This is a genomic window from Pseudescherichia sp. AS216 (assembly GCF_037152055.1).
Lineage (GTDB): Bacteria > Pseudomonadota > Gammaproteobacteria > Enterobacterales > Enterobacteriaceae > Pseudescherichia.
In genome coordinates this window covers 511,343-569,013 of record NZ_JBBCMV010000001.1, presented here as the reverse complement: position 1 = coordinate 569,013, position 57,671 = coordinate 511,343, and the positions used below count along the sequence as shown (strand labels likewise).

The following is a 57,671-nucleotide window of genomic DNA, read 5'->3' as shown; positions in this document are numbered from 1 at the left end:
TCTGGCGTGCTGACCGGTCTGCCGGACGCCTACGGCCGTGGCCGTATCATCGGTGACTACCGTCGCGTTGCGCTGTACGGTATCGACTTCCTGATGAAAGACAAATACGCTCAGTTCCTCTCTCTGCAAGATAAACTGGAAAACGGCGAAGATCTGGAAGCGACTATCCGTCTGCGTGAAGAGATCTCCGAACAGTATCGCGCACTGGGCCAGATCAAAGAGATGGCAGCGAAATATGGCTGCGATATCTCCGGTCCGGCAACTACTGCTCAGGAAGCGGTTCAGTGGACCTACTTCGGCTACCTGGCCGCGGTGAAATCCCAGAACGGTGCAGCCATGTCCTTTGGCCGTGTCTCTACCTTCCTTGACGTTTACATCGAACGCGACCTGAAAGCCGGTAAAATCACCGAGCAGGACGCGCAGGAGATGATCGACCACCTGGTCATGAAACTGCGTATGGTTCGCTTCCTGCGTACCCCTGAGTACGATGAGCTGTTCTCCGGTGACCCGATCTGGGCAACCGAATCCATCGCCGGTATGGGCGTTGATGGCCGTACGCTGGTCACTAAAAACAGCTTCCGCTTCCTGAACACCCTGTACACCATGGGGCCGTCTCCGGAGCCGAACATCACCGTACTGTGGTCTGAAAAACTGCCGCTGGGCTTCAAAAAATACGCAGCGAAGGTCTCTATCGACACCTCTTCTCTGCAGTATGAAAACGATGACCTGATGCGTCCTGACTTCAACAACGACGATTACGCTATCGCTTGCTGCGTAAGCCCGATGGTTGTTGGTAAGCAAATGCAGTTCTTCGGCGCGCGTGCTAACCTGGCGAAAACTATGCTGTACGCGATCAACGGCGGCGTTGATGAAAAACTGAAAATGCAGGTGGGTCCGAAATCTGCACCGATCAAAGGCGATGTCCTGAACTTCGACGAAGTCATGGAGCGCATGGATCACTTCATGGACTGGCTGGCTAAGCAGTACGTGACTGCCCTGAACATCATCCACTACATGCACGACAAGTACAGCTACGAAGCTTCTCTGATGGCGCTGCACGACCGTGACGTTGTTCGCACCATGGCATGTGGTATCGCAGGTCTGTCCGTTGCGGCTGACTCCCTGTCCGCTATCAAATATGCGAAAGTTAAACCGATTCGTGACGAAGACGGTCTGGCGACTGACTTTGCAATCGAAGGTGAATACCCGCAGTTTGGTAACAACGATTCACGCGTTGATGACCTGGCGGTTGACCTGGTTGAACGTTTCATGAAGAAAATTCAGAAACTGACTACCTACCGCAACGCTATCCCGACCCAGTCCGTTCTGACCATCACCTCTAACGTCGTGTATGGTAAGAAAACCGGTAACACCCCGGACGGTCGTCGTGCTGGCGCGCCGTTTGGCCCAGGTGCTAACCCGATGCACGGTCGCGATCAGAAAGGTGCCGTTGCCTCTCTGACCTCCGTTGCTAAACTGCCGTTTGCCTACGCTAAAGATGGTATCTCTTATACCTTCTCTATCGTTCCGAACGCGCTGGGTAAAGACGATGAAGTGCGTAAAACCAACCTGGCAGGCCTGATGGATGGTTACTTCCATCACGAGTCTTCCATTGAAGGCGGTCAGCACCTCAACGTGAACGTCATGAACCGTGAAATGCTGCTTGATGCAATGGAGCACCCGGAAAAATATCCGCAGCTGACCATCCGTGTTTCCGGTTACGCGGTACGTTTTAACTCCCTGACCAAAGAACAGCAGCAGGACGTTATCACCCGTACCTTCACGCAAACCATGTAATGGTTGACTGAAAAAGCGTACAATAAAGGCTCCACAATCGTGGGGCCTTTTTAGTAAACGCGCCCTCTCCTTCGAGCCTGCTTTGCCAACTGTCCTGCTTACGGGCAGCTGGCAAAACAGACTTAAACATAGCGGAAAGCTGTGCAAATACAGGCCCGGGACGGGCCATATCCGGAGAACCTCGCAATGTCAGTTATCGGTCGCATTCACTCCTTTGAATCCTGTGGCACAGTTGATGGCCCGGGGATCCGCTTTATCACCTTCTTTCAGGGCTGCCTGATGCGCTGCCTCTACTGCCATAACCGTGATACATGGGACACCCATGGCGGCAAAGAGGTTACCGTTGACGAGCTGATGAAAGAGGTCGTGACCTATCGCCACTTTATGAACGCTTCCGGCGGCGGCGTAACGGCCTCCGGCGGTGAGGCTATCCTTCAGGCCGAGTTTGTGCGCGACTGGTTCCGCGCCTGCCATCAGGAAGGCATTCACACCTGTCTGGATACCAACGGCTTTGTTCGCCGCTACGATCCGGTGATCGACGAGCTACTGGAAGTCACCGACCTGGTGATGCTCGATCTCAAACAGATGAACGATGAGATCCACCAGAATCTGGTTGGCGTCTCTAACCACCGCACGCTGGAGTTCGCCCAGTATCTGTCGAAGAAGAACATTAAGGTCTGGATACGCTATGTGGTAGTGCCGGGCTGGTCAGACGATGACGACTCTGCGCATCGCCTGGGTGAGTTCACCCGCGATATGGGCAACGTTGAGAAGATTGAGCTGCTGCCCTATCACGAGCTGGGTAAGCACAAATGGGTCGCGATGGGCGAAGAGTACAAGCTTGATGGTATCCATCCACCGAAGAAAGAGACCATGGATCGCGTGAAAGGTATCCTGGAGCAGTACGGTCACAAGGTAATGTATTAATAAAAAGCCCGGTCTGAGCCGGGCTTTTTATTACCTATTTGAATACGCCGTTTATCACCGACGTGACGATGGCTGTGCTGAGAGCAATCAGGACCAAATCGTCACCGACGATGCGCCACTCGTGACCCGGGTAGGATGGCAACTGCCCAAGCATTGAAGCCGGAACGGCTTTTTTCGCAATCCCAGGCGGCAGCGGTTTGCCCCGCGCCAGGTTTTTAGCAATACCCGGCGGCAGTGATTGATAGCCTGTCAGGCCATAATCGAGCGCCAGGGCGCGAGCGCGGTCATAGCTCACATTCATAGAGAGAGTATCGCCGCCCTTATTACCCGACTGGTTGTGCTTTGCATGATCGTTATCTTGTTTGCTACCGTGATTACCCGAATTACCATGACCGTTGCCGTTACCGGGATTAGCCATGGCAGGTGCCGATGCAAAAGATAAAGATAACATTACCGCCAGTGCGGTAACGCTAAAACAGCGCTTTGACATAGTTTTTGCCTTTTCTCTATCAGACCCGGACAGGTTATCGTACGCCTCTCTCCGGCTCAATGGGGCAAGTCTCATTTCAGTATCAAGCGTGTGCCACAGGCGTCGGATGCTGGCCTGCTTTGCGCAGCAGCATCATCAGGTAGATAAATGACACGCTGGCGATCATCACAAACAGCAGGTTGTCAGAGTAGCTCTGCATCAGCATTGAGGTCAGGGTCGGCCCCAGCAGACTGCCGACGGTGTAGCTAAGCAGCAAAGCCTGGTTCATCGCCACCAGCTGGTGTGGCTCAACCTTCTCACAGGCCCACGCCATCGCCACCGGGTAGAGCGTAAAGCCTGCCGCGCCCAACACAAACAGCGCCGGTGCCATCGCGGCGTTGCCCAGCATCGCCAGACAGCCGACGATCACCACAAACACCTGCACGCGCAGAACCAGCAGGCGACCAAAGCGATCCGCCAGCTTGCCCACCGGCCACTGGCCGAAAATACCGGCGCTAATCAGCACCGCCATCCAGAAACCAATTCCGGCATCGCTCACCCCGTGATGGTTCAGCCACAGCGGCATCAGGCCATACAGCGAGCCAAGAATAATGCCGGAGATAACGCAGCCGTTGATGCCCAGACGCGCCTGACGCAGGCGCAGCATCGGCCACATCGATGTCGCCTCCTGATGCTCGCTATGTTCGTTCACAATGCGGGTGAAGAGCAGCGGCAGGATCGCAGCCAGGATCAGGCCGGTAACCCACGGCATAACCTGCATCAGCCCGGTTGGCAGCTTGCTTACCATCAGCTGGCCCAGCACCGTACCTACGTAGTAGATCATCATATAGGCAGCCAGCAGGCGACCCCGATTGCGGGAGGTGCCGCTGCACATCAGGCCGCTCTCAACCACTACCCAGATCATTGCACAGCCGACGCCAGCGACGAAGCGCCATACCATCCAGCTCCAGAAGCCCACCATCAGACCCATTCCCACGCAGCCCGTAGCAAAAATCAGCGAGGCGATGTAGTAGCTGCGGTTAAAACCGAAGCGTTTGATCAGGCGACCGCAGAGCAGCGTGCCCACCAGGTTACCGGTAAAAAAGGCGGAGCCAACCATACCTACCTGCCACGTCGGCAAGTTTTCATGGGCGAGCCAAAGCGGCACGAGCGTGTTTAGCGTCGCGATCGACAGGGTCAACAACAACAGGCCACAGAGCAACAATAGCACCGGGCGGGTATAGATAGGCATGGATATAAACCGTGAGGAAGTTCTGATTTCGAGCGCATCATGCCACCGGCAAAAACATTGTCAATCGGCCTGGATAGCCGCAGCAGGCCCTTTTGCGACGATCGATTTGAAATACTGATTATCAGAAATGAAACGCAGCGGGATAAAATCATTAATCACATGATTATATTATAAATAACGAAATATCCCGGGCCTGCGTTTAGTAGAAAAATTTCATGGTTGAAGACGCCTCTTTTTTGCGGCTTCCTTATCTTTAACCCGCAACCGCCATTCCTACAGTCATGTGCAGACCATAAAATACGCCGCGACCAATCAGCTCCCCGGCCAGCAGCAGTATAAATGCCACCGAGAGCAGCGGCACCGCGGGGACTTTTCCAGCCATCTGAGGTACGATCCAGCAGCAGAGAGCCGCCGCCAGCACCACGGTACGCCAGGCCATCAGCGAGCCGTAGTCAGGTACCAGGGCAGACGCCTGCTGCACCGCACTATGGATCGTCGCCAGCTCTGCGCCCTGCATAATCGACACGATTGCGCTTGCGATTAAGGCCAGCACGGAAACCACAGGCAGCAGGCGCATCGCCCAGCCATCGATCGCGGCAATACGCAAAAGCAGATAGCCCAGCAACGGTCCTCCCATCAGCAGGGTCAGGAAGAAGCTCAGCGGTGTCCAGATGCCGTACCAGGTCGGCACCGTATCGATGCTGTTATAGACACGCACCATCATCCAGACAAAAACGATGCCCAGAAGGACAGTGACCACCAGCCAGAGCGTGCGTAACCCTGGTTTCAACCTTTTCAGCACTGCCAGCAGCCAGCCGATCCCACCGACCGCAAAAAAGATCGAACCGGTGGCGATTTCGTTGCTTAAGGGAGACGCACCTACCCGGTTAAGGGAGTTAAAGGCGCGCAGCGGCGAACCAAGGTGGAGCACCGAGGCGATGAAACCCACGCCCATCAGCACCCACAGCCACAGCATACCGGTAGTAACCCGCTGCTGCGCCTCGGGGGTAAGCCCTCCCTTCAGCAGGGCAAATGCCAGAACGATAAAACCGCCCACCACGCACTGCCCAAAGACCGTAAAGATCATCAACGGCCACTCATGCCATCCGCTTCCCATCTCACACCTCCTCCGGGTTCGCCAGATAGCCCGTGGTGTCCCCGATCGGGCGGCAGTTGGCGTTGGGTTTAATAACGATGTTGGGTTTCGTGAAGTGTGCGCCCGGCAGAGGGGCAACGGCGGCCAGTTCACCGTGCTGCTTACGCAGCGTCTCGATAGGGCCGAAATCGAGCGCGCGCAGCGGGCAGGACTCAACGCAGATCGGTTTTTTCCCCTCAGCCACCCGGTCGTGACAGCCATCGCATTTGGTCATATGCCCCTTACTGGCATTGTACTGCGGTGCGCCGTAGGGACAGGCCATATGGCAGTAACGGCAGCCGATGCAGACCTCTTCGTTGACGACGACAAAACCATCTTCTCGTTTGTGCATCGCCCCGGTCGGACATACCTTGGTACAGGCGGGATCTTCGCAGTGGTTGCATGCGATAGAGAGATAGTAGGCGAAGACATTCTGTTGCCAGACGCCGTTATCCTCTTGCCAGCTGCCGCCCGCGTACTCATAGATGCGGCGGAAGCTGACCTCCGGGGTTAAATCTTTATAGTCTTTACAGGCCAGTTCGCAGGTTTTGCATCCGGTGCAGCGGCTTGTATCAATAAAAAATCCATACTGGATTGCCATCAGTCACTCCTTAAACCTTTTCGACCTGAACGAGATTGGTATGGGACGGATTCCCCTTCGCCAGCGGAGAGGGGCGTTGGGTAGTCAGCACGTTAATGCATCCGCCGCGATCTACCCCCTGGCCATCCGGGTCGTACCAGGCTCCCTCACCTAAGGCAACAACGCCGGGCATCATGCGTGGCGTCACCTTCGCCTCAATATGCACCTCGCCACGACCGTTAAAGATGCGCACCTTGTCTCCGTTGCTAATTTGTCGTTTTTGCGCATCGATGGGGTTGATCCACATCTCCTGGCGGCAGGCGGCCTTCAACACATCAACGTCGCCGTAGGTTGAGTGAACGCGGGATTTATAGTGAAAGCCGGTGAGCTGGAGCGGATATTTTTTTATTAGAGGATCGTCATAGCTTTCAAACCCTGGCGTAAAGATGGGCAGCGGATCGAGAACGTCGCCTTCCAGCAGATCCCATGTCGCCGCTATCTCTGCTAAGGCCTCAGAGTAGATCTCAATTTTACCGGAGGGGGTAGCGAGCGGATTGGCCTGCGGATCTTCGCGAAACGCCCGGTAGGCGACGTGATGCCCGTCAGGATCGCGTTTTTTAAAGATCCCCTGCTGGCGAAACGCCTCGAAGGTGGGCAGCTCAGGTATAGCTTTTCGCGACGCTTCATAGAGGTAACGCAGCCACCCCTCCTGAGTGCGCCCCTCGGTAAACTGTTGTTCCACGCCCATCCGTTTTGCCAGCTGCGAGGTCATCTCATAGATTGTCTTGCAGTCAAAGCGCGGCTTGATCGCCTGCTCGGTGAAGATGACGTAGGCCATGTTGCCGCAGGAGGCATCCAGCGCGAAGTCCATCTGCTCCGATGCAGTACAGTCCGGCAGCAAAATATCGGCATATTTTGCTGAAGAGGTCATATGGCAGTCGATAACAACGATCATCTCGCACTTTTTATCATCCTGTAGGATCTGATGGGTGCGGTTAATGTCTGAATGCTGGTTAACCAGGCAGTTACCTGCATAGTTCCAGATCATTTTGATCGGCACATCGAGCTTGTCCTTTCCACGAACCCCGTCGCGCAGAGCAGTCATTTCCGGACCGCGCTCTATGGCATCCGTCCACATGAACATGGAGATACTTGTCGCGACCGGGTTCTCCAGGGTCGGCATACGCTCAAAGGGGAGCTCATAGGAGCCTTCACGCGCGCCGCTGTTGCCGCCGTGGATGCCCACATTGCCGGTGAGAATGGCCAGCATCGAGATAGCCCGGGTCGTTATTTCACCATTAGCACGACGCTGCGGCCCCCAGCCCTGACTAATGTAGGCGGGTTTAGCGCTGGCAATTTCACGGGCTAGCTTGATGATACGATCGGCGGGAATACCGGTGATCGGCGCGGCCCACGCTGGCGTTTTCGCGATCCCGTCCCTCCCCTGGCCGAGAATATAGGCTTTATAGTGACCGTTTTTTGGCGCGCTGGCGGGAAGGGTTGTTTCATCGTAGCCGATGCAGTACCGATCGAGAAAAGGTTGATCGATCAGATTTTCAGTGATCAATACCCACGCCAGGCCGTTGACTAGCGCGGCATCCGTGCCCGGCTTAATAGGGATCCACTCATCCTCACGTCCTGCGCCCGTATCGGTATAGCGTGGATCGATGATGATCATTCGTGCGTTTGACTTCTCGCGGGCCTGCTCAAGATAGTAGGTTACGCCGCCGCCGCTCATCCGCGTTTCGCCTGGATTATTGCCAAACAGCACCACCAGCTTGCTGTTCTCAATATCTGACGGGCTATTGCCATCGGCCCAGCCGCCGTAGGTGTAGTTCAGGCCCGCCGCAATTTGCGCCGAGGAGTAGTCCCCGTAGTGATTCAGGTAGCCGCCACAGCAGTTCATCAGGCGTGCAATCAGAGTTTTTCCCGGTGGCCACGAGCGCGTCATGGTCCCACCGAGGGTGCCGGTGCCGTAGTTCAGGTAGATAGATTCATTGCCGTAATCTTTAATAAGGCGTTTCATATTGTCGGCGACGATGTCGAAGGCTTCATCCCAGCTAATGCGTTCGAACTTACCCTCGCCGCGCAGGCCAACGCGCTTCATCGGGTACTTCAGGCGATCCGGGTTATAGACGCGGCGGCGCATAGAGCGACCGCGCAGGCAAGCACGAACCTGGTGCAATCCTTCATAGTTGTCGTCACCGGTATTATCGGTCTCAACATATTTGATCACGCCGTCGACAACGTGCATACGCAATGGGCATCGGCTGCCGCAGTTGACGGTACAGGCGCTCCAGATAATTTTTTCATTACTCGGACTGAGTCTTTCAGCGGCATTCGCTATACGGGTGAAAGGAGCGGTGAAGGTAGTGCTGGCAAGCGCCAGGCCGCCTAATGCCGTGGTTTTGACTAAACTGCGCCGGCTTACCTCTGCTGCCAGTACTGCATCGGAGATCTTCTTTTTCATAGGGACTCACTTTGCTGCCTGTAGTAAAAAAAAGAAAAGTGCCGTTATGTAGTTTTTTATAGAGAAAATTTTGGTGATGCCAGTAATAAGCTCTGACCTTCATATGAAGGCAGTATTACCCCGAAAGAGGTATGAATTGTTGCTTGATGTCAAAAATGCATAAAAAAAGCGCCCGTAGGCGCTTTTTTAGGAGGGAGTGTGACTTGAGTTAACCGATGTACTCCAGACCTTTCATGTACGGACGCAGCACCGCTGGGATCTCGATGCGGCCATCAGCCTGCTGGTAGTTCTCCAGCACAGCGACCAGCGTACGCCCTACTGCCAGACCAGAGCCGTTCAGGGTATGCACCAGACGGGTTTTCTTGTCGGCTTTGCTACGGCAGCGAGCCTGCATGCGGCGCGCCTGGAAATCCCACATGTTAGAGCAGGAGGAGATTTCACGGTAGGTATCCTGCGCCGGCAGCCACACTTCCAGATCGTAGGTTTTGCGCGAGCCGAAGCTCATGTCGCCGCTGCACAGCAGCACTTTACGGTACGGCAGGCCTAACAGCTGCAGCACCTTCTCAGCGTGGCCAGTCATCTCTTCCAGCGCGTCCATGGACTCTTCCGGACGCACGATCTGCACCATCTCAACTTTATCAAACTGGTGCATACGGATCAGGCCGCGAGTATCGCGTCCGTAGGAGCCCGCTTCTGAGCGGAAGCACGGCGTATGGGCCGTCATCTTCAGCGGCAGCGCCTCTTCTTCAAGGATCTCATCACGTACGAGGTTGGTCAGCGGCACTTCTGCCGTTGGGATCAGCGAATAGTTGCTGCTCTCCGCCTCTTCGTCCAGAGGACGGGTATGGAAGAGATCGCCACCAAATTTAGGCAGCTGGCCGGTACCGTACAGCGTGTCCTGGTTAACCAGGTACGGCACGTAGTTCTCGATATAGCCGTGCTGTTCGGTATGCAGATCGATCATGAACTGACTCAGGGCGCGGTGCAGGCGGGCAATCTGCCCCTGCATTACCACAAAGCGGGAGCCGGTCAGCTTAACCGCCGCGGCAAAGTCGAGGCCTTTAGCCATCTCGCCCAGCGTGACGTGATCGCGTACTTCAAAATCAAACTTACGTGGCTCACCCCAGCGGCTCACTTCCACGTTTTCACTGTCGTCTTTACCGAGCGGCACACAGTCGTCCGGCAGGTTCGGCAGGGTCAGCGCGATGTCACGGATCTCCGCCAGCAGCGTCTCAAGCTCGGCTTTAGCGGCATCCAGCTCTTCGCCCAGCTTGTTCACTTCCAGACGTAACGGCTCAATGTCTTCCCCACGCGCTTTCGCCTGGCCAATGGATTTCGATCGCGAGTTACGTTCCGCCTGCAGGTTTTCCGTATCGACCTGCAAAACTTTACGACGCTCTTCAAGAGCGCGCAGTTTATCTACATCCAGCTTAAAGCCCCGGCGTGCCAGTTTTTCTGCGACTGCGTCTGGCTCGGTACGCAGCAGATTGGGATCGAGCATGCTTATCCTGTGCTTATCGAATTGATATTAGAGGGAGTGGCCGCAGACGCAGCCACAAGAATTCACAAGTAACCTTACCGCAACGCCTCAATTAGCGATAGCGTTTTGTGGGGCTTTTATTGTCCTGATCGGCCAGCCAGGCGAGCTTTTCGCCAATCTTGCCCTCAAGACCTCTGCTGGTGGGATGATAATAGCGCGTTTGTGCTATTTCGGACGGGAAGTACTCTTCGCCAGCGGCATAGGCGTTGGGCTCGTCATGGGCATAGCGATACTGCTGGCCGTAGCCCATCTCTTTCATCAGCTTGGTTGGTGCATTGCGTAGATGGTCGGGTACGTCATAGTCCGGCTTGTCGCGGGCATCGGCCATTGCCGCTTTAAAGGCGGTATAGACGGCGTTGCTTTTTGGCGCGCAGGCAAGGTAGACAATCGCCTGAGCGATGGCGCGTTCCCCTTCTGCTGGCCCGACGCGGGTAAAGCAGTCCCAGGCCGAAAGCGCAACCTGCATTGCACGGGGATCGGCGTTGCCGACATCCTCCGAGGCGATCGCCAGGCAGCGGCGCGCGACGTAGAGCGGGTCGCCCCCGGCGGTAATAATGCGGGCATACCAGTAGAGGGCCGCATCCGGCGCGCTGCCGCGGACGGATTTGTGCAAGGCCGAAATGAGATCGTAGAAGCGATCGCCTTTATTATCGAAGCGCGCGCTGCGCTCCCCGGCAATCTCGGTGAGCAGCTCAGGCTTCAGCACCCGCTTGCCGCTCTCGTCGACCTCGGCCATGTCAGCCATCATCTCCAGCGTATTCAGAGCGCGCCGGGCATCACCGTTGACCAGTTGGGCGATGGCCAGCCGGGTTTCGTCCGGCAGGACGATATTCTGCCCGCCGTAGCCGCGCGTTTTGTCGCTGATGGCCTGATCCAGCACCTGCTCGATATCCTCAACGGAGAGAGATTTCAGCAGATAGACGCGGGCGCGGGAGAGCAGCGCTGAGTTAAGCTCGAACGAGGGGTTTTCGGTAGTGGCGCCGATAAAGGTAATAGTGCCATCTTCAATGTGCGGCAGAAAGGCATCCTGCTGGCTTTTGTTGAAGCGATGGACCTCGTCCACAAACAGAATGGTGCGACGACCGGCATTGCGGCGCTGGCGTGCACGTTCGATGGCTTCGCGGATCTCTTTCACGCCAGAGGTGACCGCCGAGATGCGCTCAACGTCAGCGTTGGCATAGTGGGCAATGACCTCAGCAAGGGTCGTCTTGCCGGTGCCGGGCGGCCCCCAGAGGATCATCGAGTGCAGCTGCCCGGCCTCGATAGCACGCGGCAGCGGCTTACCGGGCGCCAGCAGATGCTGCTGCCCGATGTACTGCGCTAAGTTTTCTGGCCGCATACGGGCGGCCAGAGGTTGAAACGCGTTGTCTGAAAAATCGAGCGACAGGTTGCTCACTCAGGCCTCTACTTGCGTTGATCGTCCACCGTTACGCCCTGCGGCGGGGTAAAGGTAAATTTAGAGGGATCCACAGCGCCATTCTGCTGAGACTGCAGCTGATACAGGCTGCGCTGATCGTCCTGCTCAACGGCGCTGAACTGGTTAATGGTGCCGTTCTGGCTCACGTTAATGGTGAACTGCTTCAGGTTACCATTCTTGCTTTTCGGCGTGAGCACGAAGTCGTTACCGGTTTGCTTGATGTTGTACTGCTGCCAGTCGCTGGTCTGGTTACGGGCAATCAGCATAAACGGCGTGTTGCTGGTTGCCGAGTTGAGGTTGGTCGCCGTCGCCTGCTCAACGAACGGGTTGTAGAACCACAGGGTTTTGCCGTCGGAGACCAGGATGCTTTCATCCGGCTGTGTCATATGCCAGTTAAACAGATTCGGGCGCTTAACCCATAAATCCCCCTGACCTTCCTGCACTGCCGCGCCGCTGCCGTCGGTCACTTTTTGTGTGAAGCTGGCATGGAAGCTGCTCACCTTATCGAGGCGGCTTTTCAGATCGCTGGCGGCGTCAGCCCAGACGCTGCTTGCCACCAGGGAAGAGAGTAATGCACAGGTCATTGCGATTTTTTTCATTGTTATTCCTTTTGCTACGTCTGCTACGTCACTCCCGATCCGGGAGAACCTCTGACACTCATTGCAGGCTAAACCGGCAAAGAGTGAAAGAGGAAAAAGCTGATTTTTGACGAATTTACCCAAATTTGCACTCTAAAGCGCTACTCAAACGGCGGTGGTGCAAGCACCTCACGGTTACCGTTGTGGCCCGCCTCGCTGACAATACCCTGGGCTTCCATCTGCTCGATGATACGCGCCGCGCGGTTATAGCCGATGCGGAACTGACGCTGAACACCAGAGATTGAGGCTTTACGCTTCTCGGTGACAAAGTTGACCGCCTGGTCGAACAGCGGATCCAGCTCTTCACCGGAATCCAGCCCACCTCCGCCGCTTTCGCTTTCGCTGTCAGAGGTGATCCCCTCGACATACTGCGGACGACCGCGCGCTTTCCAGTCCTGCACCACGGCATGAACCTCTTCGTCACGAACAAAGGCACCGTGCACGCGCACCGGCGCTGAGGAGGAGTTAGGCCCGGAGTAGAGCATATCCCCCATGCCCAGCAGCGACTCCGCGCCGCCCTGATCGAGAATGGTTCGGGAGTCAATTTTGCTGGATACGGTAAAGGCGATACGCGTCGGGATGTTGGCCTTGATAAGGCCGGTGATCACATCCACCGAAGGACGCTGAGTAGCCAGTACCAGGTGAATACCGGCAGCACGCGCCTTCTGTGCCAGACGCGCGATCAGCTCTTCAACTTTTTTACCTACCGTCATCATCAGATCGGCAAATTCGTCCACCAGCACAACGATGTACGGCAGCTTCTCCAGAACCGGATGGGTGGCGTCCATGCTATCGCCCGGCTTCCAGTACGGATCCGGGATCGGGCGACCCATGCGTGCGGCTTCCGCGATCTTCTCGTTGTAGCCTGCAAGGTTACGCACGCCGAGCGCAGACATCAGCTTGTAGCGACGCTCCATCTCGTTGACGCTCCAGCGCAAGGCGTTGGCGGCGTCCTTCATGTCGGTTACCACTTCGGTCAACAGGTGAGGAATACCCTCATAGACCGACAGCTCCAGCATTTTCGGGTCGATCATGATGAACTTCACCTCTTCCGGCGAAGCTTTGTAGAGCATGCTGAGGATCATGGCGTTGACCCCCACCGATTTACCCGAGCCAGTGGTCCCCGCGACCAGCAGGTGCGGCATTTTTGCCAGGTCGGCAATAACCGGATCGCCGGCGATATCTTTCCCCAGCACCACGGTCAGCGGCGACGGGCTCTCGCGGAACTTAACGCAGTCCAGCACCTCACGCAGATAGACGGTCTGACGTTTTTTATTCGGCAGCTCCAGGCCCACGTAAGGCTTACCGGGGATCACTTCCACCACGCGGACGGCCACCGTTGACAGGGAACGAGCCAGATCGCGGGAAAGGTTAGAGATACGGGCCGCTTTCACGCCTGGCGCAAGGTTAAGCTCGAAGCGGGTGATCACCGGACCCGGGGAATAGTTCACCACGTCAGCCTTGATGCGAAAATCGTTCAGGCGAGCCTCTACCAGGCGCGCCATCTGCTCCAGAGCAAAGGTATCTACCGGTTCCACTTCCGACGGCGGCTGGGTCAGGAGATCCAGCGACGGCAGCGGCGTCGTTGGGCGCTGGGCTGGACGGCTGTCGCCGTTACGCATCAGCAGCGGATGGATCAGGCTATCCTGTGGAGCCGACTGCGGCGCGACAGGCGCGGCGGTCGGCTGCTGCGCGGGCTGATACTGCTGCTGTGGCTGTACCGGCGCAGGCGCGACAGGTTGCTGGTAGTGCGGCTGTGGCTGCTGTACCGGCGCGGTTGCAACAGGCTGCTGATACTGCTGCTGCACAGGAGCCGACGGCTGAACAGGCTCTTCCGGCGGCAGCGTAAAGAGCGGCTCGCTCGGGCCATCGTCTACCAGCACTTTCATTGGCGAAAACTCAAAGTCGGCCAGCGAGAACGGATTTGCCGACGGCGGCTGCTCAGATGAATAGCGCTGCTGCTGCGAGGCAGCGAACTGGCGGGCCAGCTCCGCTTCGGCGGCATCGTCTTCTTCATCCTGCCATGCATTATCATGTACTGGGTCGGCGTGCACTTCGTGCTGGTACTCTTCCCCATAGCGTGAATGCTGGGACGCGGCAAACTGGCGCGCCAGTTCGTCCTGATGCAGCGTATCCGCCTCGTCATCGCCAAACGGCTCAGGCTGCTGAAGCTCGGCTTCACGCGCGGCGCGCTCCTCAGCGATACGCTGTGAAGGAAGCTTGATACCGTAAGAGGCCAGCTCGCGGCGGGTCGGCACGCGTACACGGTTCGGACGCGGCAGCTGCGGACCAATACCCTCTTTAACCTGCGGACGCGGCGCACCACCGTCGGCCAGGCCGAACGCGGGTGCCGTAGCGGCGGACGCGGCAACGGCAGTGACTGCGGCTGCTGCCTGTTTAACATCGGGCATGGCTGGCGCAAAGGTCGGCTCTGCAACCGGCGGCGGCGTCACAGGCGCGGCGGGTGACGGAACAAACGGCTCTGGCGCAGCGGGTTCGGGAACCGGCTGGTACCAGGCAGCAAGCTGCTCACGTTCGCGGGCACGTCGCTCCTCAACCTCTTCAAAATAGTAGAGTGGCGGACGGGTATGCTTAACCTCTTCCTCTGGATCTGGCTCTGGCTCTGCCACAGCAGGCTCCGGCATCGGTGCGGGCGCAGCGGCGACAGGCTCTTGCTGCCAGACGGGCTCAGGAGACCAGACCGGCTCCGGCGCAACGCTGGCGACGTGCATCTCGGGGGGATTCTGCGCCTGCATTGGCGGAACATAGTGTTGCTGCGGCTCTGCAGCGGCAGGCTGCCACTGTGTTTCAGGTGCATGCTCAGAGAAGGTCGCTGCGGCCGGGACAGGCGGCGTCTGTGTAACCGGTGGTGTAGGCATAACCGGCTGCGATGGCGCAACGTGCGCCTGGGCATCGGCGGTTGCCAGCGCGGCGGCGGCAAGCGGCTCTGCTATGCTCGGGCCATTCAGCAGCGGATCGTACTCGTCATACTGCTCGCTCTGGGTGGCCCGGTGGCCGGAGAAGAGCACGTCGTTAGGATCGGCGGCGACGCCACGGGCGCTGTACTGCACCTCTTCCTCATCATCCATGCGCCTGCCCGAGAAGAGCGCTGCATCGGTTTTACGGCCGAGCGGATTAGCAAACTTCTCTGCTACACGCTTACGGCGGGCGAGAACGCCACGCATAATGCGGGTACGGCGAGACTCGCGCCGTTGTGCAGCAGGCTCGTCGTACTCCTGTTCGTCGTCATACTCTTCGTCATCATACTCTTCGTCATTGACCCAGGTATCATCCCGGCGAGTACGGTTGCTGGCAAACGTGAGAATATTGAGCAGCACGCTGCCGATCTTCTCGGCGATGCTGACCCACGACCAGCCGGTAAACAGCGTCAGCCCGGCAGCCCAGACGCAGAGCAGCGCGATCGTGCCTCCGCTGCTGTGCAGCAGCGGCATCATGGTAGTGCTCAGCAGGCTGCCAATCACCCCGCCGGAGGCAAAGTACCAGATATCATCGGCGTTGATGGCGGCCAGCCCGCAGGAGGTCAGGATCAGCGCCAAAACGCCAATCAAACGCAGCGAGACGGCGAAGTAGTCGATATAGTCTTCATTGGCGCGGTGCCGCCAGGCAAACCAGCAGCCGCCGACGATCATCACCGGGATGGTGTAGGCCATTACGCCAAAGATGAAAAATAGCGTATCGGCAAGCCACGCGCCCGGCGCGCCACCCAAATTATGGATAGGCTCGTGCCATGCGGTTTGTGACCAGCTGGGATCGGAAGGGTTGAAGCTGAGCAGTGCGGCCATCAGCCAGACTGCAAACAGGGCGACAAGTATCAGTAACGCCTCAAGGAGCCGGCGTCCGCTGCTTAACTTGGTTAATGTGACTTCTTTGTCTTCAGTATATTCCTGGCTCAAGAAAGGCTCTCCAGGTCCTTGATGCTAAAACGGAGAACAGTGTCAGGTTGCCCTGACACTGCTGCTGTATGGATTACCAGGAGTGTAATCAAACTGCGTCGATTTTGCACCTGTTCCGTGTTAGCGGGTTTTAATCACCAGACGATTGCTCTGTTTGACCTCTTCCATTACCACGTAGGTACGCGTGTCGTTGACGCCCGGCAGACGCAGCAGGGTTTCACCCAGCAGTTTGCGGTAGGCCGACATATCCGGCACGCGGGTTTTCAACAGGTAGTCGAAATCACCGGAAACCAGATGACACTCTTGAATTTCTTCAAGTTTTTGCACTGCGGCGTTAAATTGCTCAAACACATCCGGTGCGCCGCGATTCAGAGTAATCTCAACAAATACCAGAAGTGATGCATCCAGATAATGCGGGTTCAGCAGCGCGGTATAGCCCTGAATGAAACCCTGTCTTTCCAGTCGGCGCACGCGCTCAAGGCACGGCGTCGGAGAAAGTCCCACTCGCTTTGAAAGCTCGACGTTGGAGATCCGTCCATCCTTCTGCAATTCATTCAGAATGTTACGATCGATGCGGTCGAGATCTTTGCCAGGGCGCTTTTTGCTATCTACCATTATTATTGTCTCTCTGTATTCCTTCCCTACTCCTGTCTTGACCCTGTGCACTTCACTGTTCAGAGTCTTTGCCCGTCGCTATACGTTCCGCATTATCATTATTTGCGCGGAACATAACGGGGCCTGCATTAAGAAGACGGTTGCCAGCCGCAGCCAGTAAGATTGCACAGAGTGTCTGTCCACGCCCTGTACTATTTCACTGGCCCTGTTAGGGGCATCTTTATGCGTGATATTGTCCCACGCGCGAAACGCTGCTCTTGTCTTCTTCGAATGTTTTCGCAAATGCGCAGCGGATTGTCAAAGTAAAACATCGTTTTTTAGTACAACATGCCAGATATTCATCATCGACCCTCCCTAAACCTCATGTAATCTTCTTATAACACTACCAATTTCAGTAGATTTTGTTATAGCCACAGAGAGTAAAAGGGTCTACGCCATTGGCCGCGCCTATTACACATATCGTTAACAAAACCGTCATGCTCTTTTTTTAACGCCGTAAATTCCCTACAATCCTGCTCATTGTCTGCCAACAGCAGTCTCTGCCACCAACAATGGGGATCTCATGGGCACAGCTAAACATTCTAAGCTGCTTATTCTTGGTTCTGGACCTGCCGGCTATACCGCTGCGGTCTATGCCGCACGCGCTAACCTTCAGCCGGTACTGATTACCGGTATGGAAAAAGGCGGCCAGCTGACTACCACTACCGAAGTGGAAAACTGGCCGGGCGACCCGCACGATCTGACGGGGCCGCTGCTGATGGAGCGTATGCACGAGCACGCTGCGAAGTTTGAGACCGAAATTCTGTTTGACCACATCAGCAAGGTCGATCTGCAGAACCGTCCGTTCCGCCTGACCGGCGATAGCGGCGAGTACACCTGCGATGCGCTGATCGTGGCGACCGGCGCGTCTGCCCGCTACCTGGGCCTGCCTTCTGAAGAGGCATTCAAAGGCCGCGGCGTCTCTGCCTGCGCCACCTGCGACGGTTTCTTCTACCGTAACCAGAAAGTCGCGGTTATTGGCGGCGGCAACACGGCGGTTGAGGAAGCCCTCTACCTGGCGAACATCGCCTCTGAGGTGCACCTGATCCACCGTCGCGACACCTTCCGCGCAGAGAAGATCCTCATCAAACGTCTGATGGACAAAGTAGCAAGCGGTAACATCGTGCTGCATACCCATCGTACTCTGGAAGAGGTCACCGGCGACCCGATGGGCGTTAGCGGCCTGCGCCTGCGTGATACGCAGAATGCCGACAACGTAGAGTCGTTAGAGGTTGCAGGCCTGTTTGTGGCCATCGGCCACAGCCCGAACACGGCAATTTTTGAGGGTCAGCTAGAGCTGGAAAACGGCTACATCAAGGTACAGTCCGGTATTCATGGCAATGCCACCCAGACCAGCATCCCAGGCGTGTTTGCTGCGGGTGACGTTATGGATCACATCTACCGTCAGGCGATCACCTCTGCGGGCACCGGCTGCATGGCCGCGCTTGATGCAGAGCGCTATCTCGACGGACTGGCTGAACTGTCTAAATAATCTTTACAAGTCAGTAACAAAGGTAAAAAAGGCGACTATAAGTCGCCTTTATTTTTATCCCGTTGTAACATTGCGCAGCACAAAAATCTGACAAGCCACCTGCTAAGCGCGCAATGAATAAAACCCGTCAACAAGAATTAACCCGCTGGTTAAAACAGCAAAGTATTTTCTCCCGCCGTTGGCTGCTGGCGTCACGCCTGCTGGGCCTGGCTAGCGGTCTGTTGATTGTCGCCCAGGCCTGGCTGCTGGCGCGCATTCTCAACTACCTGATCATGGAAAATATTCCGCGCGAGGCGCTGCTGCTGCCGTTTGTCCAGCTGGTGCTGGTGTTTGTCCTGCGCGCCTGGGTGGTCTGGCTGCGCGAGCGCGTCGGCTTTCACGCGGGCCTGCACATCCGGTATGAGATCCGCCGCCAGGTGCTCGACCGCCTGCAGCAGGCTGGGCCCGCCTGGATCCAGGGGCGACCGGCTGGCAGCTGGGCCACGCTGATCCTTGAGCAGATTGACGATATGCACGACTACTACGCCCGCTACCTCCCGCAGATGGCGCTGGCGGTGAGCGTGCCGCTGCTGATTGTGATTGTCATCTTCCCTTTTAACTGGGTTGCGGCACTGATCCTGCTGGCCACGGCCCCGCTGATCCCCACCTTTATGGCGATGGTAGGCATGGGTGCCGCCGATGCTAACCGTCGCAACTTCAAGGCGCTGGCCCGCCTGAGCGGCCACTTTCTCGACCGCCTGCGCGGAATGGAGACGCTGCGCGTCTTTGGCCGCGGTGCGGCAGAGACGGATAATATTCGTAAAGCCTCGGAAGATTTTCGCGGCCGCACCATGGAAGTGCTGCGTCTGGCGTTTCTCTCCTCTGGTGTACTGGAGTTCTTCACCTCGCTCTCCATTGCGCTGGTGGCGGTTTACTTTGGCTTCTCTTACCTTGGTGAGCTGAACTTCGGCCACTATGGCACCGGCGTAACGCTGTTCTCTGGTTTTCTGGCCCTGATCCTGGCCCCGGAGTTTTTCCAGCCGCTGCGCGATTTAGGCACCTTTTACCATGCGAAAGCGCAGGCCGTTGGCGCGGCGGATAGCCTGAAAACCTTCCTGGAGACGCCGCTCGCCCACCCAGAGCGTGGTGAGGCAGTGCCTGACGATAGCAACGGCATCGGCCTCTGTGCCCGCGATCTCTGGATCACCTCGCCGGAAGGTGCGGTGCTGGCCGGTCCGCTGAACTTTACCCTGCCCGCAGGCCAGCGCGTGGTGCTGGTAGGTCAGAGCGGCTCGGGTAAAAGCTCGCTTATTAATACTCTCTCCGGCTTCCTCTCCTACCGGGGATCATTGCAGATTAACGGTACCGAGCTGCGCGATCTTAACCCCGCGGCCTGGCGTCAGCGCCTGAGCTGGGTGGGACAAAACCCGCAGCTTCCGGCGGCCACGCTGCGTGAAAACGTGCTGCTGGCGCGTCCCGATGCCAGCGAAGCGGAGCTTAACGCCGCGCTGGATAGCGCCTGGGTGAGTGAATTCCTGCCGCTGTTGCCGCAGGGCATCGACACGCCGGTTGGCGATCAGGCGGCACGGCTCTCGGTCGGCCAGGCCCAGCGGGTGGCAGTGGCGCGTGCCCTGCTCAACCCTTGCCAGCTGCTGCTGCTAGATGAGCCTGCCGCCAGCCTGGATGCGCACAGCGAACAGCGTGTGATGCAGGCATTAAACGCCGCCTCCCTGCGCCAGACCACGCTGATGGTCACTCACCAGCTGGAGGGGCTTGCCGACTGGGATGCCGTCTGGGTAATGCAGGATGGGTCGATTGTCGAACAGGGTACCTTTGCCGAGCTTTCCGCCGCCAACGGGACCTTTGCCGCCCTGCTCGCTCATCGTCAGGAGGAGATTTAAATGCGCGCGCTTATCCCTTTTCTTGCGCTTTATAAGCGCCACATCTGGCTGCTGACGCTGGGCGTCGTGCTGGCAATCGTCACCCTGCTGGCGAGCATTGGCCTGATCACGCTCTCAGGCTGGTTCCTCTCCGCCTCGGCGGTCGTTGGCGTGAGCGGGCTATACAGCTTTAACTACATGCTCCCCGCCGCCGGGGTGCGCGGCGCGGCGATTACCCGTACGGCAGGACGCTACTTCGAACGGCTGGTGAGCCACGATGCGACCTTCCGCGTGCTTCAGCATCTGCGCGTCTCGACCTTCAGCAAGCTGCTGCCGCTCTCCCCCGCCGGGCTGGCGCGCTTTCGCCAGGGCGATCTGCTTAACCGCATCGTGGCGGACGTGGATACTCTGGACCATCTCTACCTGCGGGTGATCTCCCCGCTGGTGGGGGCGCTGGTGACCATTGTGGTGGTGACGATAGGCCTGAGCATTCTGGATGTCAGCCTGGCCCTGACCCTTGGCGGTATCATGCTGCTGACGCTGCTGCTGCTCCCGCCCCTGTTCTATCGCGCCGGGAAACCCACCGGCGAGAAGCTGACTACCCTGCGCGGCGAGTATCGTCAGCAGGTAACGAGCTGGCTGCAGGGCCAGGCGGAGCTGACGATTTTCGGCGCAAGCGAACGCTACCGGGCGCAGATGGAGAACACCGAGCTAAGCTGGCACGATGCCCAGCGCCGTCAGTCAGAGCTTACCGCGCTGTCGCAGGCGGTGATGCTGCTGATCAACGCCGTCGCCGTCCTCGCCATGCTGTGGCTCGCGGCGGGTGGCGTCGGGGGTGATACCCAGCCGGGGGCGCTGATTGCGCTCTTTGTCTTCTGTGCGCTGGCTGCCTTTGAGGCGCTGGCGCCGGTGACGGGGGCGTTTCAGCATCTGGGGCAGGTCATTGCCTCTGCGGTGCGGATCACGCAGATTACCCAGCATCCTCCCGAGGTGCGCTTCAGTGAAAACCAGACGCCGCCGCCTGCTCAGGTGGCGCTGACCCTGACTAACGTTAGTTTTAGCTATGCCCAGCAGCCGCAAAAGGCGCTGGACGACCTCTCATTACAGATCAACGCCGGGGAGCACGTTGCCATTCTGGGACGCACCGGCTGCGGTAAATCCACGCTTCTGCAGCTGCTGACGCGCGCCTGGGATCCTGCCGCAGGCGAGATTGCCCTTAACGGCCAGCCGCTTGCGTCCCTGAGCGAATCCGCCCTGCGGGCGGCAGTTAGCGTCGTGCCTCAGCGCGTGCATCTGTTTAGCGCCACCCTACGCGATAACCTGCTGCTGGCCTCGCCGCGGGCAACGGATGACACCCTCGCGGCGGTGCTCGCTCAGGTGGGGCTGGAGAAGCTGCTGGACGAGAGCGGGCTAAACAGCTGGCTCGGCGAAGGTGGCCGTCAACTCTCCGGCGGCGAACTGCGGCGGCTGGCGGTAGCGCGTGCGCTGCTGCATGATGCGCCGCTGCTGCTGCTGGATGAGCCTACCGAAGGGCTGGATGCGACCACCGAGCGTCAAATTCTTGATTTACTTGAGCGCGTTACCCAGGGCAAAACCGTGCTGATGGTGACCCACCGCCTGCGTGGATTATCGCGTTTCGATCGCATTATTGTGATGGACAATGGTCAAATAATTGAGCAAGGTAATCATACAGCGTTACTGGCCAAACAGGGTCGTTATTACCAGTTTAAGCAACGGCTGTAGAGGACTGACCAGGCACAGGGTGCCTGGTTCAATGGATTAACTATTGTTGCGTTGCGGAGCGTTATCGCTATGCGCCTGGCTCAGCTATCTCATCACTCGCTTGCGTTTCCCTCCCCTGAGGGCGCGCTGCGTGAACCCAATGGACTGCTGGCGCTGGGAGGCGATCTCAGTCCGGCTCGCCTGCTGATGGCCTATCAGCGAGGCATCTTCCCCTGGTTCTCTCCCGGCGATCCGATCCTCTGGTGGTCCCCCGATCCCCGGGCGGTACTGTGGCCTGCCCGCTTTCACGTCAGCCGCAGCATGAAGCGCTTTCATAAAAACTCGCCCTACCGCGTGACGCTGAACCACGATTTTAGCCGGGTGATCGACGGCTGCGCGGCCGATCGCAACGAAGGAACGTGGATCACCCCCGCAGTGGTGCTGGCCTACCTGCGTCTGCACGAGCTGGGCCATGCTCATTCAATTGAGGTCTGGGAGGGAGAGGAGCTGGTTGGCGGCATGTACGGCGTTGCTCAGGGGGCGCTGTTCTGCGGCGAATCCATGTTTAGCCGCCGGGTCAACGCCTCGAAGACCGCTCTGCTGGTGTTCTGCGCGGAGTTCTTGCGCCAGGGAGGCGAGCTGATCGACTGTCAGGTGTTGAACGAGCATACCGCCTCGCTGGGGGTGGGTGAAATGCCGCGTCGGGACTACCTTCAGCATCTGGAGCGCCTGCGTCATCAGCCGCTTTCTCCACGTTGCTGGCTGCCGCGCACCTTATTTATGCCAGCCCTATGAATGTTTTCGGCATATTTTCTTTCAGAGTGCTATAATAGCGGCGCAGAGTAGCTTCTGCCTGTTGCCCCGCCGCCGCTTGGGAATAGCTCGAATCAGGTAACGCCCATCGTTTATCTTATCGCTCCCCTTTAGGTTTGCGCGTTTTGCGCCGCTTCGCTGGCGCGAGGGTAATACGCCAAGGTTACTTTGCTGCGTTTTATCAGCACAAATCTTTACTTAACAGACGAACTTCGGCATTATCTTGCCGGTTCAAAAATTTTGGTAGTGATACCCCCGAGGACTAGATGGCCAAAGAAGACAATATTGAAATGCAGGGTACCGTACTTGATACGTTGCCTAATACCATGTTTCGCGTAGAACTGGAAAACGGTCACGTGGTAACTGCGCATATCTCCGGTAAAATGCGTAAAAACTATATCCGCATTCTGACGGGCGACAAAGTGACTGTTGAGCTGACCCCGTACGACCTGAGCAAAGGCCGCATTGTCTTCCGTAGTCGCTAATCGCATCGCTACTGTGCGGTAATTGCACAGATTATGAATAGTAAAAGGCCGGGAACTATCCCGGCCTTTTTTATTGGCATAAATGAGAGATTAATGCGCCGCTTCCGGCTTGTGCTTTTGCGCACCCTGGAAGTCGTAGAGCAGTTCGTTTTTCTCGGCGTCCAGCTCGACCGTCACCTGACCACCGTCCACCAGCGTTCCAAACAGCAGCTCGTTGGCCAGCGGTTTTTTCAGGTTGTCCTGAATCACGCGTGCCATTGGACGTGCACCCATGGCGCGATCGTAACCCTTCTCTGCCAGCCAGTCGCGTGCTTCCTGACTGACCTCCAGCGAGACGCCTTTCTGATCCAGCTGCACCTGAAGCTCGACGATAAACTTATCCACCACCTGATGAATAACCTCGGTAGAGAGGTGATCGAACCAGATAATATTGTCGAGACGGTTACGAAACTCCGGCGTAAAGATCTTTTTGATCTCTTCCATCGCATCGGTGCTGTTGTCCTGGTGGATCAGGCCGATAGATTTACGCTCGGTTTCGCGTACCCCGGCGTTGGTGGTCATCACCAGCACCACGTTACGGAAGTCCGCTTTGCGCCCGTTGTTATCGGTCAGGGTACCGTTATCCATCACCTGCAGCAGCAGGTTAAAGACGTCCGGGTGCGCCTTCTCGATCTCATCGAGCAGCAGTACCGCATGCGGATGCTTGATCACCGCGTCCGTTAACAGACCGCCCTGATCGAAACCTACGTATCCCGGAGGCGCACCAATCAGGCGGCTCACGGTATGACGCTCCATATACTCGGACATATCAAAGCGCAGCAGCTCGATACCCAGCGCTTTGGAGAGCTGAACCGTGACTTCGGTTTTACCGACCCCGGTCGGTCCGGCAAACAGGAACGAGCCTACTGGCTTGTGATCCTGACCGAGTCCGGCGCGGCTCATCTTAATGGCTTCGGTTAAGGCCTCAATGGCTTTATCCTGACCAAAGACCAGCATTTTCAGGCGCTCGCCGAGGCTCTTCAGCGTATCGCGATCGCTCTGGGAAACGCTCTTCTCAGGAATACGTGCGATGCGGGCCACCACCGTTTCGATATCCGCCACGTTGATGGTTTTTTTACGCTTGCTAACCGGCATCAGACGCGCACGCGCTCCGGCCTCGTCAATCACGTCGATAGCCTTATCCGGCAGATGGCGGTCGTTAATGTATTTCACCGCCAGCTCCACCGCCGCACGCACCGCTTTCGCGGTATAACGCACGTCGTGGTGCGCTTCATACTTCGGCTTCAGGCCGTTGATAATCTGTACCGTCTCTTCGACAGACGGCTCGGTGATATCAATTTTCTGGAAGCGACGCGCCAGAGCACGGTCTTTCTCAAAGATGTTGCTGAACTCTTGATAGGTGGTAGAGCCCATCACGCGGATCTTGCCGCTGGAGAGCAGCGGTTTGATCAGGTTTGCGGCATCAACCTGTCCACCCGACGCGGCACCCGCCCCGATAATGGTGTGGATCTCGTCGATAAACAGAATGCTGTTGCTGTCCTGTTCGAGCTGCTTCAGCAGCGCCTTGAAACGTTTCTCAAAGTCACCGCGGTACTTGGTGCCGGCCAGCAGCGAGCCAATATCCAGCGAGTAGATAGTGCAGTCGGCCATCACTTCCGGCACATCGCCCTGCACAATACGCCAGGCAAGGCCTTCGGCAATCGCCGTTTTACCGACGCCAGACTCACCCACCAGCAGCGGGTTGTTTTTGCGGCGACGGCACAGCACCTGGATAGCTCGCTCAAGCTCCCTTTCGCGACCGATCAGCGGGTCAATGCCGCCGACACGAGCAAGCTGATTGAGATTGGTGGTGAAGTTTTCCATACGTTCCTCCCCGCCTGCCTGCTCTTCGTGATTTGCCTGGCTGCCGGGATCGGAAGCCTGATTCGGTTCATCTTTCCGCGTGCCGTGGGAGATAAAGTTCACCACGTCGAGACGGCTCACCTCATGCTTACGCAGCAGATAGGCAGCCTGAGACTCCTGTTCGCTAAAGATGGCGACCAGGACGTTCGCGCCGGTCACTTCGCTGCGGCCGGAGGACTGAACGTGGAATACCGCGCGCTGCAGTACACGCTGGAAGCTGAGCGTCGGTTGCGTATCGCGCTCCTCTTCGCTGACGGGCAGCACCGGTGTGGTTTGTTCGATGAAGGCTTCGAGTTCCTGACGCAGCGCCACCAGATCGACAGAGCACGCTTCAAGCGCCTCGCGAGCCGATGGGTTGCTGAGCAGAGCCAGCAATAAGTGCTCTACGGTCATAAACTCATGTCGGTGCTCGCGCGCTCTGGCGAAAGCCATATTTAAACTGAGTTCCAGTTCCTGGTTGAGCATTGGGCACCCCCTCAATAGTTTGCCTTAATCAGGCGAGTTCCTGCGTACACAACAACGGATGTTCGTTCTCCCGGGCGTATTTGTTCACCATCTCCACCTTGGTCTCTGCTACTTCAGCAGTGAAAATGCCGCAGATGGCTTTCCCGTGATAGTGAACCGTGAGCATCAATTGCGTAGCGCGTTCTACATCATAAGAAAAGAACTTTTGTAGCACGTCAATAACAAATTCCATCGGCGTGTAATCATCGTTCATTAACATAACTTTATACATAGATGGCGGTTTTAGCCCTTCGCGCAGCTTATCCGCCGTCAATTGGTCAAAATCCAGCCAATTATTAGACTTACCCATCGTTGTTCGCTTTCATCTAAGGTTGCCATTTCCGACAGAGTGCACCCTGTCGTTGACTTGAGTCTAGATGCATTTTGAATCTACATCAGGATCCAAATAACTAACATCTATCATTGCTATTCGCGAGGCCTGTCACAAACCCAGGCAATAGCGTTAACTGCTTCAAATTTTCGAGTGAATCATCCTGCTGGACGCTGCCAAACGCTTGACGCTAACCCCGATTTATCTAAATTGTACAGGCGAGAGTTGGCGAGGTTTTGAACAAACCCAGACTCTGCCACCGGTTCATTCCATCTTACTCAAAGAAGATTAACGAAGGATGTCGAAGCATGGAAACGGGTACTGTTAAATGGTTCAACAATGCTAAAGGGTTCGGTTTTATCTGCCCTGAGGGCGGCGGCGAAGATATCTTCGCCCACTACTCTACCATCCAGATGGAGGGTTACAGAACGCTCAAGGCAGGACAAACCGTCCAGTTTGATGTACACCAGGGGCCGAAAGGCAATCATGCCAGCGTCATCGTGCCCGTTGAAGCCGTGGCGTTCGTCGAGGCCGTTGCCTGACGCCGCTTAGTTTAATTGTGTACATCCTGCACCTAAAATGCCAGCCACACGCTGGCATTTTTATCACCCTACTCCCGCGCCAGCGCCTCAACCGGATCGAGTCGGGCGGCGTTGCGCGCCGGCAGCCAGCCAAACAGCACCCCGGTAAAGGTTGAGCAGACAAACGCCGTAATCAGCGCAACCGGGGAGAAGCCGATCTCCCAGCCGGGTAAAAAGAGCTGAAGCGTAAAGGCAATGAGCATCGACAGGCAGACGCCTAATGCGCCCCCCACCAGGCAGACCAGTACTGCCTCAATCAAAAACTGTGACAGCACGTCGGTTTTACGCGCCCCCACCGCCATGCGGATGCCAATCTCCCGGGTGCGCTCGGTGACCGAAACCAGCATGATATTCATCACACCGATGCCCCCCACCAGCAGGGAGATCACCGCCACCAGCGTCAGGAAAAGCTGAAGAGTACGTGTGGTCTTTTCTGCGGTTTTCAAGATCCCATCCATGTTCCAGGTGAAGAAATCTTTTTTGCCATGACGCAGGGTAAGCAGTCGCGTCAGCTGAAGTTCAGCACGTTCGCTGCTGTAACCTTCGTTCACCCGCACGGTGATGGAGTTCAGCCAGGACTGGCCCATAATGCGTCCTGACATGGTGGAATAAGGCAGCCAGACGCGCAGGATCTTGCTGCTGCCGAACATGCTCTGCTTCTCCTGGGCTACGCCGATCACCGTCGCTGGCATGTTGCCCACCAGCACAATTTCACCCACGACTTTGGCCTTATTGGGAAAGAGCTGACGTCGGGTATTCTCGTCCAGGATCACGACCTGGGCGCGGCCGGTAAGCTGCTGATCGTTGAAGGTGGTCCCCTCGCTGAAGGTCATCCCGTAGACGTTAAAATACTGCCCGCTGACGCCGTTAGCGCTGGCGGCCACGTCGGTCCCGCCGTAGCGCAGGCGCAGGTTCTGGGATACCGCCGGGGTCGCCGAGCGAACCCAGGGCTGCTTCTGGATAGCAATCAGATCGTCATATTTCAGCGCCTGCTGGTACTGCGGATCGTCATCGCCAAAATCTTTCCCTGGATAGACGTCAATGGTGTTGGTCCCGATGGCGCGGATATCTGCCAGCACCAGCTGTTTGGCGGCATCCCCTACCACCACAATCGACACCACCGAGGCGATGCCGATAATAATCCCCAGCATGGTCAGTAGGGTGCGCATCTTATTGGCCGCCATCGCCCGCCACGCCATGGTCAATGCCTCACGAAAACCACTGCTGAACTGCTTCCAGCCGTTATCGGGCTGGACGCTGGGCTGCTGGCGGACGGCTTCCGGCTTCACCGCTGGCGGTGGATTGCGGATAATCTCGCCGTCGCGGATCTCAACGATCCGCTCAGCCTGCGCCGCCACCTGCGGATCGTGGGTGACGATAATCACCGTGTGGCCCGCATCGCGCAGCTGATGGAGGATAGCCATGACCTCCTCTCCCGAATGGCTATCCAACGCCCCGGTGGGCTCATCGGCGAGGATCACCTGCCCACCGTTCATCAGCGCCCTGGCAATACTGACGCGCTGCTGCTGGCCGCCGGAGAGCTGAGAAGGCTGATAGCTCTCCCGCTCCGCCAGCCCCAGCCGCTTCAGCAGCGCATTGGCGCGGGCCAGCCGTGCTTTGCGCTCGGTACCCGCGTAGACCGCAGGTACCTCCACGTTCTGCGCCGCCGTCAGGTGGGAGAGCAGATGGTAGCGCTGGAAGATAAAGCCGAAATGCTCCCGGCGCAGGCGGGCCAGCGCGTCACCGTCCAGCGTGGCGACGTCCACTCCCGCCACCCGGTAGCTGCCGATGGTGGGTTTATCCAGGCAGCCAAGGATATTCATCAGGGTCGATTTACCCGAGCCGGATGCGCCCACGATGGCCACCATCTCACCGGCGACGATATCCAGGGTGACACCTTTCAGCACCTCAACCATGCCTTCGCCTGAGGGGTAGCTGCGGCGAATATCTCGCAGCTCAAGCAGGGTCGTCATGGTGCGGCTCCGGCGTTATCCTGGTCGATGACGACCTCATCGCCCTCCTCCAGGCCTTTCACGACTTCAGCGTCGGTATCGTTGCGCGCCCCAAGCGTTACCTCCCGCTCGCGGGTTTCACCGTTGCGCAGCAGCGTGACCTTGTAACGGTTATCGCCAATGGGTTCACCCAGCGCCGCCAGCGGAATGGTCAGCACGTTTTTCACCGTCGAGAGTTGAATATGGACCTGAGCGGTCATCTCCAGACGCAGTACCCCTTGCGGATTCGGCACCTCAAAACGCGCATAGTAGAAGATGGCGTCGTTAACCTTCTCTGGCGTCGGCAGAATATCCTTCAGCACCCCTTCGTAACGCGTCAGCGGATCCCCCAGTACGGTGAACCACGCCTTCTGCCCCGGCTTGAGGTGAATAACGTCCGCTTCTGAAACCTGGGCTTTGACCAGCATGGTGCTCATATCCGCCAGGGTGAGAATGTTTGGCGCCTGCTGGGCGGCGATCACCGTCTGGCCTTGCAGGGTCGTAATCTGCGTCACCTCTCCCGCCATCGGGGCGATAATCCGCGTGTAGTCGAGGTTGGTTTTTGCCGTGTCGAGCGTGGCCTGGTTACGCTTGATCTGCGCTTCGATGGTACCGGTCTGCGCCTCTTTTACCGCCAGCTCAGTGGCGGCGCTGTCGAGATCCTGGCGTGATACCGCCTGGGTCCTGGCCAGCTGCTGCTGACGGGAGAGGGTGACCGCCGCCAGCCGCTTCTCCGCCTCCGCCTGACGGCGCTGGGCCCGCAGCTCCATTAGGGTTGCCTCTACTTCACGGATCTGGTTCTGCGCCTGCTCGGGATCGATCACCCCCAGCAGCTGATCCTTTTTCACCTTGTCGCCGATGTTAACCGACAGGGTTTTCAGCTGCCCGCTCACCTGGGCACCTACGTCAACCTTGCGCAAGGCATCCAGCTTGCCTGTCGCCAGCACGCTCTGCTGAAGCTCCCCAGGTCGGACGATCAGCGTCTGGTATTGCGCGATCGGCGCGTTGAGCTTCTGCCATCCCCAAACGGCAACGATCAGCAGGAGCAGCGCCAGCGCGACGTAAATCTTCCTGCGTTTTCCCTTAAGATTCATAAAAATTCCGGATAGTTAACCTGACTACACTGAAACAATTCTATATGAACCGCCTGCCGCTGAAACCCTCTCTTTTTTTGCCTCAACGTTTCAGGATTAGTCTGCCCGTCCACGCGCCAGCCACAGCACGCGGGAGAACATGCTGCGTAACAGCGGCGGAACCGCCTCTACGCCGCGCCGTCCCGCCTCCAGCGCCACCTCGATGGCCAGGTCCGGCTTGGAGGAGCGGTGAATCGCTTTAACGATCACCCGCCGCTCGTTCATGCGGATCCCCTCAGGCAGCTGGGCCACGCGGTGATAGACATCAGCGAAGCCCTGGCGGTACATGAAATGCTCCATATCAAGGGCGGGCAGCACCGTTAAATGCTCCCGCTCCAGCGCCTTGTCATTATCGAGCAGGCTGCGCACCGTGGCGGCGTATTTTTTCCCCGCCTCGTCGCCATCGACCAGCACATGCCACGCGATGCCCATCCGCCGGGCAAACTTTACCAGCGGCCTGAGGCCGGACTGAGCAAACTCAATCACCTTAATCCCTTCAGCATCGAAGTGGTGACCGCACTGACGGGCCAGTTCGCTGATGGTCCAGGTCTCGGTCTCCCCCTCTACCAGCAGCCAGCAGCGGGCAAAGAGCGACGAGGGACGGTTGGCACGAATATGAAAGGCGATGCGGCGGCCATCCTCCGCGCTTAGCCCGCCCGGCCCCAGCCGCCAGGCAGCGACCCGCGAGGCCTCGCGCACCAGCCGACAGAGGTGCTCGACGGGCGTCAGGGAGAGCAGCTCCCCGGAGTTGGTGGTGGTAATACGCTGGAGCGGCAGCAGGTTGAGCAGGTGCCAGGCCACCGAGAGCATAATCGGGTGCAAGCGTGTCTCGGGATCTTCAATTAGCAGCAGCGGGCGCGCGTCCCTGTCCAGCTGCACGGTTCCCTTGGCTTTTAACAGGGTGGCGAACAGGCCCAGCAGGATCACCCGATGGCTGCGGCCGCCGGGCCTGTCGATCATTCGGTTGATGATATCAAGATAGCGCCAGCTGCGCTGCTCATCGTGGGAGCGGCGGCGCATCAGGCGCTGGCGCGATTCACCGGTGCCCTGCTCAGCAAAATAGTGCTCCAGCAGCTGCACCATCGCCGATAGCCCCTGACGGATCTGCCCGTCGCTGAGGTTTTGCGGGCGCGAAACCAGATCGTGGGCCAGCACGTCGAGCTGACGGGCGGTGAAGTCCACCTCCGGCAAATCCGGCACGCTACCGTTGCGAATACGGCGCATAAAACGGGCATCGCGCAGGCGCAGAACCGGCATCAGCCGGACCAGGTGCTGTGCCAGGCCATCGGCTTCCGTCAGCGTCAGCGTCTGGCCCTCGGCATCCAGAAAACTGCGGCGGGTGGTGACATGACCCTCATGAGTCTGCTCTGCTTCGAGACGATAGAAAATCCGCCGATAGCCATCCGTTCCCTGAGCCATGCAGTTCGCCAGCGGGCGATAGCGACGGGCACGATAGTTACCCGGCTCGGCTTCACAAAAGGTCAGAATGATATGCAGGTGGCGCTCGCGACCCTGCATATCACCGGGGGGAAACCAGAAGTCATTGCGGGTAAACGTATACAGTTCTGTTTCCGGTGAGAGCAGAAGCGTGAGCGCATCCAGCAGGCTCGATTTTCCCCACGCATTTTCCCCTATCAGCACGTTATTGTGCTCCAGCATCAGCGACAAACGATTAATGCCGCGAAACCCTACAATCTCTACCCGCTCAAGTCGCATTTCGCCTCCCACAGAGTGTTTTTTAATCATTACATAAATTTGCGGGATGCTTAACGATATTATTCCCCCTGATACCCCTTTAGGCTTAGCTGCCCGTCAATAAAATTGCGCTAAATCAATCTCCCTTCAGATAGCATAAATATCGCTTTCACCGCCTTTCGCCGGGGCATAATCTTAAACATGTATTTAAAATATAACTTTATAGGTGTGACTATGTTTTGTGTGCAATGTGAACAAACTATCCGTACCCCGGCTGGCAACGGCTGCTCCTATGCGCAGGGTATGTGCGGTAAAACCGCAGAGACCTCTGACCTACAGGATCTCTTGATCGCAGCGCTGCAAGGCTTGTCCGCCTGGGCGCTGAAAGCCCGCGACTACGATCTGATCGATCATGAGATCGATAGCTTCTCCCCGCGCGCCTTCTTCTCCACCCTCACCAACGTGAACTTTGATTCACCGCGCATCGTCGGTTATGCCCAGGAAGCTATCGCCAAACGCGAGGCGCTGAAAGCGCTGTGCCTGAGCATCGATCCCACCGCCTCCGTTGATAACCCGATGGCGGGATTACAGCTGATCAGCGACGACCTGGGCGAGCTTCAGCGCCAGGCCGCTGTCTTTACCCCGAACAAAGACAAAGCCGAAATCGGCGACAATATTCTTGGCCTGCGCCTGCTCTGCCTCTACGGCCTGAAAGGGGCGGCAGCCTACATGGAGCATGCCCACGTGCTCGGCCAGTACGACAACGCCATCTACGCTCAGTACCATAAAATCATGGCGTGGCTGGGCACCTGGCCTGCGGATATGAATGCTCTGCTGGCGTGCGCCATGGAGATCGGCCAGATGAACTTCCAGGTGATGAGCATCCTCGATGCCGGAGAGACCAACGCCTATGGCCATCCGACCCCCACCCAGGTTAACGTCAAGGCGGTAGCCGGGAAATCTATTCTGATCTCCGGCCACGATCTGAAGGATCTGCACAACCTGTTGCAGCAGACCGAGGGCACAGGCGTGAACGTCTATACCCACGGCGAAATGCTGCCAGCGCACGGCTATCCGGAACTGCGTAAGTATAAACATCTGGTAGGTAACTACGGCAGCGGCTGGCAGAACCAGCAGGTGGAGTTTGCCCGCTTCCCTGGCCCCATCGTGATGACCTCCAACTGCATCATTGACCCGGCTCCGGGTGCCTATGACGATCGTATCTGGACCCGCAGCATCGTCGGCTGGCCGGGTGTAAGCCACCTCGAAGGTGATGATTTTGCGCCGGTGATCGCCCAGGCCCAGCAGATGGCGGGCTTCCCCTACAGCGAAATTGAACACCTGATCACCGTCGGCTTTGGCCGTCAAACCCTGCTCGGCGCGGCCGATACGCTGATCGACCTGGTGAGCAGGGAGAAGCTTCGCCATATCTTCCTGGTGGGCGGCTGCGACGGCGCACGCGGGGAGCGTAGCTACTTTACCGACTTCGCCACCAGCGTGCCGGAAGATTGCCTGATCCTCACCCTGGCCTGCGGTAAGTACCGCTTTAACAAGCTCGACTTTGGCAACATCGAAGGGCTGCCGCGCCTGGTGGATGCCGGTCAGTGCAACGACGCCTACTCGGCGATTATTCTGGCGGTGACCCTGGCAGAGAAGCTGGGCTGCGGAGTCAACGACCTGCCTCTGTCGCTGGTGCTCTCGTGGTTCGAGCAGAAAGCGATTGTGATCCTGCTGACCCTGCTCTCTCTGGGCGTCACCAATATCGTTACCGGTCCAACCGCACCGGGCTTCCTGACCCCGGATCTGCTGGCGGTGCTGAACGAGAAGTTTGGCCTGCGTTCGGTCACCACCGTTGAACAAGATATGCAGCAGCTGCTGAGCGCGTAAGGAGGAGATAATGACGATGCCAACCTCACAGTGTCCGTGGCGGATGCAGGTTCACCACATTCACCAGGAGACGCCGGATGTCTGGACGCTCTCTCTGCTGTGCCACGACTACTATCCGTACCGTGCCGGACAGTATGCTCTGGTCAGCATCGGCAACGCCGCCGATACCCTACGCGCCTATACGCTCTCCTCTACGCCGGGGGTAAGCGAGTACATTACGCTGACCGTGCGCCGTCTTGACGACGGCGTAGGCTCGCAGTGGCTGACGCAGGAGGTAAAACGCGGGGACTATATCTGGCTCTCTGACGCCCAGGGTGAGTTTACCTGTGACGATAAGCCTGGCGACCGGGTGCTACTGCTGGCGGCAGGCTGCGGCGTTACGCCGATTATGTCGATGCGCCGCTGGCTGGCGAAACACCGCCCGCAGGCCGACGTGCAGACTCTCTTCAGCGTGCGCTCGCCGCAGGACGTCATCTTCGCCGACGAGTGGCGTGACTATCCGGTCACCCTGCTGGCCGAGCACAACGCCACTTCAGGGTTTATTCCCGGTCGGTTGACCACCGAGCTGCTGCAGAGCGTGCCGGATCTCGCCTCGCGCACCGTGATGACCTGCGGCCCTGCGCCCTACATGGCGTGGGTGGAAAACACGGTAAAATCGCTGGGCGTAACGCGTTTCTACAAAGAGCAGTTCTTTGTGCCGGTCACAGCGGCGGCCAGCAGTGGGCTGAAGATCAGCGCCTTGCAGCTGGCGCGGGAATTTTACGCGCCGGTCGGTACGACCCTGCTGGAGGCGATGGAGAGCAATAAGGTTCCGGTTAACGTGGCCTGCCGGGCAGGCGTGTGCGGCTGCTGTAAAACGAAGGTGGTCGCCGGGGAGTATGCGGTGACCAGCACCATGACGCTGACCGATACCGAGGTTGCAGAGGGCTACGTGCTGGCCTGCTCCTGCCAGCCGCAGAGTGATTTAGTGCTTGCCTGAGTAAGGTAAATGCCCGGTGGCGCTATGCTTACCGGGCCTTGCAGAATTATGAATATTTTGGTGCCACGGAGTAGCGTCCGGCGCCTAAGAAAGCCACCGCCAGCGCCGCGATAAAGAAGTAGACCATGCTCTCAATCGCCCAGGCACCGGTTTTATCCAGCTGTCCGGTAATATTCACCCCTACCATCATCCAGGCAACGATCATCGTAAAGGCCAGCACCAGCGCCGCCGGGCGGGTGAAGATGCCGAGAATAATCAGCACCGGTGCCACCACCTCCCCAACCAGCACGCCGTAGGCGATAAACCCCGGCAGCCCCTTCGCCACCAGCATGCCGCTGATGCCATCCACACCGTCAATCAGCTTGTGCAGGCCGTGAAACAGCATCAGCCCACCCACCGTCAGACGCAGTAAAAAACGGCCTGCATCTTCATGTGCACACATTCTATTAACCGCATTTAACATTGATTTAACCATTTGAAATGATTCCTGTTTTCATTACCCATTGGCAAAAATCATCTTACGTTTAGTTACCGAAAAGCCACAGCAAATAAAGGGGCAACGGCGCTTCGTTTGCGCTTTTTCATCTAAGCTTGTTACCAACATCACAAAATGGAGATGACAAGATGAAACAAACCGTCGCCGCTTATATCGCCAAAACGCTTGAGCAAGCCGGGGTAAAACGCATCTGGGGCGTTACCGGTGATTCACTGAATGGGCTGAGCGATAGCCTCAACAAGATGGGCACTATCGAATGGATGTCGACCCGTCATGAAGAGGTCGCCGCCTTTGCCGCCGGGGCAGAAGCGCAACTAACGGGCGAGCTGGCGGTATGTGCAGGCTCATGCGGGCCAGGCAACCTGCATCTGATCAACGGCCTCTTTGACTGCCATCGCAACCACGTGCCGGTGGTGGCGATTGCGGCGCATATTCCCTCCAGCGAAATTGGCAGCGGCTACTTCCAGGAGACCCACCCGCAGGAGCTGTTCCGCGAGTGCAGCCACTACTGCGAGCTGGTCTCCAGCCCGGAGCAGATCCCGCAGGTGTTAGCCATCGCCATGCGTAAGGCGATCCTCAATCGCGGCGTCTCGGTGATCGTCCTGCCCGGCGACGTGGCGCTGAAGCCCGCGCCGGAGAGCGCCAGCAGCCACTGGTATAGCGCCCCGCAGCCGGTGGTGACCCCCACCGAAACAGAGCTGCACAAGCTCGCCCAGCTGCTGCGCTACTCCAGCAATATCGCCCTGATGTGCGGCAGCGGCTGTGCCGGGGCCCATGACGAGCTGCTTGCCTTTGCCGAAAAGCTGAAAGCACCGATTATCCATGCCATGCGCGGCAAAGAGCACGTGGAGTATGACAACCCCTACGACGTGGGCATGACCGGGCTGATCGGCTTCTCATCCGGCTTCCATGCCATGATGAACGCTGACACGGTGATATTGCTCGGCACCCAGTTCCCCTACCGGGCCTTCTACCCCACCGATGCTAAAATTATCCAGATTGATATCAACCCGGCCAGCATTGGCGCGCACAGCAAAGTAGACATGGCTCTGGTGGGCGATATCAAAACCACGCTGGCTGCCCTGCTGCCGCACCTGGAGGAGAAAACCGACCGCCGCTTCCTTGATAAAGCGCTGGAAGACTACCGCGACGCCCGCAAGGGCCTGGACGACCTGGCGAAGCCCAGCAGCAAGGTCATTCACCCGCAATACCTCGCCCAGCGGATCAGCGATTTTGCTGATGACGACGCCATCTTCACCTGCGACGTGGGAACGCCAACGGTGTGGGCCGCCCGCTACCTGAAGATGAACGGCAAGCGCCGCCTGCTTGGCTCCTTCAACCACGGTTCAATGGCCAACGCCATGCCGCAGGCGCTGGGAGCGCAGGCGACGCATCCCAGCCGTCAGGTAGTGGCGATGTGCGGCGACGGCGGGTTCAGCATGCTGATGGGTGATTTTCTCTCCCTGGCGCAGATGAACCTGCCGGTAAAAATCATCGTCTTTAACAACAGCGTGCTGGGCTTCGTGGCAATGGAGATGAAGGCCGGAGGCTATCTGACGGACGGAACCGACCTGCATGAGACCAACTTCGCCCGCATCGCAGAGGCGTGCGGTATTACCGGCATCCGCGTCGAGAAGTCCGCTGACGTCGACAGCGCCCTGCAGCGTGCGTTTGCCACCGAGGGACCGGTGCTGGTGGACGTAACGGTGGCAAAAGAGGAGCTCTCTATTCCGCCGCAGATCAAGCTTGAGCAGGCCAAGGGCTTCAGCCTCTATATGCTGCGCGCCATCATCAACGGTCGCGGCGATGAGGTCGTGGAACTGGCGAAAACCAACTGGCTCAGGTAAAACAGATGGCACGATCCTGAAGATGATAAGGAAGTGCCGTGATTGATTTACGTAGTGATACCGTGACCCGACCGAGCCGCGCCATGATGAAAGCGATGATGGCCGCCCCGGTCGGGGACGACGTGTATGGTGACGATCCCACCGTTAATGAACTACAGCGCTACGCCGCCGAGCTTGCCGGCAAAGAGGCAGCGCTGTTTCTGCCTACCGGCACCCAGGCCAACCTGGTGGCGCTGCTTAGCCATTGCGAGCGCGGTGAGGAGTATATCGTGGGTCAGGGAGCACACAACTATCTCTACGAGGCTGGCGGCGCGGCGGTGCTGGGCAGTATTCAGCCTCAACCTATCGACGCCAGCCCGGACGGCTCGCTGCCGCTGGATAAGGTAGCGGCGAAGATCAAGCCGGACGATATTCACTTCGCCCGTACCCGCCTGCTGAGCTTAGAGAACACTCACAACGGCAAGGTGTTGCCGCGTGAATATCTCGCTGAGGCGTGGCACTTTACCCGTGAGAAAGGACTGGCGCTGCACGTTGACGGCGCACGCATCTTCAATGCGGTGGTGGAGTATGGCTGCCCGTTAAAAGAGATCGCCCAATACTGCGATACCTTTACCATCTGCCTCTCAAAAGGCCTCGGCACGCCGGTTGGTTCGCTGCTGGTAGGCAGCCATGAATATATCAAGCGCGCTAACCGCTGGCGCAAAATGACCGGCGGCGGCATGCGCCAGGCGGGGTTCCTGGCAGCGGCGGGCCTGTTTGCGCTGAAGAACAACGTCGAGCGTCTGAAAGAAGATCACGCTAATGCCGCATGGCTGGCGGCGCAGCTGCAGGAAATTGGCGCTGACGTTATGCGTCACGATACCAATATGCTGTTTGTCCGCGTAGGCGAGCAGAACGCCGCGGCTCTTGGCGAGTTTATGCAGGCGCGCGGCGTGCTGCTCAACGCGTCACCGATCGTCCGCATCGTTACCCATCTCGACGTCAGTCGCGCACAGCTGGAAGAGTTGGTTAACCACTGGCAGGCGTTCCTGAAACGTTAAACACCGCTTAAGATTGTGCAAGATGTAGAATATTTGACAGATAAAGTCCGAAATCGGGCTTTTATCTGTCATCTTTCCATTGCATAGCGGCGTAATTCACGGAAGAATGCGCACGAAATTCTTTTCAACACAGTGGATTGCTATGAAGGTTCTGGTCACCGGCGCAACCAGCGGTTTAGGCCGCAACGCGGTCGAGTATCTGCGTCAGAGAGGCGTGAGCGTCAGAGCAAGCGGTCGCAATGAGGCGATGGGCAAGCTGCTGCAAAAGATGGGCGCGGAGTTCGTCCAGGCCGATCTGACCGAGCTTGTCTCCTCTCAGGCAAAGGTGATGCTGGCTGGCGTCGACACGCTCTGGCACTGCTCCAGCTTTACCTCCCCCTGGGGCACGCAGGAAGCGTTCGACCTCGCCAACGTGCGAGCGACCCGCCGCCTCGGTGAGTGGGCCGTGGCATGGGGCGTGCGCAACTTTATCCACGTCTCCTCGCCGTCGCTCTATTTCGATTATCATCACCATCATGATATTGACGAGAACTTTCGCCCGGCGCGGTTTGCCAACGAGTTTGCCCGCAGCAAAGCCGCTGCGGAAGAGGTGATCCAGCTCCTGGCCCAGGCCAATCCCAACACCCGCTTTACTATTCTGCGGCCGCAGAGCCTGTTTGGCCCGCACGACAAAGTGTTTATTCCCCGGCTGGCGCAGATGATGCACCACTACCGCAGCGTGCTGCTGCCGCGCGGCGGCGATGCATTAGTGGATATGACCTACTTCGAGAACGCGGTGCATGCTATGTGGCTCGCCAGCCAGGAGACCTGTGACGCACTGCCGTCCGGGCGCGCCTATAACATTACCAACGGCGAGCGGCGTACCCTGCGCAGCATCGTCCAGCGGCTGATCGACGAGCTGGAGATCCACTGCCGTATTCGCTCGGTGCCCTACCCGATGCTGGATATCATCGCGCGCAGCATGGAGCGCTTTTGTGACAAGCGGGCTAAAGAGCCCGCCCTGACCCACTACGGCGTCTCGAAGCTGAACTTTGATTTCACCCTTGATACCCGCCGCGCCCGCGAGGAGCTGGGCTATGCCCCGCTGGTGACGCTGGATGAGGGAATACGGCGCACGGCTCTGTGGCTTAAAGATCACGGTAAACTACACCGTTAGTCGCTGTTTTTTATAGTCGTTGTCAGTCACCCTTTGCCATTTCCGCACCTTTTGCTGCTGATACCTTTATGTCTATTTATATAAACAGGAGGCATCATGAGTACATCAGCAGCACTACCCTCTCCCGCGTTACCCCAAATGAGCGATGACGGCTATATCAATGAGGTAGAGCTTTTATCGTCCGGCGGCGTTGATATTCAGGTCAACCGCTATAACAATGCCGCCGTGGGTGACTATCTGGGCCTGTTCTGGGATGGTGAGGTCGTCAGTACGCTCTGGCTTACCAAAAATAACATTGACTCGGCGTTCCCCTGGCAGGTGATTGTGCCAGCGGATTTGGTTCCAGACGGCAGCCACAGCGTCTGGTATACCTCAACCGACGCCTATCAAAATATTGCCGCCTCAGGCATCACCACGGCAATTGTTGATCGCAACCATACCGGCTCGCTGCCACCGCCGGTGTTCACCGATGCGGTAAACAATGTCATTACCTACAGCTCCGTCATGCTCAACAAGGGTACGTATGTTGAAGTGCCCGGCGATGGACTTGCATCTGGCGATCTGGTCACGCTCTACTGGGTCGGTTTTGATCAAACGGGGGTCGCCGTACCCGCCAGCGTCACCAGCGTGACGCACTCCGTCACCAGCGCAGATTTGCAGGGGTTCGAGGTACTTATCGCCCCACCATACATTATGCCGATAGGCGAAGGCAGCGTTCAGGCATGGTACTCCGTGGCCAGCCCCTCCGGTGAGAGTCAAAACTCTGACAGCGCCTCGGTGAATATTGATATGGCACCGTCAGTGCTCTACCCAGCCCCCCTCTTTCCGGCAGGCGGCGACGGCTGGCTTGACTGCGCCGAATGTAGCCAGGGTGTCGACGTTACCGTTCCGGGGAGCAGCAGCTTTGTTGCCAACAGCGTCGTTACCCTTTACTGGCAAGGTTATACTGCAAACGGAACGGCCATTGCGGCTGCCTATGACGTTATTGCTCACGTTGTGGCCTCTACTGAGATAACCACCGGTTTCACCGTCACGGTGCCATCGACCTATGTCACGCCGATAGGTATCGGCTATGCACAGGCTTGGTATCAGGTCGCCTCGCCCTCACAGCCGGGCATCTCTGAGCTGGCGCAGGTCAACGTGGATACCGAGCACTGCTCCCTGCTGCCCGCCCCCGACTTTCCGGCGGCAGAAGATGATGGCGTGATTACCGAGAGTGAGATCGACGCCGATAACGGTACGGAGATGACGGTTTCCTACCCTGGCATGGTGGCAGGCGATACGGTAACGGCGTTCTGGTTTGGCTATATCACCTCGCCTGCCTCCCCGATCCCAGGCACTGCCTGGACCGAAACCCGCACGCTTGGTGCCAGCGAGGCCCTGGCGCAGCAGGCCATATTCCATATTCCCGCCAGCTTTATGGCTCCGGTAGAGCCTGGCTATGGTGAAGGCCGCTACCAGGTGCTGTTTAGCAACGAAGGGGGGATCGCCTCCTCTACCACTACCGATGTCACAATCGCTACGGCAGCGGCAGCAGGTTTAAGGATGATATGCGGAACCGGCGCACCGCTCTACACGCCGTCAATTCCCGTTCGCCCCATGAATTCGGTAACCCTCCAGGGGCCGGCAGGCGCAGACGTAGAGCTTTCCGTTTCGGCGACCTCTGGCGCCTTGTTTAACGCTAATAGCGCCAATACGCTAACGGTTCGGCTGGATGAAACGGGGTTTGGATTTGCACAGGTCTACTCTTACGCCACCGGGAACGTGCCGATCAACGCTTATGTCATTAGCGAACCGCAGCTGAGCGCCAGAGCCAGCATGACTTTTACCTTCTGGCTCTATGGCCAGGGTGAACTGGCCTACTACGGTGTCTCTACCGGCGCAGCGGCTGATGGCAGAAGCCTCTGTAGCGTCTATCTTCGCAGCAGCGCCTTCTCTGCCGCTACCCGGGCAACGTTGACGTTGAATACGGCCAGCAGCGCCACTATTACCACCAGCGGCAGACAAACGGCCTATATTAATATTGGCGCTACCCATGCAGGCGGTTTCGATATTATCGATGCGACGGCGGAAAGTGTTTCATTCACGCTATCGCTACTGAACGTCTCGGGCGCGTATATTTCCAGCTCTGTTGTATTTAGCGCGTTCAATTAATAAGAGGCCGCCTTTTTTATTGGTGGCTTTAGCAGGTAATAAAAAAGGCTTCCCGAAGGAAGCCTTGTTAACAAAGCTAATTAATTTCCACCCGGTGGGACCACGTCAACCTCGGTACGGAACGTCTCTGAGGTTTCAACGGCAGAGCCATCGGCCGGCGCCACGGTGTACCAGAACAGCGCATAGGCATTTTCGCCAATCTGCTGCATATCTTGCAGAGTGATTTTATCTATCTCAACCGTGCCCTTCCGCGCATCAATTGCCGTCACGATGTAGGTGTACTCAATATCGGCTAATTCAAGGCTCGCCGCATTGTCGTAACCCTTCATGATCAGCGTAATGACATCGCCTGCAGTCATCGGGGAATAGGTGATGTCAACTGCAACACCATCAAGCGCGGCATTATAGTTGATGTAGCCCGGTGCAGCATCCGGGACGACCGGCGCAGGCAGCGTCGCTACGGCTTCTCCAGCATCAATAATCAGAGAGATATGGTCGGACTCTCTGGTGTTCTGATCGGGGTCGGTAACCACATAGTAGACATCGTAGGTACCATCCTCATGATTGCTGGGCGGATAGTCATTGAGCACGTCAATCTCCAGCGGCAGCATAAGCGGATCAGAAATTAGATACTCCTGCTGGTAGTCGCCCCAGTGAACCATTACAAGATCTTTAGCCTGGGCATCAGTATATTCTGGAATAACCAGAACCAGACCCGACTTAATATCATACTGGTCAATAGTGTAATTATCGTCGGAGCTGGCATTGAGTACGCGCGGGGCGGCAGGCGTGTCAAGCGCTGTTAATTTATTAGTCATATTTATTTCCTCATAGTGTTAACAGGTTTGTCTTATCGACAGGAGTAGCGTACCCGTGCAGCAGTGAGGTAATTGTTCCTTATTGAGTAACGAGGGCAGCAATGATTGCGCATTGTTAATAATTTTTTATCTGTCAAAAAAAACCCCTGCAGAGCAGGGGCTTTGATCAATTGCAATCGCCGGGACGACATGTGTCAATCGCATAGGATAGCGATCCGGTTTGGGTTCTACCACTATCAACTTGGGTAACAACGGACTTAACGTGTAGCCAGGCTGCATCTGCGCTAGTGGCGCCACCATTCACTCCCTCAACTCCCAGTAGAACGTTTGCTGGCAGCGTTATGCTAATGTCCTGGCCCACCTCGCCTGCGGTAACGGTATGAACCGGCGCGCTATAGTCCAGGGTTTGGCCATTTCGATCCCCACTAACGTAAGAGCTAACGGCAATCTGGTCGCCCGCAGCCATGCCGTTATAGTGCATAGTAATAACTGGCGTACCATCTACCGCGATATCGTAATTGACTCTACTTGTAGCCATCACTTCCGGCATAGTTAACGTAATCGGCCCGAACTCAGGGGTAACAAAGGTTGACTGCACTTTACCGGTCTGATTGCCTACCGTCGCCACAACGTTGAATGTTTCAGCCGTGTCATCGGTGTAGGCCATAGTGGCGATACCCTCATCATTGGTTGTAGCCGTTGGCGAAGAGGCGTTCATTGCGTTGGAGGAGTCTTTACTCCAGGTCACCGCCGCCCCGGAAACTGGCCGGTTGTCTTTCATAACCACCACCTGAGCAATGTTTTGCGTTTTGCCATCGGCCGGAGAGTTATCGACCTTCATCGTCACGGTAACGGTTTGCTGAAGTTCGGTAAACGACACCTGGGTAGTCCCTGTTGCTTCACCCACCGTTGCGGTGACGGTCAGGCCGCTCTCTGCAACGTTATCCGTCAGGCTCATCCTCGCCTTACCAGTTAGGTCGGTTACCGATGAGTTGGCGGTCAGTTTAGCGCTGCCGGTGGTGGTCCAGTTTACGGTAACGCCCTTCAGCGCCTGGCCGTTACCGTCTGTAACCAGCGCATTAACCACGTTGGTTGACATGCCGTCCGCCGGGGCATTGTCTGTGGCGGTGGTCACGGTGATATTATCCAGAAGCGCCTTAAAGCTTGTGGTGGCCGAGCCGGACGCATCCCCTGCCGTGGCCGTCACCGTCAGGCCACTCTCTGCGACGCTGTCCGTCAGGTTAACGCTGGCATTACCCCGGAAGTCAGTGACAGAGGAGGTTGCAGCCAGTTTTGCACTACCGGTGGTGGTCCAGTTTACGGTCACGCCTGAGAGCGCTTTACCGTTGCTGTCCGTTACCGTGGCACGAGCCACGTTCGGCGTCACGCCGTCGGCAAAAGAGTTGTCCGTGGTCATAGTGACGGCGATCGATTTCTGGATCTCAACAAACGTCGTCGTGACTGATCCTTTCGCATCTCCCGCTGTGGCGGTAACGGTCAGGCCGCTCTCCGCGACGCTGTCCGTCAGGTTAACGCTGGCATTACCATTCACGTCGGTAACAGAGGAGGTTGCCGCCAGTTTTGCACTGCCGGTGGTCGTCCAGTTCACGGTCACGCCTGAGAGCGCTTTGCCGCTGCTGTCCGTAACCGTGGCGCTAGCGACGTTTGCCGTTACCCCATCAGCCGGTGAGTTGTCCGTCGTCATGGTGACAGCGATGTTCTGCTGAATGCCCTTGAAGGCCGTTGTGGTCGATGCTTTCGCATCCCCTGCCGTGGCGGTCACCGTCAGGCCACTCTCGACAACCGTGTCCGTCAGGTTAACGCTGGCATTACCGCTGGCATCGGTTACTGAGGAGGTGGCAGCCAGTTTTGCACTACCGGTGACAGCCCAGTTCACGGTCACGCCTGAGAGGGCTTTACCGTTACCGTCCGTTACCGTGGCGCGGGCGACGTTCGGCGTCACGCCATCGGCTGGGGAGTTGTCGGTAGCCATCGCCACGGCAATGTTCTGCTGAACGCCGACAAAGGTTGTGGTGGTGGAGCCGGAAGCATCACCCGCCGTGGCGGTAACGGTCAGGCCACTCTCCACGACGCTGTCCGTCAGGCTAACGCTGGCATTGCCGCTGGCGTCAGTGACAGAGGAGGTCGCAGCCAGTTTTGCGCTGCCAGTCGTGCTCCAGTTCACGGTCACGCCTGAAACCGCTTTGCCAGTGCTGTCCGTCACCGTCGCATGGGCGACGTTCGGCGTGACGCCATCGGCCGGCGAGTTGTCCGTTGTCATGCTGACAGTGATATTATTTTTCGTTGCGGCAGCAACAAAGAGAGAATTTGTTGATTCCGTTTTACCCGAGGCGCTGGCGCTCAGCTTCACCGACTCCGCTTTGGTATCGGTAAACTCAGCGCTGGCATGGCCGCTAGCGTCGGTCACCGCGTCGCTGTGCACAATCGTTGCGCTATGATCTACGCTCCAGCTCACCGATACGCCCGACATCGCCTTACCGCTGGCATCCAGCACGGTCACCTTGCCGCTATTGGTATCGACGCCGTCCGCTTTACTGTTGTTATCGGTCATCTCGAGATTCAGTGAACTGACCGACTCGTCAAAGTTGCTCGGCACGCTGCGGGTAAGGGAGCCGGAGGTGGCGCTCACCGTAACCTGTTCGGCGGTGGTGTTGGTAATGCCGACGGTGGCGTAACCGTTGTCGTCGGTTACCCCTGAGGTGGCGCTCAGTTTACCCGTTCCGCTGACGCTCCAGGTAATTGCGACATTTTTAACGCCCGTGCCGTCTGAGGTGACCGCTTGCACCACTACGGAGTTGTTGGTCGCGCCATCGGCAGGGCTATGATCCTGAAGTGGAGTCAACTTCATATCAGCGAGGACGTCGTTATGCTCTTTCTTTTTATACTGCAGCACGATTTCGTTGTTACGATCGACCAGATCGTAGCGGCTGCCGGCCAGGCTGCGGCGAATCGCCACCTGATCGGGCGAGATCTGCGCGCCCCACGACTGGCCCAGAGCATAGCGGAAATTAAGGCTAAATTCGGTCTCATCCACTGAATCCTGGCCGCGACGATAGTCAACGCCAGCGGTCACTAACGGAATAGGGGTATAGTTAAACCCAACGGTCACCGCAGAAGGATCGTTTTGCAGCGTGTCTTTATCAAACAGGGCAACGTCATCGCCATAGTATTTTTCATACATCAGCTTGCCGCCCAGCTGTGGGTAGGCGGGCAGGTAGCCGTCAGCACGAATATCAAAGCCGTCAGCGGGCTTTTCGTTGTAATCGGCAAAGTCGCGAGAGGTGTGCCAGTCGGTCGTGCCCGCATAGGTATTAAAGCCCAGCTTCAGGAAGTCTGTCCAGGCCTCAGCACCGGCCCCGACGCGGCGGTTTTTACCCGTGAAGTCATCATCAAAGAAGACGTTTCCACCGAACATCCAGTTTTTAAGGTTAAACACCCTGACGCCCAGACCAAAGTTACCGGTGTTGCGGCCGTCCGGCGCACGATAGCCGAGCTGGGTAAAGAGGAGCTGCTGCTGGTTGTCATACAATGGCAGCAGGAAGTCCAGAGAGCTGTCGTCCCAGTTACCGTTGTCATCAACGTTCAGCTTCACCTTAGCCGTGCCGAATTGGCTCAGCCAGTCCTCGGCTGAGGAAGCCGCATAACCGGTTGCCGCCGAAGCGGCCGCCCCTTTTAAGCCATCCGTACCGGAAGAAGAGAGCGCGGAGGCCGTCGAGCTGAGCGTATCACTACCGGGTAGCGTGCCAGTATCCGTCTGCGGCTCGCTGCTGGTAGCAGAGGCCGGGGGACTACTGAGGAGAAATGAAGCTGAAACCGGAAAGGTTATCAATGAAAAAATAAATATAAACGAGAGAATAATTTTTTGCTGCCAGCTGGCGCGGTGTATCCTCGCCATCAGGCGCATTTTTTGCGCCTGAACAAGCTTTTTTGGTTTCGATTTTACTTTCATTAAAAAGTCTCTTTTCACAGTGCCAAAAAGCGTGCACAACACGAATGCTTGCACTTTTCACGTTAATTGAAATGTATGTTTACATTTAGATATTAAATGAGTAACGCATCCCCCTACTGGATAAGTGGCACCCTCTTTCAGCGCACTGAAAAGCGAAAAGAGTTAAACCATCCCAAGTTTGCGCTAATTATTTATTATATTTTATTTAAAGAAAAACGAAAAAAGTGCTCCATTTGGGACTGTCATATCACACTGATAATAAAGGTTTTTTATTGACTTAGCCGTTAATGTTGCCTGGGTTGCCTAACCACCATAAAGTGTCATGTTTAATATCTAAAAGATTTAATTTATTAACGGCATGAATTACAGGTTTTCGGAATATCCAAACAGGGAGTATAAAAATGAGCATTGCGCCTGAAAGTAATCTCACGGGTATTCTTTCCCGCCGTCCGTTTCACGCTTACCAAAGAATCATATCCGCGCTGGAAGAGAAAGGCGTCGCCTTTAGCCTGGCCTCGGGAGAGTGTGCAGGAAAAAGCATAGCCGATGAAGGTCGACTCTGGCTGGTTACCCGAGGCGTAATTACGGTGGTCAGACAATCAGACGAAAGCTGGCTGGGAACCGCCTCCGCGCCCTTTATTATGGGGATGAGCGGACTATTCTCTCAGCAGAAGGGTAGCTATACCCTGATCGCGCAAAATAGCTGCCAGGGCATAAGCGTGGAGCGGGATTTATTTTTTCAATGTATCGATCAAAATAATCTCTGGCAGGAGGTGGCACATATCCAGGACTGGCTTCTGGAGCTGCTGCTTTTCAGGGATCGCTGGGTCTCCTCTGGCGATGCGTACCTGATGGTCAGGCGGCAGCTGCTTAACCTGATGAAGCTGCCCTACGATATTCGCATTACCACCCCGGTTGAGAGCTATATTCGCAAGCATACCTGCCTGTCACGCAGCTCTGTTTTCCGCATCCTTTCGCAGCTGCGTAAGGGAAAATTTATCCTGATCAAAAAAGGAAAGCTGCTCAACGTTGCACGTCTTCCGGAGCGGTATTAGCCATGCCGGGCGAAGCTGGCTAGCCCTGACCGTACTTCTCTAGCAGCGCATTGGCAATGGCCAGGGTTTCCGCGTCGGCGACACCGTCATAGCGCGCCGGGCGGAAGTGCATCTGGAAGGCCATAATCACCCGCTTCTGCTGGGCTAACGTCATGCCCGGCACCACCTCATAGCCGTAACGGTAGAGCACATCCAGCAGAGTTGCGCTATCGACGCGTTGCGAAGGCGCGCGCCCGTTGAGGTAGAAGGTCACGCGCTGGGCGTCCGGCCAGGCACCAATCCCCTGCGCGGCCAGCTCACGCCACGGAAACAGCGGACCGGGATCGACTTTACGCTGGGGGGCGACGTCGGAGTGTGCCACGACGTTAGCTGGCAGTATGTTGTAACTATTAATGATATCCTTCGCCAGCGGGATCAGCGCGGCAATTTGATCCGGAGCAAAGGGGGTAAAGTCCTTCTCTCTGCCTATCTTCTGCCAGCCGTGGTTCTCCAGCTCAATGCCGATAGAGGTATCATTGATGCGCGTTGCGCCCCGCCAGTAGCTCACCCCGGCGTGCCACGCCAGCTGATCCTCGGGCACCAGCTGCCAGATACGCGGCTTGCCGTTGTGAACCGGCGGATGTTCGGGAATGAGGTAGTGGGCGCTGACATCTTTATCCGTCAGGGTGGTAAGAGAGGTATCGAAATCGCCCGCCGTGTAGTGGATCACCAGCACTTTTATGCGTGGGTAAGCCGCCTGAGCCCGACGCTGGGTATCCAGCTCATAGCTCACCTTCTTCACCACGCCCTTGTCACTTATCTCGCTCTTCTTGCTTGCACAACCAGTAAGCAGCAGGGCCAACACCAACAGCCAGAATCGTTGCCACGCCGGCTGCGGCATAGGGGCGGGAAATAGCCGCATCTTTACTCTCCTTTTTAACCTTCGATGCCACAAGCGATGCATAATCAAACAGCCAGGGCTATGATTGATAAAACTATACACATGTCGTTAGCTTATAAGGAAATCATTATGCGCTACTCTTTTCTATCCGTCATTGCGCCCTGTGCGCTGGTGCTCACCGCTTGCACCACTCCCGTGACGCCCGCGTTTAAGGATATCGGCACGCGCAGCGGCCCCTGCGTGGCAGGCGGTCCTGATGCCGTTGCGCAGCAGTTTTACGACTACCGCATCCAGCACCGCAGTAACGATCTGACGGCGCTGCGTCCCTACCTCAGCGACGACCTCGCCGCGATGCTGACCGCCGCCTCCCGCGACAGCCGCAATAGCGCCCTGCTGAGTGCCGATCCCTTCTCCAGCCGCGCTACACCAGCCCAAACGGCCACGGTCGCCAGCGCCTCAACGATCCCTAATACCGACGCGCGCAATATTCCTCTGCGCGTGGAGTTGACCCAGGGCAACCAGCGTTGGCTGGATGAGGTACTGATGGTGCGTCAAGGTCAGTGCTGGGCGGTAGATGACGTGCGCTATCTCGGCGGCAGCGTTCACGCCCCGGCAGGCTCTCTGCGCCAGTCAATCGAACATCGCTAATCTTCTGTACAGGCCGGACCTCCGCGATTTTGTGCTATTTTTAAGGTGGAAGATGGCCTGTAGTTAAGTTTTAACGCATAAATATTGCATAACTATTCTGTCAACGTTACTATTTGCGGCCTCAATTGCTATCAGATTGCCTCGATGAGTATTAAATTAAACGGCATTAACTGCTTCTACGGCGCACATCAGGCGCTGTTTGATATCACACTCGACTGCCCAGAGGGCGAGACGCTGGTACTGCTCGGCCCAAGCGGCGCGGGCAAGAGTTCGCTGCTGCGCGTGCTTAACCTGCTGGAGATGCCGCGCTCCGGCACCCTGAGCATTGCGGGTAACAATTTCGATTTTGCCAAAACGCCCTCTGATAAAGCGATCCGCGAGCTGCGGCAAAACGTCGGCATGGTGTTTCAGCAGTACAACCTCTGGCCGCATCTGACCGTGGTGCAGAACCTGATTGAAGCGCCCTGCCGCGTGCTGGGACTGAGCAAAGAGCAGGCCCATGCCCGCGCCGATAAGCTGCTGGAGCGCCTGCGCCTGAAACCCTACAGCGATCGCTATCCGCTGCACCTCTCCGGCGGCCAGCAGCAGCGCGTGGCCATTGCCCGAGCGCTGATGATGGAGCCGCAGGTGCTGCTGTTTGACGAGCCGACGGCCGCGCTGGATCCCGAGATTACCGCGCAGATCGTCAGCATTATTCGCGAGCTGGCGCAGACCAAAATTACCCAGGTTATTGTGACTCACGAAGTTGAAGTGGCGCGTAAAACCGCCAGCCGTGTGGTGTATATGGAAAATGGGTATATTGTCGAACAGGGCGATGCCAGCACCTTTACCGCACCGCAGACCGATGCGTTTAAAAACTACTTATCTCACTGATATTTTTTTGGGAAGTGACAATGAAAAAAGTATTGATTGCCGCGCTGCTCGCCAGCGTTAGCCTCTCTGCTACAGCAGCCCAAACCATTCGTTTCGCCACCGAAGCGAGCTACCCTCCGTTCGAATCCACCGATGCCAATAACAAAATCGTTGGCTTCGACGTCGATCTGGCGAACGCGCTGTGTAAAGAGATTGATGCGACCTGTACGTTCACTAACCAGGCGTTTGATAGCCTGATCCCAAGCCTGAAGTTCCGCCGCTTTGATGCGGTGATGGCGGGTATGGATATTACCCCCGAACGTCAGAAGCAGGTGCTGTTCACCACCCCATACTATGACAACTCGGCGCTGTTTATCGGCCAGCAGGGTAAATATGCCAACATCGATGCGCTGAAAGGCAAACGCGTTGGCGTGCAGAACGGCACCACCCATCAGAAATTCATCACCGACAAGCATCCGGAAATCACCACCGTACCGTACGACAGCTACCAGAACGCGCGTCTGGATCTGCAGAACGGCCGCATTGACGCCGTGTTCGGCGACACCGCCGTGGTGACCGAGTGGCTGAAGGCCAACGACAAGCTGGCAGCGGTCGGCGAGAAGGTGACGGATAAAGAGTATTTCGGCACGGGTCTCGGCATTGCGGTGCGTCAGGGCAATACCGAGCTGCAGCAGAAATTTAATACCGCGCTGGAAAAAGTGAAGAAGGATGGGACTTACGAGACCATCTATAAAAAATGGTTCCAGAAGTAATCCTTGATGAATGAATTTTTTCCTTTAGCAAGCGCCGCCGGGATGACCGTCGGCCTTGCCGTTTGTGCGCTGGCCATTGGCCTGGTGCTGGCCATGCTGTTTGCCGTTTGGGAGTCCGCTAAGTGGCGACCTGTTGCATGGTTGGGATCGGGGCTGGTGACTATCCTGCGCGGCCTGCCGGAAATTCTGGTGGTGCTCTTTATCTATTTTGGCTCGTCACAGCTGCTGCTGGTGCTCTCGGATGGCTTTACCCTGAATTTGGGGTTTGTGCAGATCCCGGTGCAGATGCAGATTGAAAACTTCGACGTCAGCCCGTTCCTGTGCGGGGTGATCGCCCTCTCCTTGCTGTACGCGGCGTATGCTTCTCAGACCCTACGCGGGGCGCTGAAGGCCGTGCCGCAGGGACAGTGGGAGTCCGGTCAGGCGCTGGGGCTGTCTAAAAGCGCCATCTTCTTCCGGCTGGTCATGCCGCAGATGTGGCGTCACGCCCTGCCGGGGCTGGGCAATCAGTGGCTGGTGCTGCTGAAAGATACGGCGCTGGTATCGCTTATCAGCGTTAACGATCTCATGCTGCAAACCCGCAGTATTTCGACCCGTACCCAGGAGCCGTTTACCTGGTTTCTGGTGGCGGCGGCCATCTACCTGGTGATTACGCTTCTCAGTCAGTACATTCTCAAACGCATTGACCAACGCGCGACACGTTTCGAACGGAGGCCAGGCTGATGCTTGAGTATTTACCTGAACTGATGAAGGGGCTGCACACCAGTCTGACGCTTACCGTGGCATCGATTGTGGTGGCGCTAATCCTCTCCCTGATTTTCACCATCGTTCTGACGCTGAAAACGCCGGGGCTGGTGTGGATCGTGCGCGGCTATATCACGCTCTTTACCGGTACCCCGCTGCTGGTGCAGATCTTCCTGATCTACTACGGGCCGGGTCAGTTTCCGTCGATCCAGGCCTATCCGTGGCTGTGGCACCTGCTCTCTGAGCCGTGGCTCTGTGCGCTGATCGCCCTGTCGCTGAACAGCGCCGCGTACACCACACAGCTCTTCTACGGCGCGATTCGGGCAATCCCGGAGGGGCAGTGGCAATCCTGCGGCGCGTTGGGGATGAGCAAGAAGGATACGCTGGCGATCCTGCTGCCGTATGCGTTCAAGCGCGCCCTCTCCTCCTACTCCAACGAAGTGGTGCTGGTATTCAAAAGTACCTCGCTGGCGTACACCATCACACTGATGGAGGTCATGGGCCACGGACAGCTGCTGTATGGCCGCACCTACGACGTCATGGTCTTCGGCGCGGCAGGGGTTATCTACCTGATAGTCAACGGTTTGCTGACGCTGCTGATGCGGTTAATCGAGCGGCGGGCGCTGGCGTTTGAACGACGCAGTTAAAACACAACAGAGGCGGGGCAACCCGCCTTTTTTACGCCCGAATAAATATAATTAATCAATAATATTGCATACTAATGCATTAGATGGCATTGTAATTCCATGCCGCAGACACGGTGAAAACGATAAGATTGACAGACAGGAGTTCCACAATGAAAAAGTTAATTCTGGCCGCTATTCTCGCCACCTTTGCCGCCGGTGCCAGCGCAGCAGATAAAATCAGCTTTGGCGCGTCTGCTACCTATCCGCCATTTGAGTCGCTGGATGCCAACAACCAGATCGTAGGCTTTGATATCGATTTGGCGAAAGCACTGTGCAAGCAGATGCAGGCCGACTGCACCTTCACCAACCACGCGTTTGACTCGCTGATCCCGGCCCTGAAGTTCAAGAAGTATGACGCGGTGATCTCCGGCATGGACATTACGCCAGAGCGTAGCAAACAGGTCTCCTTTACCGACCCGTACTACGCCAACTCGGCGGTGGTGATCGCCAAGAAAGACGCGTTTAAATCATTTGACGATCTGAAGGGCAAACGCATCGGCATGGAGAACGGTACGACCCACCAGAAGTACCTCCAGGATAAGCACCCGGAAGTGAAGACCGTGGCCTATGACAGCTACCAGAACGCGATCCTCGACCTGAAAAATGGCCGTATCGACGGCGTATTCGGGGATACTGCGGTAGTGAACGAGTGGCTGAAGAGTAACCCGCAGCTGGGTACCGCTACGCCGAAAGTGACCGATGCGCAGTACTTCGGGACCGGCCTGGGTATCGCGGTGCGTCCGGATAACAAAGCCCTGCTGGAAAAACTGAATGCCGCCCTGAAGGCCATCAAAGCCGACGGCACCTACCAGAAAATCAGCGATCGGTGGTTCCCGCAATAATCACGGTATAATTGCCTACGCCGGGTGGCGGCTCCGCCTTACCCGGCCTACTCGACTACTTTACTTCCCGCACCAACAACGTTAACACCTCATAATGCGCCGTATGCGGGAACATATCGAACAGTTGCACGCGTTCGATGCGGTATCCTGGCAGCGCGCGAATATCTTTCGCCATCGTTTCAGCGTTGCAGCTGGAGTAAATAATCCACTGCGGAGCCATTGCGCTCAGGTAGTCGCACAGCGGCTTACCGATGCCGCGCCTCGGCGGGTTCACCACCACCAGATCCGGCACCGCCCCCTGCCCTGTGGCGAACGCGGTGGAATCCAGCGCCTGAAAATGCACATTATGCAGACCCAGCTCTTCAGCAGACTGTTTCGCGCAGGCGATGGCCTCCGGAGCAATCTCAATTCCGGTTAGCGTCATCTCCGGCGTCGCGCAGTGCAGGCCAAAACCGCCCACGCCGCAGAAGAGATCCCACATGTGCGTCACCGGCAACGCCCGCACCCAGTCGCGAGCGGTGGCGTAGAGGCTCGCCGCTACGCTGGGGTTGGTCTGGAAGAAGCTCTGGGGGCGGATCCACAGCGGCACGCCGTTAAAGCGCTCCGCCAGCGCCCGCTGGTCGGTGAGCCATATCTCCTGCTCCCCCTCCATAATCGCCATATGCACCGGCTGGATATTTACCGAGATCACCTTCAGCTGCGGCAGTTCGGCCTGCAGCGCAGGCAGCGCGGCGCGAAGCTGGTCGAGCTTGGCCTCTGAACGCAGCACAAAGCGCAGCATCAGGCCGCCGTCGAGCTGGCTCTCGGTGAGCAGGAGGTACTTCAGCTCTCCGCGTTTGCGCGCCACGTTATAGGGCGTCAGGCCCGCCCGGGCAATAAAGGGCTTCAGGGCGGCGAAGACCGGGTAGAACGACGCCGGATAGAGCGGGCAGCCGGTGAGATCCTCCGGCGAGCCGTCGCGGTGCAGCATCCCCAGCAGCGGTTTCTCCACGCTGCCGCTCACCACCATCTTGGCTTTGTTACGGAACCCCTGCTCCGGCCCGCTGACCGGCGTGCACCACTCGGCGACGGGCAGACCGTCCAGCAGCGCATGCAGGCTCGCCGTCTTGGTGGCAAGCTGTTGCGGGACCGGCTGGTCGATCCATTGACAGGAGCGACAGCGACCGGCGTCATAAAGGGCGCACTGCATGATAGAAACCTTCTTTTTTGCGGGGCGGGGATTGTACCACCGTTACTGGAAGCGGAAAAAGCGTCTGCAGGGGGATGGGATAAACAGCAGGCCAAGCACCAGCATATCCGGCAGCTTTTGCATTACCAGCGAGCGGAGAATTTCCCGTTTCGAGCCACCGGCAATGCTGAACAGCTCCGGGTAGCCGTAACCCAGCGAGGCCGCCCACAGGTAACCTGCGGCCACCACCTGGGTCAGGAGATAGAGCCAGCGCGCCCAGTTGCGGCCTTTGATGACCGAGAAGGCGCAGAGAAATTCGAGGAACAGCAGCAGCAGGCTACCGAGAAAAATCAGCGTCAGGTTCCACGTCTGGGCGCTGCGGTGGATAAAGTCCATCGTCCCGCGTAGCCCCAGCAGGTTAAACAGCAGCAGCAGGTCGAGGCAGCGGATCGCAATAATAGCGATAGCCGCGACCTGAACCAGCGCCGGCACGTTTAGCCGCGCATGACCCTGCTGCGTTTTATTGAAAAATCCCACGGCGTAGCCTTCCCTGCGAAACGATGCCGCGACCGGCGCGGCATCAGTGACCCATGACCTCAGCAAATAGTAGTGGGATCAGCCCTGCCTTGCACGCTGGATATCGCGCGTTCGCTGCTTTTCTGCACGCGCCATCAACAGCCAGGCGATAAAACCAACAATACCCACCACGCCGAGGATAATCGACGCCAGGGCGTTGATCTCTGGATTTACCCCCATGCGTACGCTGGAGAAGACCAGCATCGGCAGCGTTGTGGCCCCCGGCCCGGAGACAAAGCTGGCGATCACCAGATCGTCCAGCGACAGGGTAAAGGCCAGCAGCCAGCCGGAGATCACCGCGGGCATGATCATCGGCAGGGTGATGATAAAGAAGACCTTCACTGGCGTAGCACCGAGATCCATCGCCGCCTCCTCAATGGAGCGATCCAGCTCGCGCAGGCGGGAGGAGATCACCACCGCCACGTAGGCGGTACAGAAGGTCACATGCGCCAGCCAGATGGTGAGCATCCCGCGATCCGCAGGCCAGCCAATGGCGTGGGCCAGGGCGACAAACAGCAGCAGCAGCGACAGGCCGGTGATCACGTCGGGCATCACCAGCGGGGCAGTGATCATAAAGGCAAAGCCATTGGCGCCGCGAAAGCGTCCGAAGCGCACCATCACTACGGCGGCGATGGTCCCGAGGATCACCGCCATCGTTGCCGCGCAGGCGGCAATGGTCAGGCTCAGCCCTACCGCGCTCATCATCGCATCGTCATGGAACAGCTCACGATACCAGCGGGTAGACCACCCGGCCCACACCGTCACCAGCTTCGAGCTGTTAAACGAGTAGACCACCAGCATCAGCATTGGCGCGTAGAGGAAGGTAAACCCGAGAACCAGGATCAGGATCCGCCACGGAGAGCGCACTACCGGTAAATTGTTCATGCGTGGTCTCCCGTCGCCTTGCTCTGATGTTTATGGAACCACATGATCGGCACGATCAGCAGCAGCAGCATGATAATGGCGACCGCCGAGGCCACCGGCCAGTCACGGTTGTTAAAGAACTCCTGCCACAGCACGCGGCCAATCATGATGCTATCCGGGCCGCCGAGCAGCTCCGGGATCACGAACTCCCCCACCGCCGGGATAAACACCAGCATCGAGCCCGCAATAATCCCGCCTTTAGTCAGGGGCACGATCACGCTAAAGAAGGTCTTCAGCGGGCGGGCACCGAGATCCAGCGAGGCTTCCACCAGCGAGTAGTCGATGCGCGTCAGGGCGGTATAGATCGGCAGCACCATAAACGGCAGATAGGCGTACACAATGCCGATATAGACCGCGAGGTTGGTGTGCAGAATGGTGAGTGGCTGATCGATGACCCCCAGCCACAGCAGGACGTTATTCAGCACGCCGTTGTTTTTTAAAATCCCCATCCAGGCATAGACGCGGATCAGGAACGAAGTCCACGACGGCAGGATCACCAGCAGCAGCAGGATGTTGCGCGTCGACGGCTTGCTGTGCGCCACCGCCCAGGCCAGCGGGTAGCCCAGCAGCAAGCAGCAGATCGTCGAGATGCCCGCCACCTGCAACGACTGCAGGTAGGCCTCAACGTAGAGCGGATCGTCCGTGAGCTGGAGAAAATTCCCCAGGTTAAGGGTGATCGAGAGCTGGCCATCGGCCCACTCCATCAGATCGGTATAGGGCGGGATCGCTCGCGCCATTTCGGCCAGGCTGATTTTAAAGACGATCAGAAACGGCAATAAAAACAGCAGCGACAGCCAGATGTAGGGCAGCGCGATCACCAGCTTGCGCCCGTGCTTCATCTGCATCCGCGCCAGCCAGAGGGTAAAGCGGGACGTTTTTTCTACGCGGGCCGGGGGTTCTAATGTGCTCATCACCGCTCCTTAAACCGTTAGCACAACGCAGCTGTCGGCATCCCAACAGAGACGGACTTCGTCGCCCCACGTCGGCTGGCCTTTGCGGTAGCGATGCTCGTTCTGCAGCTGGGCGCTGATCATCTGTCCGCTCTTCAGGCGAACGTGGTAGATAGAGAGATCGCCCAAATAGGCAATATGCACCACTTCTCCCACGGCAAAGTTGAAGCCGTCGGCAGGTGGCTCGTCGCAGAGCATGATCTTCTCCGGGCGCAGGGCCACGTAGACCGGTACGTTGTCCACCACCGACGCGTCGGCATCAACCTTCAGGGGATGCATCAGCCCCGGCGAGTCAATCACCAGACCATCCTCCTGGCGCTCCTTCAGCACGCCTTCAAAGACGTTCACCGAGCCGATAAATTCCGCGCTGTAGCGGGTGGTCGGATGCTCGTAGATCTCCTCCGGCTCGCCGATCTGCACAAACTTGCCTCGATTCATGATCGCGATACGCCCGGCCATGGTCATCGCCTCTTCCTGATCGTGGGTGACCATCACGCAGGTCACGCCCACTCGCTCAAGAATATCGACCACTTCCAGCTGCATCCGGTCGCGCAGCTTCTTGTCCAGCGCGCCCATTGGCTCGTCGAGCAGCAGCAGCTTCGGCCTCTTCGCCAGGCTGCGGGCCAGGGCCACGCGCTGACGCTGGCCGCCAGAGAGCTGGTGCGGCTTGCGCTTAGCAAACTCGCTCATGTGCACGAGGCCCAGCATCTCCGCGACCCTGCTGGCTATCTCCGCCTTCGGCAGCTTGTCCTGCTTCAGGCCGAAGGCGATGTTCTGCTCTACGGTCATGTGCGGGAAGAGCGCGTAGGACTGGAACATCATGTTGATGGGGCGCAGGTAGGGTGGCACGTGGGACAGATCGACGCCGTCGAGCATAATCTGCCCGGTGGTGGGCTGCTCGAAGCCCGCCAGCATACGCAGCAGGGTCGATTTCCCACAGCCGGACGCGCCCAGCAGAGCAAAAATCTCACCCTTGTAGATAGTCAGGTTGACGTCATCCACGGCGTGTTGACCATCAAACGATTTGGTCAGGTTACGAATTTCCAGCAGCGGCGTCAGCGCCTTACGAGGTTTCGCCTGTGGGCGGGGGGTTGCGTCATTCACGGGGTGCTCTCCGGCATACAGATAAACAGGTGCAAATGCACTAAAACGGTGCCTGATCTCCGGTGGCGCGAACGCCACCGGAGAGGGTCTTATTTACCGCTCTTCACTTTGGTCCACGCGCGGGTTCTCACGCGATCGATTTTCGGCTCCTGCACCTTCAGGGTAAAGAGCTTGGCGAAGACATCTGCCGGTGGGAAAATCGCCGGGTTATCGCGAACTTCAGCGCTGATCAGCGGCACGGAGGCCTTGTTGCCGTTAGCATAGAAGACGTGGTCGCTGATGTGGGCAATAACGTCCGGACGCATCAGGTAGTTGAGGAACTGATAGGCTTCCTCTTTGTTTTTGGCATCTTTTGGCATGGCGAAGACGTCAAAGAAGGCCAGCGCCCCCTCTTTTGGAATGATATAGGAGACGTTAACGCCGTTTTTCGCCTCTTTTGCGCGGTTCGCCGCCTGCCAGACATCCCCTGCCCAGCCAATCGCCACGCAGATATCGCCGTTGGCCAGATCGTTAATGTACTGGGAAGAGTGGAAGTAACGGATATTTGGCCGCAGCTTCAGCAGCAGATCGGTGGCCGCGCCGGTATAGTCATCTGCCTTGCTGCTGTTGGGATCTTTACCCAGATAGTTCAGCACGGTGGCGAAGATCTCTTCCGGCGCATCGAGGAAGGAGACGCCGCAGCTTTTCAGCTTCTCAAGGTTCTCCGGTTTCATAACCAGATCCCAGCTGTCCACCGGCACGTCGCCCAGTACGGCCTTCACCTTATCGACGTTATAGCCAATGCCGGTGGTTGCCCACAGGTACGGCATCGCATATTTGTT

Annotated in this window: 46 protein-coding genes (2 of these 46 running past the window's edge); 21 read left to right on the top strand and 25 right to left on the bottom strand. The window is 57.5% G+C overall.

Going from position 1 to position 57,671, the window contains the following annotated elements:
- Both pflB and pflA read left to right on the top strand, forming a co-directional pair.
- Window positions 1-1,797, top strand: partial view of a formate C-acetyltransferase gene (gene pflB / locus WFN61_RS02725; RefSeq protein WP_144812991.1) — the 3' portion only. It extends 486 nt beyond the left edge of the window; the window shows 1,797 of its 2,283 coding nt (coding positions 487-2,283); its start codon lies beyond the left edge, outside the window; the stop codon is at window positions 1,795-1,797.
- Between the two features lie 186 nt (window positions 1,798-1,983).
- Window positions 1,984-2,724 (top strand): pyruvate formate lyase 1-activating protein, encoded by a 741-nt coding sequence (gene pflA / locus WFN61_RS02720; protein ID WP_257757081.1) that lies wholly within the window; start codon window positions 1,984-1,986, stop codon window positions 2,722-2,724.
- 34 nt (window positions 2,725-2,758) lie between these two features.
- On the opposite strand, the gene WFN61_RS02715 is transcribed toward pflA, so the two are convergent.
- From WFN61_RS02715 to lrp, 10 genes are all read right to left on the bottom strand, one after another.
- Window positions 2,759-3,214: an anti-virulence regulator CigR family protein gene (locus tag WFN61_RS02715; protein ID WP_144812994.1), complete on the bottom strand. Its 456-nt coding sequence runs from the start codon at window positions 3,212-3,214 to the stop codon at window positions 2,759-2,761.
- A gap of 82 nt (window positions 3,215-3,296) precedes the next feature.
- The gene (locus tag WFN61_RS02710) at window positions 3,297-4,445 is read right to left on the bottom strand and encodes an MFS transporter (RefSeq protein WP_144812997.1); all 1,149 of its coding nucleotides are present in this window, start codon (window positions 4,443-4,445) and stop codon (window positions 3,297-3,299) included.
- 253 nt (window positions 4,446-4,698) lie between these two features.
- A complete protein-coding gene (locus WFN61_RS02705) occupies window positions 4,699-5,562 on the bottom strand; it encodes a dimethyl sulfoxide reductase anchor subunit family protein (protein WP_337037509.1) in 864 nt (287 codons plus the stop codon).
- A 1-nt stretch (window position 5,563) separates the two neighbouring features.
- Window positions 5,564-6,181, bottom strand: a complete 618-nt coding sequence (locus tag WFN61_RS02700; RefSeq protein ID WP_144813007.1) for a DMSO/selenate family reductase complex B subunit — start codon at window positions 6,179-6,181, stop codon at window positions 5,564-5,566.
- A gap of 10 nt (window positions 6,182-6,191) precedes the next feature.
- Window positions 6,192-8,630, bottom strand: a complete 2,439-nt coding sequence (gene dmsA / locus WFN61_RS02695) for a dimethylsulfoxide reductase subunit A (RefSeq protein WP_312234995.1) — start codon at window positions 8,628-8,630, stop codon at window positions 6,192-6,194.
- A 208-nt stretch (window positions 8,631-8,838) separates the two neighbouring features.
- Complete coding sequence (gene serS / locus WFN61_RS02690; RefSeq protein WP_144813013.1) at window positions 8,839-10,131, bottom strand: serine--tRNA ligase; 1,293 nt, start codon at window positions 10,129-10,131, stop codon at window positions 8,839-8,841.
- Window positions 10,132-10,222: 91 nt separating this feature from the next.
- The gene (locus tag WFN61_RS02685) at window positions 10,223-11,566 is read right to left on the bottom strand and encodes a replication-associated recombination protein A (protein WP_144813016.1); all 1,344 of its coding nucleotides are present in this window, start codon (window positions 11,564-11,566) and stop codon (window positions 10,223-10,225) included.
- 8 nt (window positions 11,567-11,574) lie between these two features.
- Complete coding sequence (lolA, locus tag WFN61_RS02680; RefSeq protein ID WP_144813020.1) at window positions 11,575-12,186, bottom strand: outer membrane lipoprotein chaperone LolA; 612 nt, start codon at window positions 12,184-12,186, stop codon at window positions 11,575-11,577.
- A 140-nt stretch (window positions 12,187-12,326) separates the two neighbouring features.
- The gene (gene ftsK, locus WFN61_RS02675) at window positions 12,327-16,139 is read right to left on the bottom strand and encodes a DNA translocase FtsK (RefSeq protein WP_337037505.1); all 3,813 of its coding nucleotides are present in this window, start codon (window positions 16,137-16,139) and stop codon (window positions 12,327-12,329) included.
- A 120-nt stretch (window positions 16,140-16,259) separates the two neighbouring features.
- Entirely contained in the window at window positions 16,260-16,754 is a 495-nt protein-coding gene (lrp, locus tag WFN61_RS02670; protein ID WP_000228469.1) for a leucine-responsive transcriptional regulator Lrp, read from the bottom strand.
- A 562-nt stretch (window positions 16,755-17,316) separates the two neighbouring features.
- Between lrp and trxB the strand changes: the two genes are divergently transcribed.
- The 5 genes from trxB (at window position 17,317) to infA (ending at window position 23,164) form a co-directional block, all read left to right on the top strand.
- Window positions 17,317-18,285, top strand: a complete 969-nt coding sequence (trxB, locus tag WFN61_RS02665) for a thioredoxin-disulfide reductase (RefSeq protein WP_312275095.1) — start codon at window positions 17,317-17,319, stop codon at window positions 18,283-18,285.
- Between the two features lie 113 nt (window positions 18,286-18,398).
- Window positions 18,399-20,165: a heme ABC transporter permease/ATP-binding protein CydD gene (cydD, locus tag WFN61_RS02660; RefSeq protein WP_337037498.1), complete on the top strand. Its 1,767-nt coding sequence runs from the start codon at window positions 18,399-18,401 to the stop codon at window positions 20,163-20,165.
- Window positions 20,166-21,887: a heme ABC transporter ATP-binding protein/permease CydC gene (gene cydC, locus WFN61_RS02655; protein WP_337037497.1), complete on the top strand. Its 1,722-nt coding sequence runs from the start codon at window positions 20,166-20,168 to the stop codon at window positions 21,885-21,887.
- A 69-nt stretch (window positions 21,888-21,956) separates the two neighbouring features.
- Complete coding sequence (aat, locus tag WFN61_RS02650; protein ID WP_257757062.1) at window positions 21,957-22,661, top strand: leucyl/phenylalanyl-tRNA--protein transferase; 705 nt, start codon at window positions 21,957-21,959, stop codon at window positions 22,659-22,661.
- A 284-nt stretch (window positions 22,662-22,945) separates the two neighbouring features.
- Window positions 22,946-23,164, top strand: a complete 219-nt coding sequence (gene infA / locus WFN61_RS02645; protein ID WP_002211347.1) for a translation initiation factor IF-1 — start codon at window positions 22,946-22,948, stop codon at window positions 23,162-23,164.
- 90 nt (window positions 23,165-23,254) lie between these two features.
- Here the strand turns inward: infA and clpA are convergent, their stop codons facing one another.
- Together clpA and clpS are read right to left on the bottom strand one after the other, a co-directional pair.
- Entirely contained in the window at window positions 23,255-25,531 is a 2,277-nt protein-coding gene (clpA, locus tag WFN61_RS02640; RefSeq protein ID WP_144813040.1) for an ATP-dependent Clp protease ATP-binding subunit ClpA, read from the bottom strand.
- A 28-nt stretch (window positions 25,532-25,559) separates the two neighbouring features.
- A complete protein-coding gene (gene clpS / locus WFN61_RS02635; RefSeq protein ID WP_144813043.1) occupies window positions 25,560-25,880 on the bottom strand; it encodes an ATP-dependent Clp protease adapter ClpS in 321 nt (106 codons plus the stop codon).
- A 329-nt stretch (window positions 25,881-26,209) separates the two neighbouring features.
- Between clpS and cspD the strand changes: the two genes are divergently transcribed.
- Window positions 26,210-26,443: a cold shock-like protein CspD gene (cspD, locus tag WFN61_RS02630; protein WP_144813047.1), complete on the top strand. Its 234-nt coding sequence runs from the start codon at window positions 26,210-26,212 to the stop codon at window positions 26,441-26,443.
- Window positions 26,444-26,511: 68 nt separating this feature from the next.
- On the opposite strand, the gene macB is transcribed toward cspD, so the two are convergent.
- The 3 genes from macB to WFN61_RS02615 form a co-directional block, all read right to left on the bottom strand.
- Window positions 26,512-28,455, bottom strand: coding sequence for a macrolide ABC transporter ATP-binding protein/permease MacB (macB, locus tag WFN61_RS02625; protein ID WP_257757061.1), 1,944 nt, complete (start codon window positions 28,453-28,455; stop codon window positions 26,512-26,514).
- Window positions 28,452-29,567: a macrolide transporter subunit MacA gene (macA, locus tag WFN61_RS02620; protein WP_222890027.1), complete on the bottom strand. Its 1,116-nt coding sequence runs from the start codon at window positions 29,565-29,567 to the stop codon at window positions 28,452-28,454. The genes macB and macA overlap by 4 nt, the downstream gene beginning before the upstream one ends.
- 96 nt (window positions 29,568-29,663) lie before the next feature.
- Window positions 29,664-31,322: an ATP-dependent endonuclease gene (locus tag WFN61_RS02615; RefSeq protein ID WP_257757057.1), complete on the bottom strand. Its 1,659-nt coding sequence runs from the start codon at window positions 31,320-31,322 to the stop codon at window positions 29,664-29,666.
- A gap of 213 nt (window positions 31,323-31,535) precedes the next feature.
- Here WFN61_RS02615 and hcp point away from each other — a divergent pair, with 213 nt between their 5' ends.
- Both hcp and hcr read left to right on the top strand, forming a co-directional pair.
- A complete protein-coding gene (hcp, locus tag WFN61_RS02610) occupies window positions 31,536-33,188 on the top strand; it encodes a hydroxylamine reductase (protein ID WP_257757055.1) in 1,653 nt (550 codons plus the stop codon).
- A gap of 10 nt (window positions 33,189-33,198) precedes the next feature.
- The gene (hcr, locus tag WFN61_RS02605) at window positions 33,199-34,167 is read left to right on the top strand and encodes an NADH oxidoreductase (RefSeq protein WP_312282209.1); all 969 of its coding nucleotides are present in this window, start codon (window positions 33,199-33,201) and stop codon (window positions 34,165-34,167) included.
- A 46-nt stretch (window positions 34,168-34,213) separates the two neighbouring features.
- On the opposite strand, the gene WFN61_RS02600 is transcribed toward hcr, so the two are convergent.
- Window positions 34,214-34,642 (bottom strand): DoxX family protein, encoded by a 429-nt coding sequence (locus WFN61_RS02600; RefSeq protein ID WP_103819673.1) that lies wholly within the window; start codon window positions 34,640-34,642, stop codon window positions 34,214-34,216.
- Between the two features lie 149 nt (window positions 34,643-34,791).
- Between WFN61_RS02600 and poxB the strand changes: the two genes are divergently transcribed.
- The 4 genes from poxB to WFN61_RS02580 all read left to right on the top strand — a co-directional run bounded on the left by poxB (window position 34,792) and on the right by WFN61_RS02580 (window position 40,860).
- Window positions 34,792-36,510 carry a ubiquinone-dependent pyruvate dehydrogenase gene (gene poxB, locus WFN61_RS02595; RefSeq protein ID WP_312282210.1) on the top strand — a complete coding sequence of 573 codons (1,719 nt, stop codon included), beginning with the start codon at window positions 34,792-34,794 and terminating at the stop codon, window positions 36,508-36,510.
- Between the two features lie 38 nt (window positions 36,511-36,548).
- Window positions 36,549-37,550 (top strand): low-specificity L-threonine aldolase, encoded by a 1,002-nt coding sequence (ltaE, locus tag WFN61_RS02590; RefSeq protein ID WP_144813071.1) that lies wholly within the window; start codon window positions 36,549-36,551, stop codon window positions 37,548-37,550.
- A 142-nt stretch (window positions 37,551-37,692) separates the two neighbouring features.
- Window positions 37,693-38,706: an NAD-dependent epimerase/dehydratase family protein gene (locus tag WFN61_RS02585; RefSeq protein WP_312174359.1), complete on the top strand. Its 1,014-nt coding sequence runs from the start codon at window positions 37,693-37,695 to the stop codon at window positions 38,704-38,706.
- 96 nt (window positions 38,707-38,802) lie between these two features.
- Entirely contained in the window at window positions 38,803-40,860 is a 2,058-nt protein-coding gene (locus WFN61_RS02580; protein ID WP_312272643.1) for a hypothetical protein, read from the top strand.
- Window positions 40,861-40,940: 80 nt separating this feature from the next.
- Here the strand turns inward: WFN61_RS02580 and WFN61_RS02575 are convergent, their stop codons facing one another.
- Both WFN61_RS02575 and WFN61_RS02570 read right to left on the bottom strand, forming a co-directional pair.
- On the bottom strand, window positions 40,941-41,678 hold the full coding sequence (locus tag WFN61_RS02575) for a hypothetical protein (protein ID WP_312282211.1): 738 nt from the start codon (window positions 41,676-41,678) through the stop codon (window positions 40,941-40,943).
- 166 nt (window positions 41,679-41,844) lie between these two features.
- Window positions 41,845-45,648, bottom strand: coding sequence for an Ig-like domain-containing protein (locus WFN61_RS02570; protein ID WP_337037492.1), 3,804 nt, complete (start codon window positions 45,646-45,648; stop codon window positions 41,845-41,847).
- Window positions 45,649-46,049: 401 nt separating this feature from the next.
- On the opposite strand from WFN61_RS02570, the gene WFN61_RS02565 reads away from it, so the two are divergent.
- The gene (locus WFN61_RS02565) at window positions 46,050-46,703 is read left to right on the top strand and encodes a helix-turn-helix domain-containing protein (RefSeq protein ID WP_337037489.1); all 654 of its coding nucleotides are present in this window, start codon (window positions 46,050-46,052) and stop codon (window positions 46,701-46,703) included.
- Window positions 46,704-46,722: 19 nt separating this feature from the next.
- Here the strand turns inward: WFN61_RS02565 and WFN61_RS02560 are convergent, their stop codons facing one another.
- Window positions 46,723-47,604: an N-acetylmuramoyl-L-alanine amidase gene (locus tag WFN61_RS02560; RefSeq protein WP_286172098.1), complete on the bottom strand. Its 882-nt coding sequence runs from the start codon at window positions 47,602-47,604 to the stop codon at window positions 46,723-46,725.
- A gap of 108 nt (window positions 47,605-47,712) precedes the next feature.
- Between WFN61_RS02560 and WFN61_RS02555 the strand changes: the two genes are divergently transcribed.
- From WFN61_RS02555 to artJ, 6 genes are all read left to right on the top strand, one after another.
- Window positions 47,713-48,231: a lipoprotein gene (locus WFN61_RS02555; protein ID WP_144813090.1), complete on the top strand. Its 519-nt coding sequence runs from the start codon at window positions 47,713-47,715 to the stop codon at window positions 48,229-48,231.
- 144 nt (window positions 48,232-48,375) lie between these two features.
- On the top strand, window positions 48,376-49,104 hold the full coding sequence (artP, locus tag WFN61_RS02550) for an arginine ABC transporter ATP-binding protein ArtP (protein ID WP_042392362.1): 729 nt from the start codon (window positions 48,376-48,378) through the stop codon (window positions 49,102-49,104).
- 20 nt (window positions 49,105-49,124) lie between these two features.
- Entirely contained in the window at window positions 49,125-49,856 is a 732-nt protein-coding gene (artI, locus tag WFN61_RS02545; protein ID WP_144813096.1) for an arginine ABC transporter substrate-binding protein ArtI, read from the top strand.
- 6 nt (window positions 49,857-49,862) lie between these two features.
- The gene (gene artQ / locus WFN61_RS02540; RefSeq protein ID WP_042392358.1) at window positions 49,863-50,579 is read left to right on the top strand and encodes an arginine ABC transporter permease ArtQ; all 717 of its coding nucleotides are present in this window, start codon (window positions 49,863-49,865) and stop codon (window positions 50,577-50,579) included.
- A complete protein-coding gene (gene artM, locus WFN61_RS02535; RefSeq protein WP_042392357.1) occupies window positions 50,579-51,247 on the top strand; it encodes an arginine ABC transporter permease ArtM in 669 nt (222 codons plus the stop codon). Before artQ ends, artM begins: the two co-directional genes overlap by 1 nt.
- 149 nt (window positions 51,248-51,396) lie before the next feature.
- Window positions 51,397-52,128: an arginine ABC transporter substrate-binding protein ArtJ gene (gene artJ / locus WFN61_RS02530; protein ID WP_144813098.1), complete on the top strand. Its 732-nt coding sequence runs from the start codon at window positions 51,397-51,399 to the stop codon at window positions 52,126-52,128.
- Between the two features lie 55 nt (window positions 52,129-52,183).
- Here the strand turns inward: artJ and rlmC are convergent, their stop codons facing one another.
- The 6 genes from rlmC to potF form a co-directional block, all read right to left on the bottom strand.
- On the bottom strand, window positions 52,184-53,317 hold the full coding sequence (gene rlmC, locus WFN61_RS02525) for a 23S rRNA (uracil(747)-C(5))-methyltransferase RlmC (protein ID WP_257757044.1): 1,134 nt from the start codon (window positions 53,315-53,317) through the stop codon (window positions 52,184-52,186).
- A 42-nt stretch (window positions 53,318-53,359) separates the two neighbouring features.
- Complete coding sequence (locus WFN61_RS02520; protein WP_144814620.1) at window positions 53,360-53,833, bottom strand: YbjO family protein; 474 nt, start codon at window positions 53,831-53,833, stop codon at window positions 53,360-53,362.
- A 78-nt stretch (window positions 53,834-53,911) separates the two neighbouring features.
- Window positions 53,912-54,757 (bottom strand): putrescine ABC transporter permease PotI, encoded by an 846-nt coding sequence (potI, locus tag WFN61_RS02515; protein ID WP_144813105.1) that lies wholly within the window; start codon window positions 54,755-54,757, stop codon window positions 53,912-53,914.
- The gene (gene potH, locus WFN61_RS02510; RefSeq protein WP_222890013.1) at window positions 54,754-55,707 is read right to left on the bottom strand and encodes a putrescine ABC transporter permease PotH; all 954 of its coding nucleotides are present in this window, start codon (window positions 55,705-55,707) and stop codon (window positions 54,754-54,756) included. The genes potI and potH overlap by 4 nt, the downstream gene beginning before the upstream one ends.
- Before the next feature lie 9 nt (window positions 55,708-55,716).
- Window positions 55,717-56,850 (bottom strand): putrescine ABC transporter ATP-binding subunit PotG, encoded by a 1,134-nt coding sequence (potG, locus tag WFN61_RS02505; protein ID WP_144813112.1) that lies wholly within the window; start codon window positions 56,848-56,850, stop codon window positions 55,717-55,719.
- Window positions 56,851-56,939: 89 nt separating this feature from the next.
- Window positions 56,940-57,671, bottom strand: the 3' portion of a protein-coding gene (gene potF, locus WFN61_RS02500) for a spermidine/putrescine ABC transporter substrate-binding protein PotF (protein WP_222890012.1). 378 nt of this gene lie beyond the right edge of the window; the window shows 732 of its 1,110 coding nt (coding positions 379-1,110); the start codon falls outside the window, past its right edge — the gene reads right to left on this strand; its stop codon occupies window positions 56,940-56,942.

Coding starts and splice junctions, on each gene's coding strand:
- clpS (WP_144813043.1), bottom strand. CDS start 25,880: ATGGGTAAGTCTAATAATTGGCTGGATTTTGACCAATTGACGGCGGAT.
- cydD (WP_337037498.1), top strand. CDS start 18,399: ATGAATAAAACCCGTCAACAAGAATTAACCCGCTGGTTAAAACAGCAA.
- hcr (WP_312282209.1), top strand. CDS start 33,199: ATGACGATGCCAACCTCACAGTGTCCGTGGCGGATGCAGGTTCACCAC.
- WFN61_RS02600 (WP_103819673.1), bottom strand. CDS start 34,642: ATGGTTAAATCAATGTTAAATGCGGTTAATAGAATGTGTGCACATGAA.
- macB (WP_257757061.1), bottom strand. CDS start 28,455: ATGACGACCCTGCTTGAGCTGCGAGATATTCGCCGCAGCTACCCCTCA.
- aat (WP_257757062.1), top strand. CDS start 21,957: ATGCGCCTGGCTCAGCTATCTCATCACTCGCTTGCGTTTCCCTCCCCT.
- WFN61_RS02715 (WP_144812994.1), bottom strand. CDS start 3,214: ATGTCAAAGCGCTGTTTTAGCGTTACCGCACTGGCGGTAATGTTATCT.
- WFN61_RS02710 (WP_144812997.1), bottom strand. CDS start 4,445: ATGCCTATCTATACCCGCCCGGTGCTATTGTTGCTCTGTGGCCTGTTG.
- lrp (WP_000228469.1), bottom strand. CDS start 16,754: ATGGTAGATAGCAAAAAGCGCCCTGGCAAAGATCTCGACCGCATCGAT.
- WFN61_RS02615 (WP_257757057.1), bottom strand. CDS start 31,322: ATGCGACTTGAGCGGGTAGAGATTGTAGGGTTTCGCGGCATTAATCGT.
- artP (WP_042392362.1), top strand. CDS start 48,376: ATGAGTATTAAATTAAACGGCATTAACTGCTTCTACGGCGCACATCAG.
- artJ (WP_144813098.1), top strand. CDS start 51,397: ATGAAAAAGTTAATTCTGGCCGCTATTCTCGCCACCTTTGCCGCCGGT.
- WFN61_RS02575 (WP_312282211.1), bottom strand. CDS start 41,678: ATGACTAATAAATTAACAGCGCTTGACACGCCTGCCGCCCCGCGCGTA.
- cydC (WP_337037497.1), top strand. CDS start 20,166: ATGCGCGCGCTTATCCCTTTTCTTGCGCTTTATAAGCGCCACATCTGG.
- WFN61_RS02705 (WP_337037509.1), bottom strand. CDS start 5,562: ATGGGAAGCGGATGGCATGAGTGGCCGTTGATGATCTTTACGGTCTTT.
- rlmC (WP_257757044.1), bottom strand. CDS start 53,317: ATGCAGTGCGCCCTTTATGACGCCGGTCGCTGTCGCTCCTGTCAATGG.
- lolA (WP_144813020.1), bottom strand. CDS start 12,186: ATGAAAAAAATCGCAATGACCTGTGCATTACTCTCTTCCCTGGTGGCA.
- dmsA (WP_312234995.1), bottom strand. CDS start 8,630: ATGAAAAAGAAGATCTCCGATGCAGTACTGGCAGCAGAGGTAAGCCGG.
- potH (WP_222890013.1), bottom strand. CDS start 55,707: ATGAGCACATTAGAACCCCCGGCCCGCGTAGAAAAAACGTCCCGCTTT.
- clpA (WP_144813040.1), bottom strand. CDS start 25,531: ATGCTCAACCAGGAACTGGAACTCAGTTTAAATATGGCTTTCGCCAGA.
- WFN61_RS02585 (WP_312174359.1), top strand. CDS start 37,693: ATGAAGGTTCTGGTCACCGGCGCAACCAGCGGTTTAGGCCGCAACGCG.
- serS (WP_144813013.1), bottom strand. CDS start 10,131: ATGCTCGATCCCAATCTGCTGCGTACCGAGCCAGACGCAGTCGCAGAA.
- infA (WP_002211347.1), top strand. CDS start 22,946: ATGGCCAAAGAAGACAATATTGAAATGCAGGGTACCGTACTTGATACG.
- WFN61_RS02700 (WP_144813007.1), bottom strand. CDS start 6,181: ATGGCAATCCAGTATGGATTTTTTATTGATACAAGCCGCTGCACCGGA.
- WFN61_RS02565 (WP_337037489.1), top strand. CDS start 46,050: ATGAGCATTGCGCCTGAAAGTAATCTCACGGGTATTCTTTCCCGCCGT.
- artQ (WP_042392358.1), top strand. CDS start 49,863: ATGAATGAATTTTTTCCTTTAGCAAGCGCCGCCGGGATGACCGTCGGC.
- macA (WP_222890027.1), bottom strand. CDS start 29,567: ATGAATCTTAAGGGAAAACGCAGGAAGATTTACGTCGCGCTGGCGCTG.
- WFN61_RS02560 (WP_286172098.1), bottom strand. CDS start 47,604: ATGCGGCTATTTCCCGCCCCTATGCCGCAGCCGGCGTGGCAACGATTC.
- WFN61_RS02580 (WP_312272643.1), top strand. CDS start 38,803: ATGAGTACATCAGCAGCACTACCCTCTCCCGCGTTACCCCAAATGAGC.
- artM (WP_042392357.1), top strand. CDS start 50,579: ATGCTTGAGTATTTACCTGAACTGATGAAGGGGCTGCACACCAGTCTG.
- poxB (WP_312282210.1), top strand. CDS start 34,792: ATGAAACAAACCGTCGCCGCTTATATCGCCAAAACGCTTGAGCAAGCC.
- hcp (WP_257757055.1), top strand. CDS start 31,536: ATGTTTTGTGTGCAATGTGAACAAACTATCCGTACCCCGGCTGGCAAC.
- potI (WP_144813105.1), bottom strand. CDS start 54,757: ATGAACAATTTACCGGTAGTGCGCTCTCCGTGGCGGATCCTGATCCTG.
- WFN61_RS02570 (WP_337037492.1), bottom strand. CDS start 45,648: ATGAAAGTAAAATCGAAACCAAAAAAGCTTGTTCAGGCGCAAAAAATG.
- artI (WP_144813096.1), top strand. CDS start 49,125: ATGAAAAAAGTATTGATTGCCGCGCTGCTCGCCAGCGTTAGCCTCTCT.
- cspD (WP_144813047.1), top strand. CDS start 26,210: ATGGAAACGGGTACTGTTAAATGGTTCAACAATGCTAAAGGGTTCGGT.
- WFN61_RS02555 (WP_144813090.1), top strand. CDS start 47,713: ATGCGCTACTCTTTTCTATCCGTCATTGCGCCCTGTGCGCTGGTGCTC.
- pflA (WP_257757081.1), top strand. CDS start 1,984: ATGTCAGTTATCGGTCGCATTCACTCCTTTGAATCCTGTGGCACAGTT.
- trxB (WP_312275095.1), top strand. CDS start 17,317: ATGGGCACAGCTAAACATTCTAAGCTGCTTATTCTTGGTTCTGGACCT.